The sequence below is a fragment of the Nonomuraea sp. MTCD27 genome, assembly GCF_041950495.1.
Taxonomy (GTDB): Bacteria; Actinomycetota; Actinomycetes; order Streptosporangiales; family Streptosporangiaceae; genus Nonomuraea.
In genome coordinates this window covers 281,642-339,312 of the sequence record NZ_JBGNUW010000016.1, presented here as the reverse complement: position 1 = coordinate 339,312, position 57,671 = coordinate 281,642, and the positions used below count along the sequence as shown (strand labels likewise).

The following is a 57,671-nucleotide window of genomic DNA, read 5'->3' as shown; positions in this document are numbered from 1 at the left end:
GCCAGATCGGCGCCCCCATCCTGGCCGACTCGGCGTTGCGCAACGACCCGCTGTTCGGCGGCATCGCCTGGCACGGCTACGGGGGTGACCCGGCCGTCGGCACGCAGGTGCGCAACCAGTACCCGTCGGTGCCGCAGTTCAGCACCGAGCACTCGGGCGGCACCTGGATCGCCAACCAGCACAACGAGGACATGGCCGACATCGTCACCTACGCCCGCAACTGGAGCCGCAGCCTGGTCAAGTGGAGCCTGGCGCTCAACCAGAACATGGGCCCGCACAACGGCGGCTGCGGCACCTGCACCGGGCTGATCACCGTCCAGGAGGGCGGCTCGCGGGCGGGCCAGGTGGACTACACGATCGAGTACTACACGACCGGCCACCTGACCAAGTTCGTCAAGCCGGGGGCGTACCGGATCGACTCCACCGCCAACGGCACCGTCCAGAACGTGGCCTACCGCAACCCTGACGGCTCCAAGGCGCTGATCGCCCACAACGGCGGGACCTCGGCGCAGTCCGTCCGGGTCGACTGGGGCAACCAGTCCTTCGTGTACTCGCTGCCCGCCCGCACCACGGCCACCTTCACCTGGTCGGGCACGCCGGGATCCGGCGGCGGCGGCCCGATCACGGGGCTGGCCGGCAAGTGCGTCGACGTGGCCGGCGGCAGCAGCGCCGACGGCACCGCCGTACAGCTCCACACCTGCAACGGCACCGCCGCCCAGCAGTGGACGCGCCCCGGCGACGGCACGCTGCGGGCCCTGGGCAAGTGCCTGGACGTCGTTGACCACGGCACCGCCGACGGCAGCCGGTTGCAGCTCTGGTCCTGCACGGGCGCCGCCAACCAGCAGTGGACCCACACCGCCGGGCGCGACCTGGTCAACCCCGCCGCGAACAAGTGCGCCGACGTCACCGGCAACTCCAGCGCCGACGGCACCCGCCTGCAGATCTGGACCTGCACGGGCGCCGCCAACCAGAAGTGGACGCTGTCCTGACCTGAAGGTCGCCCGGCTCACATGTCAGCGGTGAGCCGGGCGATCGTCCGCATCTTGTTCATCGCGTCCAGCGCCGCCACCTTGTACGACTCCGCCAGCGTCGGATAGTTGAACACGGCGTTGACCAGGTAGTCGATCGTCCCGCCGCACCCCATGACCGTCTGCCCGATGTGCACCAGCTCCGTCGCCCCCGTGCCGAACACGTGCACGCCGAGCAGCCGCCGGTCCTCGGAGGACACCAGCAGTTTGAGCATCCCGTACGAGTCGCCGATGATCTGCCCCCTGGCCAGCTCCCGGTAGCGCGAGATGCCCACCTCGAACGGCACCTTGTCGCGGGTGAGCTCGTCCTCCGACTTCCCGACGAAGCTGATCTCCGGGATGGTGTAGATGCCGATGGGCGACAGCTCGTTCATCCCGCCCGCCGGCTCGTCGCAGGCGTGCTGCGCGGCCAGCCGGCCCTGCTCCATCGACGTGGCCGCCAGCGCGGGAAAGCCGATCACGTCGCCCACGGCGTAGATGTGCGGCACCTCGGTGGCGAAGTTCCCGTCCACAGAGATCCGCCCCCGGCCGTCGGCGGCCAGGCCGGCGGCCTCCAGGCACAGCTCGGTGGTCTTGCCCTGGCGCCCGGCCGAGTACATCACGCAGTCGGCGGGGATCTTCTTGCCGCTCTCCAGCAGGGTCAGCGCCCCGCGCGGGCGGCGCTCGACGGCCGCGACGTTCTCGCCGAACCTGAAGGTCACCGCCAGGTCGCGCAGGTGGTATTTGAGCGCCTCCACGATCTCCAGGTCGCAGAACTCCAGCATCCGGTCGCGCCGCTCCACCACCGTCACCTTGGTGCCGAGGGCGGCGAACATGGAGGCGTACTCGATGCCGATCACCCCGGCACCCACCACGACCAGCGTCTCGGGGACCCGGTCGAGGTGCAGGATGGCGTCGGAGTCGATCACGGTCCGGTCGTCGAACTCGACGCTGGACGGCCGCGCGGGCGAGGTGCCGGTGGCGATCACGATCTTCTCGGCGGTGACCTTGGTCTCCTCGGTCTTGCCCTCGTCGTGGACGACGCCGATGGTGTGCGGGTCGAGGAACCGGCCGGTGCCCTGTAACACCGTGACGTGGTTGCGGGCGAGCTGGCTGCGGATCACCTGGATCTCGCGGCCGATCACGTGCTGGGTGCGCATCCCGAGGTCGGCGACCGTGATCTCGTCCTTGACGCGGTAGCTGGCGCCGTACAGCTCCCGCTGGTTGAGGCCGGTGAGGTAGAGGACGGCCTCGCGCAGGGTCTTCGACGGGATCGTTCCCGTGTTGATGCAGACGCCTCCGAGCATGTGTCGTTTCTCGACGACCGCGACGCGCCTGCCAAGTTTGGCGGCCGCGATCGCGGCCTTCTGACCACCTGGTCCGGAACCCAGGACCACAACATCAAAGTCCGCCACACGGTCCAGTCTGCGGGCGGCAGGTCAACGGGGAAAGGCCTGCCGGGGAACGCCGGAGTGCGGGCTCCCGTCACGCCCGGCCGGGCCGGGTGCTGAAGCGCACCTCGTCGCCTGGCCTGAGCTGGGCGGCGACCGGCAGGTCCGCACCGCGTACGACGCCGATCACCGGATATCCGCCCGTCGGCGGATGGTCGGCGAGGAACACGATGGGCTGCCCGCTCGGCGGCACCTGCACGGCCCCGGCGACCATGCCCTCGCTCGGCAGCTCGCCCTCCTTGGCCCGCGCCAGCTCCGGCCCGCTCAGGCGCACCCCGACGCGGTTGCTGTCCTGCGTCACCGTGTACGGCCCCCCGCACAGCGCGGCCAGCGCGGCCGGGACGAACCAGTCGTCGCGCGGCCCCGGCAGCACCCGCAGCACGGCCGGCCGCGGCCCCGGCATCGGCGCCAGATCGACGGAGATGACGCCCTCCGGCGGGCCGACCGGCAGCAGCGTGCCCGCCCGCAGCGGCTCGGGCCCGAGCCCGGACAGCGAGTCGGTGGACCGGCTGCCGAGCACCGGCTCGACCGCGATCCCGCCGCGCACGGCCAGGTAGGTGCGCAACCCCCGCACCGGCGCCCCCAGCCGCAGCTCGCCGCCCGCCGGCACCCAGAACGGCACCCCCATGTCCGCCCCCGAAGCCAGCGGCGCGCCCGCCAGCGCCACCCACGCCGCGTCCAGGAACCGCAGCCGCGCCATCCCGAACGTCAGCTCGATCCCCGCCAGCCCCTCGGCGTTGCCGACCAGCCGGTTGGCCAGCCGCAGGCTCGGCGCGTCGGCCGCTCCCGAGCACGGCACACCCAGATGAGCCAGGCCGGGCCGCCCCAGGTCCTGGACGGTCGCGTACGGCCCCGGCGCCAGAACCTCGATCATGCCGGCTCGAACCGCACGCGCATGCCCGGACTGAACAGCGAGGGCGGATCGCCCGCCACGTCCCACACCCGCACCGACGTGCGCCCGATGAGCCGCCACCCGCCCGGCGAGGCCGTCGGGTACACCGCCGAATAGGGCCCCGCCACCGCCACCGACCCGGCGGGCACCGACGTGCGCGGCGTGTCCAGCCTGGGCGTCTCCAGCACCGGATCCAGCCCGGTGAGATAGGCGAACCCGGGCGCGAACCCCAGCCACCCCACCACCAGCTCCCGCCCGGAGTGCCGGGAGATCACCTCGTCCACGGAGATCCCCGCCAGCGCCGCCACGGAATCGAGGTCGGCGCCGTCGTAGACCACGGGGATCGTCACGACCGGCCGCCCCTCGGCCGCCCGCGCGCCGGCCCTGCCGCGCTCGCGTGCCGCGACCTCCGCCAGCCGCGCCCGCAACCGCGCCTGGTCCACCCCCGGGGCCACCACCAGCACCGTCTCCGGCCCCGGCACGATCTCCACGACGCCCGCGGGCCGCTCGGCCCGCAACGCCGCGTCCAGCCGGTGCGACAGCTCCAGCGAGCCGGTCTCCACGAGCAGCCCGTGCTCCCCGGCCGTCCGGATCACGCGAACGCCTGCAGGACCACTCCGGCCGCCAGCAACGTGTCGCGCACCCCCTGCGCCAGACGGACGGCGTCAGGCGTGTCTCCGTGGACGCAGATGGAACGCGCGGAAATCGGTACGGAACTCCCGTCAGCGGCCGTCACAGAGCCTTCCACGGCCATCTGGCGGGCACGGGCGGACACGGCGGCGGCGTCGTGGATGACCGCGCCCGGCTCGCGCCGCGGGACGAGCATCCCCTGAGGGGTGTACGCGCGGTCGGCGAACGCCTCGCTCACCGTCGGCACGCCCTCGGCCGCCGCCACCTTGTGCACGACCGAGCCGGGCAGCGTGAGCACCGGCAGCGAGGGGTCGTAGTCGGCCACCGCGTCGATCACCGCCGCCGCCTGCACCTCGTCGCGGCAGATCCGGTTGTACAGGGCGCCGTGCGGCTTGACGTAGGACACCCGGCCGCCCATCGCCCTGGCGATGCCGTCGACCGCCGCGAGCTGGTAGAGCACCTCGGCGCACAGCTCCTCCGGCTCGACGTCCATCTCCCTGCGCCCGAAGTGGGCCAGGTCGCGATAGGACACCTGCGCCCCGATCGCCACGCCGCGGTCGACGGCGGCGGCGCACGTGCGCCTGATCGTCACGGGGTCGCCCGCGTGGAAGCCGCAGGCCACGTTGGCGCTCGTGACGATGTCGAGCAGCGCGAGGTCGTCGCCGAGCCGCCAGATGCCGAAACCCTCGCCCAGGTCCGCGTTGAGGTCGATCACCATGGGACCATCATGGCGGCATCGGCTACCTCGGCGCGACGAACAGCGTCTGTGTGGCCGTGCCGATCTCCCCGGACTCGTCGTACAACGTGGACCGGGTCAGGCCGCGGCCGGCCGGGCCGATGACCGTGGCGGCGTCCATGCAGACCCACTCGCCGACCGGGGCGCGGAACAGCGAGATCGTCAGATCCACGTTCACGAACACGTGGGTGTCGAAGTCGAGGGCGAAACTGACGCCGTTGCCGCTGTCGGCGAACACCGCCACCCGCTCCACCGGGGTCATCTCCTCGCCCTCGACCAGCGGCATCGTGAGCCTGCCCCAGACCGTGGCGGGGCCGATCTCCATGGGGCCGCCGGCGACGAAACGCCAGTCGAGCGCCCTGCCGTACCCGAAGCCGGAGCCCAGCCACGAGCGCGCCTGCTCCTCGGAGCGCGGCGGGACCGGCGCGGGCGGCCCGGCGACCGGCGTGGGCGGCGTGCCGGCCGTGCGGACGCGCCAGGCGCTCGCCCTGACGTATTCGCGGCCGCCCGAGGACACGCTCGCCGACAGGCACTGCACGCGCTTGCCGTCGCGGGTCACGTCCGTCGCGACCGCCAGCTCGGCCACCGGCACCGGCGCGAACACGTCCACCACCAGCCTGGACAGCTCCAGCCCCGGCCGCGGCGCGGTCTGCGCCAGCTCGTGCGCGATCAGGGCGGTGACGGGGCCCATGTGCTGGGTGCGGGGATCCCACGGCCCCTGCGTGTGCTCGGAAGCCAGGTAGCGGCCCTGGCCGAGCCGGCTGTACATCGCCATAGAACGTTATTCTAGTGGCTCAGATCTCGTCCGGGATGTCGGCGATGTCGTCGAGGGCCGCCGCCAGCTCCTCGGGGTCGCCGCCGATCCGCTCGGCGATCTCGATCAGCACGTGGAGCACGTCGTGGCGGTCGTGCCCGAGGTCGAGCAGGCGCTGCGCGGCCTCCCAGAGCTGCGGCGGGTCGCCGTCCCACAGCCGGGTGGCGATCTCCTCGTGCCAGGCCAGGTGCTCCTGGTCGATCACGCCGCCGTGGTCGATCTCGAGTAACGTACGCCGGTCCGCCTGGTCGGCCGGGTTGAGCCGGTCGAGGTCGATCCCGTTGTGCGTGCCCTGCAGATAGGGGAACGCGAAGGCCCGCCTGGCCAGCGCCGACAGGTCGCCGTCCGGCAGCAGCCGCTCCAGCAGCGGCCGGTCGAGCCCGAACGACGTCGGGTCCCGGTACGCCTCGGGGAACTTCCCGATGGCCCCCCACACCGCGTCGAGCGTGGCCTTGAGCCCCTGCTCGGGCAGCCCCGTGCGGCGGGCGGCGAAGCGCACCCACGCCGACATCACGTGCGGCATCGCCTCCTGCTCGGCCGCGCTCAGCATCACCTTGCGCGGCAGCCAGTCGAGCAGGAACGTCTCGGACTTGGTCGGGCTCACCCGCAGCGGCCGGTTGAAGTCCTGCTCGCACCCGTAGTCGATGATGTGGTCGGCGCAGCGCGAGGCCGCCGACGGGTCGGACAGGTGCTCGGCCGCGTCGGAGGCCAGGAACTCCGCCGCCAGCATGGCGCGCCGCTCCCTGCTGTACGGGGCCTCGATGTGCAGCGGCGCCGGCCGCTTGCGCCCGGGCGGCAGCGCCTTGAGCCGCGCGCGGGCGAAGGCGTGGTAGGCGCTGTAGCTGTCGCTCACCGGCGGCGGCGTCTTCGGCTCCCTGGTCGCCTTCATCGCCGACTCCAGCAGCGCCCTGGCCTGCTCGGGCTGGATCTCCTCGAACAGCAGCAGCGGATTGCCCGCCGCCTCGGCCCTGGCCGACTCCAGCAGCTTGTCGACCTGGGAGGACACCCAGGCGTCGCGCGCCATGCCGCTCATGTTGTAGTCGACGACCATGACCAGCGCGTGCCGCTCGACCGGGAGCTCGCTCTCGTTCCAGCGGTAGGCGAAGGTGCAGATCACCGTGTCCTGGTCGCCGTAGGCGTCGCGGGAGACGTAGCAGCCGGCCGGCTTCACCGCGCCCACCCGGTCGGCCCAGCCCGGCCGGGCCACCCCCGACTCCATCATCGCCAGCGCCGCGCCCTCGGCCTTGGCGCCCTGGCGGGCGGTGCCCAGGTAGGCCAGGCAGATCAGCAGGGTCAGCGAGGCCGGAGTGCCGGCCTTGGCGGCGTAGTCGACGAGCCCCTCCCCGAGCACCTGCTCGACGTCGCCGCCCCTGACCCGCCTGCCCCACCAGGCACCGATCATGTCGGAGACCATCAGCTCCGCGTCGAGGGGAGTGCGTACGGCCAGCAGCTCGCGAGCCGCCTGCACCATCTCCTTGAACACGTCGTCTGGCGGGGTGCTCTCCCGGGGATCTCGTCGGTGTCGGCGCACGCCCTCACTCTCTCGTATTCCAGGCGCAAACGGTGCGTAGAACTCGGCCCGGTGACCCCGATGTTATCGGGGAAGGCGTTTTCGGCGGGCACGCCGATCCGGGCGCCTCCCGCGCCGCCCGCCCTTCGTCCCGCGGACGCCCTAGCGGACGCCCCGGGGAGGAGGTGCGGAATTCACGATCGCGAGCAGGTGCTCGCGAGCGATCCGTTCCACGATCTCGGGCGTCGCCGAGATGCCCAGATGCTGCGCGCACGCACACACGTCGGCTACGCAGCGGTCGATCGTGTCCACGGGTACGGTCAGGAACTCTTCGGCCAGCCTGAGACTGACCGGTTCCCGCAGGAACCGTGTGGCCAGAGCGAGCATAGATGTGAGATTCCTCTGGAGACCCAGGGGCAAACCCCCAGGAATGTCTGCAGGGCGACTTGCGCTCTCATTTCACCTTTTCTCGGGAGACTGTCAAGGCTCCGCGGCGACTGTGTTCACTTCACCGGGCGCCCATTCGTGCAAAGCTGTCTCCATGCGCATCCAGCTCGCCCAGCGGAGCGAGGCAGACGAGCTCCTCGGCCGCAGCCCGCTCGCCCTGCTCGTCGGCATGCTGCTCGACCAGCAGATCCCCATGGAGTGGGCGTTCACGGGGCCCTACACCATCTCCCAGCGGCTCGGGCACGATCTCACCGCCGAGGAGATCGCCTCCTACGATCCGGAGGCGTTCACCGCACTGCTGGCGGACAAGCCGGCCGTGCACCGCTACCCCAAGTCTATGGCCGCCCGGGTCCAGCAGCTCGCGGCCTATCTCGTCGAGCACTACGACGGTCAGCCGGAGCGGATCTGGGCCGACGCCGCGGACGGTCAAGAGTTGTTGAAACGACTCATGGCCCTCCCGGGATACGGCAAGCAGAAGGCCCAGATTTTTTTGGCATTGCTGGGGAAGCAGATGGGGGTCCAGCCATCAGGCTGGCGTGAGGCTGCCGGACTTTACGGCGAGGAGGGGTCGAACAGGTCGGTCGCCGACGTGGTCGACGCCGACAGCCTGGCCCGCGTACGGTCCGCCAAGCAGGAGGCCAAGCGGGCGGCCAAGGCCCGATAGTCAGGTGCCGTGGCCGGGACCGGTCCCCGTCATCGGGCCCGTATCCGGGCGCGGTAATCGGGCGCTGTAACCTGATCTTGCTGCGCAATGTGGAGCGACTTTGACAGGATGCGTAGACCCTAGAGGCGACCGGGCCGCGGCGGGGGCTTCCGTCCGTACATGCCCATCGTCGATGATGTACTGCAGGATCCGGTCGCCCGGAGCTGCGCTACGCCGATACACAGTTATGGAGATGTGCCGCGTGGGAGACCCTGGCACGCGACGGAGGTGCGGACCATGAGCGCCGAGACCTCCGTTCCCCGTCCCCGGGAGTCGGATGTGGACATCTCAGACTCCGCCCTCTTCAAGGGCATGCTGTCGGAGGCCGAGTTCGCCTTCGCGTTCTTCGACGGCGACAGTCGCATCCAGCGGGTCAACGACGTGTTCAGCGATGTCGTCAACGTGCCCGCGGAACGCATGGCCGGCAAGCAGCCCGTCGAGGTGCTCGCCGCCGACCTCAGCCAGATCATCACCCACGCCGTGCAGGCCGTCATCGAGAGCGACGCGCCGGTCACCGAGGGCCGCGTGCGCGTGCGCTCCGCCGAGGGCGACACCCGGCACTGGTCGCTGTCGTTCTCGCCGGTCCACGACGAGGGCGGCGAGCTGCGCGCGGTCGCCCTGGTCGGGCTCGACGTGACCGAGAGCCGCCAGACCGAGGAGGCGCTGCGCCGCAGCGAGGAGCGCTACCGCTCGCTGGTCGAGGCGCAGTCCCAGCTCGTCTGGATCACCTCGCCCACCGGCGCCGTGGTCGAGGACGCCCCGCAATGGCGCGCCATCACCGGCCAGGGCCTGGAGGAATACCTCGCCAGCGGCTGGCTGGAGGTTGTGCACCCCGAGGAGCGCCAGCAGACCGAGGAGGCGTGGCGCGAGGCGCTGCGCGGGCGCACCATGTTCGAGTGGAACTACCGGGTGCGCACCCGGGCCAGCGGCTACCGCCACTTCGAGGTGCGGGCCGTGCCGATCATCCGCCACGGCAGGGTGGTCGAGTGGGTCGGCGCCAACACCGACGTGACCCCGCAGCGCGAGGCCGAGGAGATGCGCGGCAGGCTGACCGACCAGCTCGGCGCCGCCGCCCTGCGCACCGCCCGGCTCCAGGGCGCCACCGCCATGCTGGCCGAGGCGCTGACGGTCGAGCAGGTGGTGCAGGTCATCATCGACGTGGGCCGTACGGCGTTGGCCGCCGACCGCTCGGCGGTCGCGCTGCTCGACACCGACCGCGCCGCGCTCAAGCTGATCAACGGCGAGGGCATCCTCGAGGCCTCGGGCGCCACGGGCGACGAGATCCCGCTGTCCCACTCCAACGTGATGACCATGGCGGTCAACAGCCGCCGGCCCGTCTTCGCCGAGTCCCCGGAGTCGCTGAAGGCGCAGCTGCTCGAGGCGGGCGGCGACGAGGAGGTCCTGGCCGGGTTCCTCGCCCACGGCGACGAGCGGGCCTGGGTGGGCCTGCCGCTGCTCGCCGCGGGACGCGCCTTGGGAGCGCTCCGATTCTCCTTCACCCGGCCGCAGAAGATCTCCCAGGAGGACGGCGTCTTCCTGGAGGCGCTGGCCGGCCAGTGCGCGCTGGCGGTCGAGCGGGCCACGCTCTTCGAGCGCGAGCACCGCACCGCCGAGACGCTGCAGCGCAGCCTGCTGCCCGACCGCCTGCCGGTGGTCAAGGGCCTGGTGCTGGCCCAGCGCTTCCGCTCGGGCAGCCGCCACGTGCAGGTCGGCGGCGACTGGTACGACGCGTTCGTCCTTCAGGACGGGCGGGTCGCGGCCGTCGTCGGCGACGTCATGGGCAAGGGCGTCAAGGCCGCGGCGGGCATGGGCCGCATCCGCAACGCCATGCGGGCGCTGGCGCTGACCAATCCGCCGCCCGCGGCCGTCCTCACCGGACTCGACCGGGTCTTCGAGGCGACCGAGGAAGAGGAGCAGGTCACGACCCTGGCCTACATGGTCGTCGAGCCCGTCACCGGTGAGGGCACTCTGGCCCTGGCCGGTCACCCGCCACCCGTCCTCGTCTCGCCGCAGGGCACGGCGATCCTGTGCGACGCCGAGCCCGGCACTCCGCTAGGCTGGCCGACCAGCCGAAGGCAGTTCCGGTTCGTGGTGCCGCCCGGCCATACCGCCGTGCTCTACTCCGACGGTCTCGTGGAGAACAGGAAGCGCGGGCTGGATGCCGGACTCGCAGAGATTTGCAGTGTTGTGACCGAAGCGCCACCTGAGGTGGTGAGTAGTCCACACATGCTGCTGGACTTCCTGGTTGACCGGATGTTGTCTGGATATGAACAAGATGATGACGTTACCGCGCTCGCAATTCACGTCCCACCAGCCACGAAGAGTGACTGAATGAAACAGTCATAACGGTTGCTTTCGGGTATCAGTGCCCCGCTTACGTACGCACTACTGTCTTGGTCGGCCTAGGGTGGAGGTCAACCGCCGGGAGGTGGCCGTATGGAGTGCGGGGTCGTGCCACAATGCTGTGCAGGTCCGTCGCGGTCCGCACGGCCTCACCGATCTCCGAGAGAGGCAACAGCCCCCCAGCGGGCATCTGGGTCCATTGTCGCCACGCGTTCGTTCGAGAGGTGTTCGTGTCGCCTGCAAGTTCGACTCGCTCGAAGCCACAAGAGCTGAACGAGCCCGTCATTCAGCGACTGCTCGAGCGTGGGCGCTCGCAGGGTTTCCTCGAGTCTGAGGATGTCCGTCAGGCCTTCGAGGAGGCGGACATCCCCATGTCGCACGCCGCCGCGTTCTTGCGGAACCTCAGCAAAGAGGGCGTGACCGTGGTGGTGACCGCCGCGGATTCGGCTGCGCCGAAGAAGTCTCGTGGTCCAGCAAAGCGCCGCACCGCCGCCCCCGTCAAGACCAAGACGGCGGCGGCCGCCAAAGAGCAGCAGCCCGAGACCGTGACCGCGGTCGTGGGCACCGCTGAAGCCGAGCCGGCCGCCAAGAAGGCGGCCCCTGCCAAGAAGGCCGCTCCGGCGGCGAAGAAGGCCGCGGCTCCAGCCGCCGCCAAGAAGGCCGAGCAGAAGAACGCTGGGCCTGCCGAGACCAAGCCGAAGGCGCCCGAGGCCCCGCGGGCCGACTCGGACGACGACGAGGACATCGAGCTCGACGGCGACGTGGAGCTGGAGGACCTCGAGGACATCGTCGTCGACGACGACGAGATCGTCGCCGAGGCCGACACCGACTCCGAGGGTGACGACGACTCCGAATCCGACTCCGAAGAGGAGCCCAAGGCCGCCGAGGTCGTCGTCCCGGAGAAGAGCGAGGACGAGGTCCTCATCCTCTCCGACGACGACGATGACGCCCCGGTCGCGCAGGTCGCCGCCGCCGGCGCCACCGCCGACCCGGTCAAGGACTACCTCAAGCAGATCGGCAAGGTCCCCCTGCTCAACGCCGAGCAGGAGGTCGAGCTGGCCAAGCGCATCGAGGCGGGCCTGTTCGCCGAGGAGCAGCTGGGCGGTGGCGAGACCGACGGGCTGCCCGTCGACGTCAAGGCCGAGCTGGAGTGGATCGCCGAAGACGGCCGCCGCGCCAAGAACCACCTGCTGGAGGCCAACCTCCGGCTCGTGGTCTCGCTGGCCAAGCGCTACACCGGGCGCGGCATGCTGTTCCTCGACCTGATCCAGGAAGGCAACCTGGGTCTGATCAGGGCCGTCGAGAAGTTCGACTACACCAAGGGCTACAAGTTCTCCACCTACGCCACGTGGTGGATCCGGCAGGCGATCACGCGTGCCATGGCCGACCAGGCGCGGACCATCCGCATCCCGGTCCACATGGTCGAAGTGATCAACAAGCTGGCCCGCGTCCAGCGGCAGATGCTGCAGGACCTGGGCCGCGAGCCCACGCCGGAAGAGCTCGCCCGTGAGCTGGACATGACGCCCGAGAAGGTCGTCGAGGTCCAGAAATACGGGCGCGAGCCCATCTCGCTCCACACCCCGCTGGGTGAGGAGGGAGACAGCGAGTTCGGTGACCTCATCGAGGACTCCGAGGCCATCGTCCCGGCCGACGCCGTCAGCTTCACGCTGCTGCAGGAGCAGCTGCACTCCGTTCTCGACACGTTGTCGGAGCGAGAGGCGGGCGTCGTGTCGATGCGGTTCGGCCTCACCGACGGTCAGCCGAAGACGCTGGACGAGATCGGCAAGGTTTACGGGGTGACCCGTGAGCGCATCCGCCAGATCGAGTCGAAGACCATGTCCAAGCTGCGTCACCCGTCCCGGTCCCAGGTGCTGCGGGACTACCTGGACTGAGGGGTGTGACGGGTCGCTCGGGCTGATCCATACGGAACGCGCGCCCCGCCGGGGGATTCTCCCGGCGGGGCGCGCGCCTTTCCACCCCGGCTTCCGTTTCCGAGCCGCGCTTCCACTCTCCGAGCTCCCGGGTCCCCTGCGCTCCTGGGTTCCGGTCCCCGCTACCGCGTCTGCCTGCACGCGTCGGAGTCGGCTCTTCGCCAGCCGGGTTCACGTCGGGTCGGGGTGCGCTGCTCGGCAGCAGCCGTCATCGCACGGCCAGACGGTGCCCGGCACGGCGGTGCCGGCGGCGATCCAGTCGCCGGTCCACAGCGGCGTTCGGCAGTCGTCCGTGCCTTGACCGTTCTCCCACGTGGCGTTTCGTCGGAGGCCGGCCACCATACGGCTGGGAGCACTCGCCCCTCCTCCCCGAAGTTCGATGGGAAGGATGGGCACGGCGGTGCCGCGTGCGGAGCAGAAGCTAGTCCGTGACGTGGACGTCCAGGGTCCAGGGGCGGCGGGGGCGGGTGGGCTCGGCGAGGTCGACCGTGTAGCCCATGTCGTCGAGGGTCTTGGCCAGCTCGTCCGGCCCGGCCGGCTCCGCGTCCTGCCGCAGCAGCGCGCGGGCGATCTCGCCCCGGGTCGCCTTGGCCATGTGGCTGACGACCTTGCCGTCCCGGAACACCCGTACCGTCACTGAGCGCTCGCCCGGCTGCCAGGCGCCCGCGTAGGTGCTCGACCGGAGATCCACCACGAGCCCCGGAACCCGTTCCAGCTCCTTGGTGACGAGCGGACGCCAGAAGGCGGCCAGCCCGCCGAGCGCCGGCATGTTGACGCCCATCGACAGGCGGTACGGCGGGATCCGGTCTGTGATTTTGACCACACCCCAAAGTCCGGAGAAAATCACCAATCTCTCCTCCGCCCGCCTCCTGGACTCCTCGTCCAGCGTGGCCAGCCCGAGGTTGTCGTAGAGCACGCCGGTGTAGAGCTCGGCGGCGGGGAGCGTGGGGGCGGTCTTCAGCTCCGTGTTCTTGGCCAGCTCGCCCGCCAGCCCCGGGGTCAGGCCCAGTACGTCGAGGGCGTCGCGGCGCTTGGAGGCACGGACGAGCCCGTTCAGGACGCGTTTGCGGGCTTTGTCGAGGGCGGGGAAGGACAACTCGCCGACAGGCGGCCCGTTGCCTTCTGACGCCTTGCCCTCGGACGGCGGCAACAGGATCAACACAGCTCACTACCTTATTGGCCCTGGTCCGTGCCCCTTTACAGGCCCGACCGGCAGGGCCCCGCAGAAGGCCTGCGAGGCACCGTTCGCGCCTGCAGAACCCCCCGCCACTCACACCCCGTAGGCCGGAACCCCGCTCGGCGGTGCGTCGGCTGGGAGCGGCATTTCGGCCGGCCGGGGCGGCGTCAGGGGGTGGATTTTTATGCAGAACGGCGACCCCGGACGGTGCCGGGGTCGCCGTTCTGGTCACGCAATATGTGGTTATCTCACACGACCAGCGCTGTCAGCGCTCGTCGTTGGGGGCAATTGAAGGGGTTTCGCTGAGTCGAGCCGACTCGTCCAGGATGTCGGCGCCCTTTTCACGCAACGCTGCGACGTGCTGACGCCCATGGTGAGCGCAGAACAGCAACTCCCCACCCACAGGCAGGGTTGCGCGAATGTAGGCCTGGGCGCCGCAGCGGTCGCAGCGGTCGAGGGCCGTCAGCGGCTTAACGGGGGCGAGAGCTCCAGTCACGTATCGCCTTTCGGGTCACCCCCGCCGAAGCGAGGATCTGGCGTCAGTCACTTGGAACAACATCTAACCGGACGTGGACGTTCCCAACCGCCCCCTCGCTACGCCCAGAGCAGAATGTGTCCCAAAGTAATGACGATCAGCCGGTTGGTAACGGCAAACGTGCCGCCATGGCAAGCTTGTACGCGTGCGCAAGGGAAGAACGGTAGGCTACGCACACGTGTTCGAGCCTAGACCAGGGGAGCTGGAGTGACGCTAGTGGAGGCGGGTTACACAGCTCGTCACCTGTCGGTGCTTGAGGGCCTCGAGGCCGTTCGCAAGCGCCCGGGCATGTATATCGGGTCCACCGACAGTCGCGGGCTCATGCACTGCCTCTGGGAGATCGTGGACAACGGCGTGGACGAGGCGCTGGCGGGGCACTGCGACCGGATCGAGGTCGAGCTCTACGCCGACGGCTCGATCGAGGTCCGCGACAACGGCCGGGGCATCCCTGTCGACGTCGAGCCCAAGAGCGGCCTGGCCGGGGTCGAGCTCGTCTACACCAAGCTGCACGCGGGCGGCAAGTTCGGCGGCGGCTCCTACGGCGCCTCCGGCGGGCTGCACGGCGTCGGCGCCTCCGTGGTCAACGCCCTGTCCGCGCGGGTCGACGTGGAGGTCGATCGCGACGGCCTCGTACACGAGATCAGTTTCCGCCGCGGCGTCCCGGGCGTCTTCGACGGCGAAGGGCCCACGGCCAAGTTCAAGAAGAAGTCCGGCCTGCGCCTCGGTGCCAAGCTCCCCAAGAACGTCACCGGCACCCGCGTGCGCTTCTGGGCCGACAAGCAGATCTTCCTGCCCGACGCGGAGGTCTCGCTCGACGAGATCCACGTGCGCCTGCGGCAGACCGCGTTCCTGGTGCCCGGCCTGACCCTGGCCGTCTTCGACAGCAGGCACGAGGAGCGCATCGAGGAGGAGTTCCGCTTCGACGGCGGCATCTCCGAGTTCACCGAGTTCCTGGCCCGCGACGAGGCCGTCTGCGAGGTGCTGCGCCTGCAGGGCGTGGGCCACTTCCACGAGACCGTGCCGGTCCTCGACGACCAGGGCCACATGACGCCCACCGAGGTGCAGCGCGAGCTGACCGTGGACGTGGCGGTCCGCTGGGGCAAGGGCTACGAGAACACCGTGCGCTCGTTCGTCAACGTGATCTCCACGCCCAAGGGCGGCACACACCTGACCGGGTTCGAGCGCGGCCTCGTACGCACGATCAACGAACTGCTGCGTGAGACCCGCCTGCTGAAGAACGGCGACGACCCGGTCACCAAGGACGACATCTCCGAGGGCCTCACCGGCGTGGTGACGGTCAGGGTGCCGGAGCCGCAGTTCGAGGGGCAGACCAAGGAGGTGCTCGGCACCTCCGCGGCCACCCGCATCGTCTCCCACGTGGTTTCGCGCGAGCTCAAGGAGCTGTTCACCAACCCGCCGCGCGGCTACAAGCAGCAGCTCCGGGCCGTGCTGGAGAAGATCGTCGCCGCCGCGAAGGCGCGCATCGCGGCCCGCGAGCACCGTGACAACCAGCGCCGCAAGAGCGCGCTGGAGAACTCCGCGCTTCCCGCCAAGCTGGTCGACTGCCGCAGCGACGCCGTCGACCGCAGCGAGCTGTTCATCGTCGAGGGAGACTCGGCGCTGGGCACGGCCAAGCTGGCCCGCGACTCGGAGTTCCAGGCGTTGCTGCCGATCCGGGGCAAGATCCTCAACGTCCAGAAGGCGTCCGTGAGCGACATGCTCAAGAACGCCGAGTGCGCCGCCATCATCCAGGTGGTCGGGGCCGGGTCGGGGCGCTCGTTCGACATCGAGGCCGCCCGCTACGGCAAGGTCATCCTCATGGCCGACGCCGACGTGGACGGCGCCCACATCCGCTGCCTGCTGCTGACCCTGTTCCACCGCTACATGCGGCCGATGGTGGAGGCCGGCCGGGTGTTCGCCGCCGTGCCGCCGCTGCACCGCATCGAGCTGACCAACCCGGGGCGGGGCAAGGAGAAGTACATCTACTGCTACTCCGATGCCGAGCTGCAGAGGGTGCTGCGCGACCTGGAACGGCGCGGCAAGCGGTGGAAGGACCCGGTGCAGCGCTACAAGGGTCTGGGTGAGATGGACGCCGACCAGCTCGCCGAGACGACGATGGACCCGCGCCACCGCATCCTGCGCCGGGTCCGGATCGAGGACGCCGAGGGTGCCGATGGCATCTTCAACCTGCTGATGGGCAGCGAGGTCGCGCCGCGGCGGGAGTTCATCGTCAACAGCGCGGCCGAAGTGGATCGCGACCACATCGACGCCTAGATGCGGTTGCCGACGCCCTCTGCTGGGCGTGGCATGGGACTCCGGCGCGCCCGGGGTGTGGGTTGGAGCTCCAGCGGCGTGTACGCATGCGTGTGCTCGCGGAGCGGTGCCGTCTTGGGGCGAGTTGGGCTGCGATGCCGTTTTGGGCGCACGTAGGCCTCGGGGCCAGGCCGGGCGCCTGTTGAGTCCGGGCGCGGGCGGGGAGCCGAGGTCGCCCTCCAAGGATTCGGGCCGGGGTCGCCTCCAAGGGCTCAGGATGCTTTGGCTTGCCTTCCTGGGCTCGGTTGCCCGGGGGGTGTGGGTGGCGCGCTTGTAGGGCGCTGTGGGGCCTCTGGGGGTTGCCTACACGGGCGTGTGGGGGCGTGTGGGGCAGGAAGTACGCGCGAGGGGCGTTGTGGCAGGACGTGAGTATGGCGGAGCGGGCCTGGGGCGGCCTGAGTGCTGAGCGTGGCGGAGTGGCGCTTCGTCGGGTGAGGGTGGCGTGCAGCGGTCCTCCGTCCGCCGGTCAGGATCTGGCTAAACGGCCCTTGGCGGCTGAAAGCGCGGATACCGGCCAGGGTTTCCCCGGCCACGAGTGGCTCGCTGTTGGAGAACGGGTCCCGTGGCCCGGAGCTTGGGCTCGTTGGCCAGGAGCGGGTCCGGTGCTCCGGACGCCGGGCTTGTCGGCAAGGAGCGGGTCCCATGGTCCGGGGCGGGTCCCATGGTCCGGAGCGGGTCCCATGGTTCGGAGCTGGGTCAGCTGGCCACGAGTTGGCCCGTGGCCAGGGGTGGGCACCGTTGCCGGGGGAGCGCCGGAGTGGCCTGAGCGGTCCTCTCCCCGCGCCTTGATGGGGCCGGGAGTGGGCGGAGCGGCGTTGTGGGGGTGCTTCGCCCACGTTTGTCAGGCGTGAATGGGGGTCAGGCGGCCTGTGTGGACGTCGTAGATGGCGCCGGCCACCGGCATGCCCTCCGGTAGGAACGGGGTGCTGCGGATGCGCGTGAGGTCGTGCCGCAGGGCCTCGTTCTGGTCGGGGACCGTGTGGAACTCCAGGCTGCGGGTGTCCACTCCCCGCTCCTGGGTCAAGGCGTGTACGTCCGAGTCCGACACCTTGGACATCCCGCAGTCCGTGTGCGGCATGACGAGCACCCGCTCCACCCCGAGCACGTAAACGGCCAGCACCAGGGTACGCAGGACGTCGTCCGTCACCCGGGCACCGGCGTTGCGCAGGATCTTGGCGTCGCCAGGCTTCAGCCCGAGCAGCCCCAGCGGGTCGATGCGCGAATCCATGCAGGTCACGACAGCCAGCCCACGGGCCGCGCGACCGGTCAGTCCGGAGCTTCCGAACCTCTTAGCAAACTTCGCGTTGGCGGCATACAGGTCGTCGAACGCACTCATGCCACAAATAATCCCGCACGCCTCAAAGCTATTGTCAGCGGGGTGGCGAATGCCCGGACTTGGCAAACCTCCCACGAAACGGCGTCACCTTGAGTGATGATGTCGTAGCCGTATGTACGTGATCAAAGAAGGTTAGTCGTGAGTAGGTCAGAATCGCTTGCCGCGTATCTCCGTGCTCAAGCCTGGCGCCGCCTCGACCGCGTGGAGTCCAGGGACGACGGCCGCAACGCCAAGTGCGCCCTGGCGCTCCTCGACACCGCCGCCTACGCGGCCGGCCTGCCCGAGGACGACCCGCTCATCCTGATGCTGGATCAGGCGGGCTGCTTCGGTCCGCTGGGGTGCGAGGGCTTCGATCCGGGAGAGGCGGGCACCAAGCTGATCCGGCACTGGGAGGGCGGGGAGCCGCACGAACTGCTGCTGGCCCTGCCGGCGGCCATCGCCGCGTCGACCTGAGGGGCGGACACCGCCAACAGCGGGCGCCCGTCCCTCCGGGTCGGCGTTGACCCACTCGTCCGGGTGGGCGACGTCCTCTCGCACATTCGGGTGGTGTCGGGAGGTGGGAGGTGACCGGTACAGCGCTGCCGGGCGCCATCAGCGCAGCGCTGTCAGGCGCCATGCGCTCGTGGACGCTCGTGGCAGGCTGCCGCCACCCCCCAACGCCCGCTGGTGGGAGTGGGGCCGTGGAGTGCTGCGCCGCCGGTGGGTGGGTGCCGGCCCGCTGGTACGTGAGGCGCCGCCACCTCCAACGCTCCTGGTGGGGGAGGGGCGCCGGGGAGGGCTGCGCCCGCCGGTGAGGAGGTGCCGGGCCGCTTGTACGTCAGGGGTCGCCGTCCCCGACGCTCGCCAGCGTGTGTGGCGCGGCCGCCACCGACGCTCACCGGCGGGGAGGTGCCGTGGAGGGCTGTGCTCGCCGGTGTGTGAGGTGTGGAGTGCTGTGCCGGGCGGCCGGCTGAGGTCGATCAGCCGGCTCCCGTCTCCAGGGGCGTCGGAGCGAAGGTGGCGGTCTCCGTGACCGTCGTGCGTGGCCGGGCGCCACGCCCACGTCGTCGTCGGTTCAGGCGGGTTCGTTCCCCGGCTTCCACTTGATGCTGCACCCGAGCGACGGATTCTGCTCCTCGGGAACCGGCTCCCCGTCGAGCAGGGCGTCGATGGCGGCTCGTAGCGACTCGCCGGTCACCGGTACGGAGTTGCCCGGCCGGGCGCCGTCGAACTCGCCCCGGTAGACGAGCCGGAGATGGGCATCGTACAGGAAGAAGTCGGGCGTGCAGGCCGCCCGGTAGGCCTTGGCCACGTCCTGGGTGTCGTCCAGCAGGTACGGGAAGGTGAACCCGGCCCGGCGGGCCTGCTCCGCCAGGTGTGTGGGGTCGTCGTCGGGGTAGTTCACGCTGTCGTTGCTGCAGATGGCCGCGATCGACAACCTCGCGCCGTAGTCACCGGCCAGGGCTCCGAGACCGGATTCGATGTGCCGCACGTACGGGCAGTGGTTCGAGAGGAAGGCCACGAGGGTGGCGGGAGAGTCCTTCAGGTCTTCGAGCGAAACGCTGCCGCCGTCGATGGCGGTCAGGTCGAAGGCGGGTGCGGGAGTGCCGAGCGGAACCATGAACGAGTTGGCAGCCATGGCATCCATTGTCGTCTGAGAAGGGTGGAGATCGATGGGCGGCATCGCCGAGTTCAGGAGTGTCGTACTGGATTGCCCGGATCCCAAGGGACTGGCCGAGTTCTACTCCAACCTGCTGGGCTGGCCGGTCACGTCGGTCGAGGACGAATGGGTGGTCGTCACCGACGGCGGCCCGCCCAGGAGGCTGGCCTTCCAGCTCGCGCCCGACCACCAGCCGCCCGTGTGGCCGAGCCCCGACCGGCCGCAGCAGGTCCACCTGGACCTGCGAGTCCCCGACCTCGACGAGGCCGAGCGGCAGGCGATCAAGATCGGCGCGACCAAGCACCACCACCAGCCCAGCGAGGATGACAGCTTCCGGGTGTTCCTCGACCCGGCGGGGCACACGTTCTGTCTCTGCCGGGTCTGAAAGCCCGCCACGACTGACGCGGCGACCGGGCCGGGCGATGGGGACTGCTCCCGGCCCGGGAGGAGGGGCCGGCCCCCGAGCGGGGCCGGCCCTTCGTGCTGGCCGGGAGGGAGCCGGCCCCAGGCGAGGGCCGTTTCTGGCAGCCCTGTGAGGAGGGGCCGGCCCCTCCCGACGGTCAGCGGATCGCCTGGGCCAGCAGGTCCACCGCCTTCTTCGGGTTGCCCGCCGCGAGCTCGTGGTCGGCCGACGCCTGCAGGTCGGCACGCTTGCCGGCCTTCTGCGCCACGTCCCTGGCCACCGAGACGACGGCGTCGCCGACGGCGTACGGGTCGCTCTTCGAGCGTTCGAGCAGCGCCGCGGCCGCCCCCAGTGCCCCCAGGACCGCCCGCGGGTCGCGGACGGAGCCGTCGGCGTTCCAGAGGCGGCCGGACAGGGCGAGGGTCAGCGCCGCGGCGGCGGCCTTCGACGCGCCGTCACCGCGGGCCAGTTCGTCCCGCGCGGCCTTGAGCCGGTCGCGGGCGGGATCGGTGCGCAGGCCCCACCCGTACGGGAACAGCGGATCGTACGAGGCGTCGCCCACGTTGATCGGCAACTGCTCGACCGACCGGAACCAGGTGAACGGCAGCCGCCCGGTGTACGGCACCGCCCCGAACAGCGGGTCGGCCACACCGTCGCCCTCGGTGCCCGGCAGCCAGGACGCCACCACGGCCTCGACGCCCGACAGGTCGCCCAGCAGCATCGGCCGCCCGGAGACCACCAGGACGGCGCACTTCATGGCCCCGCATACCTTGTCGACCGCCGCCCGGTCGGCCGCCGACAGGTCCAGCGTGCGCCCGGCACGGCCCACGTCGCCCTGCCCCTCGGCGTACGGCGTCTCGCCCACCACCACGACACCCACGTCGTGCCCGGCCAGGCCGGCGGAGGCGTCCCGGGAGTAGGTCACGGAGGCGGCGCGGGAGCGGACGGCCTGCAGGATGGTGGTCCCGGGCGTGATCGGCCCGGAGGAGCCCTGCCAGGTGATCGTCCAGCCGCCGGACTGGTTGCCGATGTCGTCGGCGTTGGAGCCGGCCACGTACACCTTGGCGTCGCCGCGCAGCGGCAGAAGGCCGCCGTCGTTCTTCAGCAGCACCTGCGACCTGGCCGCGGCGGTGCGGGCGACCGCGCGGTGCGCCGCCGAGCCGACGTCGCCGATGCGGGAGCGGTCGGCGTACGGGCGCTCGAACAGCCCCAGCCGGAACTTCTGCGTCAGGATCCTGGCCACCGCGTCGTCCACCCGCGACATCGGCACCCGCCCGGCCTCGACCTCGGCCTTGAGCGTGCCGGTGAACTGCGGGTACGCGTACGGCACCATGATCATGTCGAGCCCGGCGTTGACCGACGTGCGCACGTCGGCCGGGTAGTCGCCGGGGATCTGGTCGATGGCCTGCCAGTCGCTGATCACGAACCCCTTGAACCCGAGCCGTCCCTTCAGCGTCCCGTTGATCAGCTCGTCGTGGGCGTGCATCTTCAGCGGCCCGTCGCCGAAGTCCACGCTGGAGAACGACGGCATCACGGTGGCGACGCCACGCCCGACCGCCTCCTCGAACGGCGCCAGGTGGATCGCCGCCAGCTCCTCGCGGCTCGTCCGGGTGACGCCCTGGTCGATCGTGTAGTCGCCGGTCGTCGAGGAGCCGTACGCGGTGCCGCCGTCGCCGACGTAGTGCTTTGCGGTGGCCAGCACCCCGTTGTCCTGCAGCCCGTCGATGACCGTGGCCATCCTGGACACCAGCGCCGGGTCCTCGCCGAACGACTCGTACGCCCGCCCCCACCGGTCGTCGCGCGACACGCACAGGCACGGCGCGAAGTTCCACGGGATGCCGGTGGCCTTGACCTCCCTGGCGGTGATCTTGCCCGCCTGCTCGACCAGCGCCGGGTCGCGGGCGGCTCCCAGCCCGACGTTGTGCGGGAAGATCGTCGCCCCGACCACGTTGTTGTGGCCGTGCACCGCGTCCACGCCGTAGATCAGCGGCACCTGCAGGCGCGTCTGCCGGGCCTGGAGCTGGAAGCCGTCGATCATGTCGGCCCACGCCCGCGGCGTGTTCTGCGCGGGTGTCGAGCCGCCGCCGGACAGCAGGGAGCCGAGCCGGTACGTGGCGATGTCGCTCTGCTTGGCCAGCGCCCCGCGCTCGGCCTGCGTCATCTGCCCGATCTTCTCGTCCAGCGTCATCCTGCCCAGCAGGTCGGCGACGCGCTCCCTGACGGGCTTGCGGGCGTTCAGGTACGGCAGGCCGTGGGCGTTGATCACGATGACCGGCGCCTCGGCCGGCGGCCTGGTGCCCGTGCCGGACAGCTCGATCGGGATGGTCTCGGCCACCTCGTCCTGCCCGTCGCGCAAGGTCCTGACCGTGAACGTCTTCTGCGAGCCCGAAGCCGTGCCGGCCGGGAACGTCAGCGTGCCTTGGGCGGCGGTGTAGTCGGCGCCGGGGGTCGCGGTGCCCGTGCCGGTCCGGTAGTCCACGGCCAGGTCGGCCGCGAGCGGGGCGTCGCCGGCGGTCGTGATCGTGACGCCGACCCGCACCTCGCCCTTCTCGTTCACCGGGTAGACCGGCGCGTCGGTGGACAGGCGCACCGGTCGCGGGGGCGCGGTCCCGTACAGCTGGACCTCGTCCCACGTCAGCGTGCCCGACGTGGTGGGCAGGCGCATCGCGTAGCCCCACACGGCGACCAGGTCCAGCTCGCCGTCGGTCGGCGCGCCACCGGGCTGGTAGTCGGTGCGGCGGGTGAAGCTCGCGAACGGCACCTCCACCTTCCGCCAGCCCGCCGCCTCGTCGGTGAACGACGACTCGAACAGCTCCGCGTTGCCCGGCCCGCCGCCGCCGTCCTTGAGCTCGAAGAAGATCCGCTGTCCCGAGCCGGTGCCGTTCACCCAGAAGGAGAAGCCCTCGTACGGGGACCAGTCCTGCGTGGCCGGCAGGTCATGGGACCAGCCGCCCCACTGGCTGATGGTGTAGACGGACTTGAGGACCCGGTTCGTCGCGGACGCGCCGGGCCGGTCCGCGCCGGGCTCGATCGTGAGCGTGGGGGTCGAGGCCGCGTCGTTGCCCCAGGCGTACACACCGGCGGGCACGCCGTCCGACTCGAAGTCGGTGATCGTGAGCGGTTCGGCGGCCGCCAGGACGGGCGGGGCCACGATGAGCGAGGCGAGGAGCGTGAGGGCCACCCATAACGGGCGTCTGGCTCGGAACACGGTACCTCCATCAGGGAGAGAGCGCTCTCCCTCATGAGATCGGCGGTGGCCCGCGTTTCATAACAGGATCGCCGGGGCCGATGTGAACCATCGGCCCCGGCGCCCGGCTATTCGTCCGCCGGCGGCTGCTCCGAGGGCCCGCTCGGCAGGATCTCGGGCCCTGAGGCCAGGGCGCCGCCGACCGCGCCGATGGTGTGCGTCAGGCGTACGCCCGACCCGTCGCGGCGGCCGACCTCCTCCGGCAGCGGCACCGGCTTGCCCACCGCCGAGACCGCCTTGGCGGGCGCCGGGCCGGCCCAGGCCAGCAGCAGCTCGTCCTCACCCTTGAGGAAGCGCTGGGCCCGCACCCCGCCCGTGGCGCGCCCCTTGGCGGGGAACTCGGCATAGTCGGACACCTTGCCGCCGCCCACCTGCGTGCCGGGCAGCGCCGTGGAGGAGCCCGCGACGGTGACGACCACCGAGGGCAGCGCGGGATCCACCACGCCGAACCAGATCACCTTGGCCCCGTCGTCGAGCCGGATGCCGGCCATGCCGCCGGCCGGGCGGCCCTGCGGCCGCACCAGCGCGGCCTGGTAGCGCAGCATCTGGGCGTCGGAGGAGATGAACACCAGGTCGTGGGACTCGGACACCAGCTCGACGGCGCCCACCACGCTGTCGCCGTCCTTCAACGTGATCACTTCGAAGTCGTCGCGGTTGGCCGGATAGTCGGGCACCACCCGTTTCACCACGCCCTGCGCCGTGCCGAGGGCCAGCCCGGGGCCATCCGGATCGAGGGAGCCGAGGCCGACCACCTTCTCGTCGGGTTGCAGCGACACGTATTCGGACACCGGGTGCCCGCCCGACAGCGACGGCGGGTTGGCCGAGGGCGGCAGCGTCGGCAGGTCGACGACCTGGACGCGGATCAGCCGGCCCAGCGACGTGACCACGCCGACCTCCCCGCGTACGGACGTGCGTACGACGCTGACCAGCACGTCGTGCGCCGAACGCTCGCCCTCGCCGGCCAGCGGCGTGGCGTTGGAGGTGCGCGCCAGCAGGCCGGTCGAGGACAGCATGGCCAGGCACGGGTCGTCGGCCACCTGCAGCGACACGACCGGGGTGCGGGTGACGCCGGGCGCCTCCAGCAGGACCGTGCGGCGCGGCGTGCCGTATTTCTTCGCCACGTCGGCCAGCTCGCCCGAGACCACGCCCCGCAGCTTCGTCTCCGAGGACAGGATCTCCGTCAGCTTGGCGATCTCGTCGGTGAGCGTCTCCTTCTCCCGATCGAGCTCGAGCTTGTCGTATCGGGTCAGGCGGCGCAGCGGCGTCTCGAGGATGTAGGCGGCCTGGATGTCGGTCAGGCTGAACACGTCCATCAACCGCGTCCGCGCCTGCGCCGAGTCGTCGGAGGAGCGGATGACCTGGATGACCTCGTCGATGTTGAGCAACGCGATGATCAGGCCGTCGACGAGGTGCAGGCGCTCCTCGCGCTTACGGCGCCGGAACTCCGACCGGCGGCGCACGACCTCGATCCGGTGGTCGACGTAGACCTGGAGCATCTCGCGCAGGCCGAGCGTGCGCGGCTCGCCGTCGACCAGGGCGACGTTGTTGATGCCGAACGTCTCCTCCATCGGCGTCAGCCGGTAGAGCTCCTCGAGGACCGCCTCGGGGATGAAGCCGTTCTTGATCTCGATGACCAGCCGCAGGCCCTTGTGCCGGTCGGTGAGGTCCTTGAGGTCGGCGATGCCCTGGAGCTTCTTGCTGGTCACCAGCTCCTTGATCTTGGTGACCACGCGTTCGGGACCCACGTTGTAGGGCAGCTCGGTGACGATGATGCCCTTGCGGCGCGGCGTGATCTGCTCGACCACGCACTTGGCCCGCATGCGGAACGTGCCACGCCCGGTCTCGTAGGCGTCGCGCACACCCTGCAGCCCGATGATCATGCCGCCCGTCGGCAGGTCGGGACCCGGCACGAACCTCATCAGCTCGTCGAGCGTCGCGTCCGGCTTCTTGATCAGGTGCCGGGCGGCGGCCACGACCTCGGTGAGGTTGTGCGGGGCCATGTTGGTGGCCATGCCGACCGCGATGCCGCTGGTGCCGTTGACCAGCAGGTTGGGGAACGCCGACGGCATGACCGTGGGCTCGGTCTCCTGGCCGTCGTAGTTGGGCTTGAAGTTGACGGTGTCCTCGTCGAGCGACTCCACCATCAACATCGCCGCCGGGGCCAGCCTGGCCTCGGTGTAACGCATGGCGGCCGGCAGGTCGTCGGGCGAGCCGAAGTTGCCGTGCCCGTCGACCAGCGGCAGGCGCATCGAGAACGGCTGCGCCAGGCGCACGAGGGCGTCGTAGATGGCGCTGTCACCGTGGGGGTGCAGCTTGCCCATGACGTCGCCGACGACGCGGGAGGACTTGACGTGCCCCCGCTCGGGGCGCAGGCCCATCTCGCTCATCGAGTAGAGGATGCGCCGCTGCACCGGCTTGAGACCGTCACGAGCGTCGGGCAGCGCCCGCTGGTAGATCACTGAGTATGCGTACTCGAGGTAGCTCGCGCGCATCTCGGAGGAGACGTCGATATCGACGATCCGCTCCTCGAAGTCGTCAGGTGGGGGTGCAGTCGTGCGTCGGGCCATCTTGTGCTGCGCGGCTGCCTCGGCCGTCGCGCCGAGGGGAAGCGCATCCTCCTTCTGCTCTTGTGCTTTAACCGTAGCCGTCAGCCCGCTGGAGAAGCGTCAGATCGGCGTGCGAGGCGTCGACGTAACCCGGGCGCCCCTGGAGATGATGACACGAGCCGCGTCTCCTGTGGCGTATCGATGGCGTTGATCACGTCTCGCCTCCTGCGGGCTCCAGAGCCCCGATGCTACTCGATGTCCGCCACTTATCGCAGACATGTTCGATCCGGCGGAACGGCCTTGACCAAGCAATTGCTTGGGTCGTACGTTCGGGTCGAGGGTTCCCACCTGGATACGGAGGCGTCATGATCGAGTTCCATCCCGTGACCAAGCACATCGGCGCCGAGGTCACCGGGGTCGATCTGCGCAAGCCGCTGTCGCAGGAGGAGGTCGCGACCCTGCGGGCGGGGTGGCTCGAGCACCTCGTCCTCTTCTTCCGCGACCAGCCCATCGACGACGAGCAGCACCTGCAGTTCGCCCTGAACTTCGGCACGCTGAACCACCCCGCCTTCAAGAAGGACGCCACCAGCCCCATCCACGTGCTCGACCAGACCTCGCCCAAGGGGGAGGGCGGCGACGAGTGGCACAGCGACAACACCTTCGAGCCGACCCCGCCGATGGGCTCGCTGCTGCGCTGCATGCAGCTCCCGAGCGTGGGCGGGGACACCTGCTGGGCGAACACGTACCTGGCGTACGAGACGCTCTCGCCGCCGATCCAGCGCCTGTGCGACGAGCTGACCGCCGTGCACGACATCACGATGTCGATGAAGAAGGCGATCTCGAAGGGGCACCCGTTCGACCTGGCGGAGATCCAGGCCAAGTGGCCGCCGATCGAGCGCCCGGTGGTACGCGTGCACGCCGAGACCGGCCGCAAGGCGCTCTTCGTCAACCGGGCCTCCACCACCCGCCTCGTCGGGCTGAGCGACCGGGAGAACGAGGCGCTGCTGCCGTACCTGATCGACCACATCCGCTCCCCGGAGTTCCAGCTCCGCCTGCGCTGGCGGCCCGGCACCCTGGCCTTCTGGGACAACCGGCCGACGCAGCACTACGCGGTGGCCGACTACACCGAGCGCCGGCGCATGCACCGCGTCACCATCAATGCCTTCCCGGAGCACGCCGACCAGTGACTTTCACAGCCTGAAGTAGGCCCAGGCGATCCACGCGCAGATCAGGAACGTCAGGGCCTCCACGCCGTACGCGATGTTGCGTCCGGTAGGGCCGAAGAGCACGAAGGCGGCGGCCGCCATCGTGCAGCCCACGGTGAGCAGCAGGTCGACCAGGCCCAGGACGATCGCCAGCGCCAGGCGGACCAGGAACCACAGGAACCCGAGGCCGAACCAGCTGGTCATGGTGGAGTCGTCGTACGCCCACCGGGACAGCGCCATGGGCGAGTAGAAGGAGCCGTCCCAGTACGCCTGCCACCGGTCGCCGATGGTCGAGCCGCGCTCCTGGACGACGGGCTGGGCGCCCTTGAACTCGATGGTCTGGACGCTGCCGTCAGTCACGTCGATGAGCACCTGCCGGTCGACGACCTGGATCACGGCCGTGCCGTTGACCACGGCCGTGAACTGGCCGGAGCCGCTCTTGACCTTGTAGATGTGGTCGAATCCGGCGATCTCCGGATGGTCGGCGCTCCCGAGGCCGTCGCGGATGATGACGTAGAGGGAGTCGGCCTCCTTGTCGGGCAGGCTGTACTCGGCCCCGATGGAGAAGACCCCGATCGGGGTGACGAGCGAGGTCTCTCCCGCGAGCTTCACCTCGCCGTTGGCCCATTCGAGCTTCACCGGCAGGAAGGCCGGGTGGTACGACGCCTTGACGTTGGTGCCCGCACAGCCCGCCGTGGCCAGGACCATGGCCGCCAGGAGCACCCGGGCGAAGATTCGTAAACGGTCGACTGCGTTGCTCTCCCGGCGGCGCGCGTTCGTCGCCGGGGCTACCGGCGCGCTGGCCAGCCCCGTCATCAGCCCTCCTGCGGGCGGCGATCCGGTGGTGTGTCTGCTCCAACGTCCCGTCGAACCCCACAGTTCCGGAGAATGGGCACCCGGTATGGGCACAGCGGGCGCATTCCGTCGGCCGGAGCTGGTAACAAGGAGGCATGATTGACGCCCCCGATGCCGCGATGCTGCGTGAAGAGGCCGAGGAGCGCCTGCGGGCGCTGGCGGGCGAGCACGCCGTGCTCCGAGAAGACCAGTGGGCCGCCATCGAGGCGCTCGTGGTCGACCGCCGCAGGGTGCTCGTCGTGCAGCGCACCGGTTGGGGCAAGTCGGCCGTCTACTTCGTGGCCACCTCGCTGCTGCGCGAGCTCGGCGAGGGCCCCACGGTCATCGTCTCGCCGCTGCTGGCCCTCATGCGCAACCAGATCGCCGCCGCCGAGCGTGCGGGCATCCGAGCCGTCACGATCAACTCCGCCAACCCGGAGGCGTGGGAGGAGATCTACGGTCAGGTCGCCGACGGCATGGTCGACGTGCTGCTGGTCAGCCCCGAGCGGCTCAACAACCCCGACTTCCGCGACAACGTCCTGCCCGAGCTGGCCGAGAGCGCCGGGCTCGTGGTGGTCGACGAGGCCCACTGCATCTCCGACTGGGGCCACGACTTCAGGCCCGACTACCGCAGGCTGTCCACGCTGTTCGCGGACCTGCCGCCGGGCATCCCCGTCCTGGCCACCACCGCCACCGCCAACGCCCGCGTCACCCGCGACGTGGCCGAGCAGCTCCGCCTGCCCGCCGAGCTGCGGCCCGACGGCGACGACACGCTCGTCCTGCGCGGGCCGCTGGAGCGCGAGAGCCTGCACCTGAGCGTCGTCCGCCTGCCCACCGCCGAGCAGCGCCTGGCCTGGCTGGCCCAGACGCTGCGCGAGCTGCCCGGCTCCGGCATCGTCTACACCCTGACCGTGGCCGCCGCCCACGAGATCTCCGGCTACCTGCGCGAGCAGGGGCTGGAGGTGGCCGCCTACTCCGGCCAGACCGAGCCGGCCGAGCGGCTGGCGGCCGAGGACGCGCTGCTCAACAACAAGATCAAGGCGCTGGTGGCCACGAGCGCGCTCGGGATGGGGTTCGACAAGCCCGACCTGGGGTTCGTGGTGCACGTCGGGGCGCCGCAGTCGCCGGTCGCCTACTACCAGCAGGTCGGCCGGGCCGGGCGCGGGGTCGAGCGGGCCGAGGTGATCCTGCTGCCCGGCGTCGAAGACCGCGACATCTGGGCCTACTTCGCCTCGCTGGCCTTCCCGCCCGAGCCCGTCGTCCGCACCACGCTCCAGACCCTGGAGGAGCGCGGCCTCATGTCCACCCCGGCCCTCGAGAGCGCCGTCGACCTGAGCCGCAGCCGCCTGGAGATGATGCTCAAGGTGCTCGACGTGGACGGCGCCGTCCGCCGGGTGAAGGGCGGCTGGGAGGCCACCGGGGAGCCGTGGGCGTACGACGGCGAGCGCTACTCCCGCATCGCCGCCGAGCGCCGGGCCGAGCAGGACGCCATGCTCGCCTACCTGACGACGACCGAGTGCCGCGAGCAGTTCCTGCGCAGGCACCTCGACGACGACAGCGCCACGCCGTGCGGGCGCTGCGACAACTGCACCGGGCGGCACCGCTCGCCCGAGATCGGCGCGCAGGCCGTGGAGAGCGCGCGCGAGCGGCTGAGCAGGCCCGGCGTGGAGATCGAGGCCCGCAAGCAGTGGCCGACCGGCCTGTCCGACCTGTCCGGGCGGATCAAGCCCGAGCTGGGCGCCGAGCCGGGCCGGGCGCTCGGGCGGCTGACCGACATCGGGTGGGGCAACCGGCTGCGGGAGCTGTTCGCCCGCGAGGACGGGCCGATGGCCGACGACATGTTCGCGGCCGTGATCAAGGTCCTGTCGGCGTGGGACTGGCGCGAGCGCCCGGTCGCGGTGGTCAGCGTGCCGTCCGCGACCCGGCCCAAGCTGGTGCGCGGCTTCGCCGAGCGGCTGGCGCAGGTCGGGCGGCTGTCCTACCTGGGTGAGCTGGGCTACCGCGCGGGCTCGCCCGGGCAGCAGTTCAACAGCGCCAAGCGGGTGCAGGCGATCAGGGGCACGCTGGCCATGCCGAAGGACCTGGGCGCCGCCATCGCCGAGTGCGGCGGGCCCGTCCTGCTCGTGGACGACCGCGTCGACACGGGGTGGACGATGACGCTGGGCGCGGCCCTCGTCCGCCACGCCGGCGCGCCGGCCGTGCTCCCGCTGGCCCTGGCGACCGTCAGCTGACGCCCATGGTGAGCAGGTCGTAGTCCCCGTACACCGGGCTCACGTGGACGTTCGCGGCGTTCCGGCCGCGCAGCAGCAGCGGCACCTGCCAGGCCATCGGCACGAGCACGTGCTCGTCGGCCAGCGACCGTTCGACCCGAGACCACAGCTCGGCCCGCTCGGAGCCGTTCAGCTCCTTCCTGGCCTGGTCGATGAGGTCGTCGATGCTCCGGACGCGGACGCTCACGTTGATCGAGTACGACTCCTCGTTGATCTGCCTGCTGTCCGCCACCAGCGACAGGAACGACTCGGGGTCGGGCCAGTCCGGGGACCAGCCCTTGGCGATCAGCCCAGTCCCGTGCTCCTTGAGGTAGCCGGGGCTGCCGCCCTTCTTCTCGTGGAACTCGGCGATGGGGACGCGCTCCAGGCTGACGTCGATGCCCACCTCGGCCAGGGCCTTCTGCACGGCCTCGGCGGCGCGGGCCTCGGCGGGCAGGTCGCGGTGGACGTATTTGGCCTTGAATCCGTTCGGCTGCCCGCACCTGACCAGCGACTGCCGGGCGGCCCGCGGGTCGCCCTCCGGGTGGAGGTCCGGGTCGGCGTGGCGGCGGCCGCTGATCGTGGGCGGCAGCAGCGACGTGGGCACGGGCGCCTGCCCGACGCCGTACGCCAGCCGCAGCGCGCTCAGGTCGAGCGCCTGGACGACCGCCCGGCGGCAGTCCGGCCTGTCGAACGGCGGGACCTCCGGGTTGATCGCCAGGAGCCGGACGCCGGTGGTGACGGGCGCGTCGGCCCGCGCCTTGAGCGCCGGGTCGGCGAGCACCCCCGGCACGTCGTCCCCCGCGACGCTCGGGCCGACGTCGGCGGTGCCGTCCCGGAGCCGCCGGTCGGCGTCCTCCGGGGGGACGCCGTACTCGAGCTCGTACGAGTCGGGGAGCGGTCGCCGGTTGGGGTCGGTCGCGGCGGAACAGTGCTCGTTGCGCGCCAGGACGACCTTGTTGTCCGTCACGCTCTCCAGCCGGTACGGGCCCGAGGCGAGGACGCTCTTGCCGTACCGGGCCCCCGTGTCCTTGGTGGCGGGCACCGGGACGGTCTCGGGGAGCTGCACGACCTGGTCGAACGTGGAGTACGGGGCCTTCAGACGGAAGATGATCGTGCGGTCGTCGGGCGTCTCGACGGCCGCGTCGGTGGACACCCTGGGCGACTTGTAGGCCCCCTGGTAGCCGGTGGGGAGGTCGAGCAGGAGGTCCAGATGGGCGGAGCCGTTGGCGAAGTCGGGGTCCATGCTGCGCAGCACGGCGTGCTTGACGTCCTTGGCCAGGATTGGGGAGCCATCCTGATATTTCAGGCCGTCTCGTAGTTTGTAGGTCCATGTCTTGCCGCCATCGCTCGGCACGCCCAGCGACTCCGCCAGATCCGGCACGATCTGCGTGCCGGCGGCCCCGGGCACCGGCTTGAACATCGTCAGCGACCGGCCGTAGAGCCGCACCATGTTCAGCGAGTGGGGAGCGTACATGTTGCCGGGGTCGGTGGACTCCAGGGTGGAGGTCGAGACGACGCGCAGCGTGCCGCCGGTCTTCGTGGAGGGGTTCGCGACGTTCTCCACGGCCGCCCCGAACGCCGCCGGCGACGGTGCGGCGGAGGCGGCCGTCCCGCCCGTCCCGCCCGGCTGGTCCGCCTGGCGGACCAGCCAGATGGCGGCGGTCACCGCCAGGGTGGTGACCGCCGCGCCGATGGGGATCAGCGCCTTGCGGACCCGCCGGAGCGGCGCGGTGGCGGCAACCGGCGGGGGCGGCTCCGTGCCCCCAGCCGTGCCCCCAGCCGTGCCCCCAGCCGTGCCCCCAGCCGGGCCCCCAGCCGGGTGACCGGCCGGGCCTTCCCTCAGGCGCCCGGCCGGACCCCCGGCCGGATGCGGCGACGGCCGGAGGGGGACCGGCGGGGGAGTCTGGGCGGCGGGTGCGGTGGTGCCGGCCCGGATGAGGTCCCGGACCAGCTGCTCGGCCGTCGGCCGGCGCCGGGCGTCCTTGGACAGGCAGGCCCACAGCAGCGGGGCCAGCTCCCCGGGCACCTTGGACAGATCCGGATCCAGGTTGAGGATCCGGTGCATCACCACCGGCAGCGCCCCGACCCCGAACGCCGCCCGCCCCGTGGCCGCGAACACCATCGTCCCCGCCCACGCGAACACGTCGCTCGCCGGAGCGGCCTCCCCGAGGAACTGCTCGGGCGCCATGAAGGCGGGCGTCCCGACGATCCCGGTCGTCATGCTGTGGCTGGCGTCCAGCGCCCGCGCGATGCCGAAGTCGATCACCCGGGGCCCGTCGGGGCCCAGCAGCACGTTGCTCGGCTTGAAGTCCCGGTGCACCACCCCGGCCCCGTGGATGGCGACCAGCGCGGTGGCCGTGGTGACCGCCAGCCGCATCAAAGCCGGCCCGCGCACCGGCCCTTCCGTGGTGACGTGGTGCTGCAGCGAGGGCCCGTCGACGTACTCGCCCACGATGTACGGCTGGTCGTGCACGGTCCCGACCTCGAGCACCCGTGCGGTGCAGAACTCCGCCACCCGCCGGGCCGCCTCGGCCTCGCGCCGGAAGCGGCGTACCTCGGTCGCGTCACCGGCGAACCTGGCGTGCAGCAGCTTGATCGCGACCCGCTCGCCGGACGGCGAGACACCGAGGTAGACACTGCCCTGGCCGCCCTCGCCGAGAAATCCGGTGATCTCGTAGGAGCCGACCGATGGGGGATCGCCCGGCCGTAAGGGACGCACGCCGTGGTCGCCTAGAACGGCGGCCGCGCGCCCAGGTGCATGATCGCCTTGGCCGCCAGCCGGCTGCCCGACGCCAGCGCCTCGGCCGGGGGCTTGCCCTCTAGCCACGGCGGCAGGAATCCGGCGCAGAAGGCGTCACCCGCGCCCGTGCCGTCGACGATCTTGTCGACCGGGTCGGCGGCCACGCGTACGGGATCGGGGCGGCCGTTGCCGTACCACAGCGCGCCTTCGGCGTTCATCTTGATGACGACCTGCGGGAACCACGCGGCGAGCACCTTGGCGGCGGCCTCGGCGTCGTCGCGGCCGGTCAGCACCTTCGCCTGGTCGACGTTGGCGAACAGCAGCTTGGCCCCGTCGGTCCACTCGAGGAACGGCTCGGCACCGGTGCGCTCCAGCGGCGCCGACGAAGCGCAGTCGACGGAGATCGACATCCCGCCGCGCCTGGCCATGTCGAGCGCCGCGAGCCCGGCGTCGCGCGAGCCCTCGTTGATCAGCGTGTAGCCCGACAGGTGCAGGTGTGTGCCCGAGGTGAACAGGTCGCGCGGCAGGTCCTCCGGCGACAGGGCGGCGTTGGCACCCGGGTCGGACAGCATCGTGCGCTCGCCCTTGTGGGTGACGAGCACCACGCAGGTGCCGGTCGGCCGCTCGGGATCCATGACGAGCCGTGCGTCCACGCCATAGCCCATGAGCTCCATGTCGCGGTTGCGGCCCGTGATGTCGGCGCCCCTGCGGCCGATGAAGGCCACCTCGGCGCCCTCGACGGCAAGCCAGGAGGAGATGTTGGCCCCCGAGCCACCGCCGTGCATGGTCACGATCGCCGGGGTGTCGCTCGCCCGGGCGAGCGCATAACGGGCGCGCGCGACCGCGTCGGTCATGAGATCGCCCACCACGACGACCCGCGTCATGATGTCACCACCTTGCTGCCTTCAGATCGAGCCTGGCCACGGCTGGAACGCCACGGCAAAACTAACAGCTTCCGGGCCGCCCGTGGGGCTTACCTCGGACACCGGGCCTGAGTCGATGCACAAGCGTTGCCCAACAGGGCCCGGGGTCTTGGCATTTGGGATGCGGGTTTACGCTCGAATCTGTGGAGGCACAATATCCGGCCCACTGGGAGGCCGATGTCGTCCTGGCCGACGGCGGGACCGCGCACGTGCGGCCGATCAGGCCCGCCGACGCGGACCGTCTCCGCTCCTTCTACTCCCGGCTGTCCGACGAGTCGATCTATTTCCGGTTCTTCGGACCCCGGCCCCGGCTGTCCGACAGGGAAGTCGAGCGGTTCACGAACGTCGACTACGTCAGCAGGGTCGCGCTGATCGCCACCATCGGCACCGAGATGGTGGCCGTGATCCGCTACGACCGCACCGGGCCGGGCGAGGCCGAGGTGGCCTTCCTCGTCGAGGACGCCCACCAGGGCAGGGGAGTGGCCTCCGTCCTGCTGGAGCACCTGGCCGCCACGGCCCGCGAGCGCGGCATCGAGCGCTTCATCGCCGACGTGCTGCCCGCCAACATGCGCATGACCGGGCTGCTGCGCCAGGCCGGCTACACGGCCCAGAGCCAGTTCGAGGACGGCGTCGTACGCATGACGCTCGACCTGACCCCCACCGACACCTCGGCGGAGGTGACGACCGCGCGCGAGCACCGGGCCGAGTCCCGGTCGATCGCCAGGCTGCTCACCCCCGGGTCGGTCGCGGTCATCGGCGCCTCGCGCGAGCCGGGCGGCGTGGGCCAGACCGTCCTGCGCAACCTGCTGGCGGCCGACTTCACCGGGCCCGTCTATCCGGTGCACCGGGAGGTGCGGGCGGTGGCGGGCGTGCGGGCGTACGCGAGCGTGGGGGCGATCGACGGCGACGTCGACCTGGCCGTCGTCGCCGTGCCGGCCGAGGGCGTGATCGACGTGGTCAAGGAGTGCGCCGAGAAGGGCGTGCACGGCCTGGTCGTGGTCTCTTCCGGATTCGGCGAGACCGGCGCGCAGGGCCGGGCCAGGCAGGACGAGCTGGCCCGCATCGCCCGCTCCTACGGCCTGCGCGTCGTGGGCCCCAACTGCCTCGGCATCGCCAACACCGACCCCGCCGTCAAGCTCAACGCCACCCTGGCCGCCACCGTGCCGGGCCGGGGCAAGGTGGGCTTCTTCAGCCAGTCGGGCGCGCTCGGCACCGCTCTCCTGCAGCGCGTGGCACAGCGCGGCATGGGCATCTCGTCGTTCGTCTCGGCGGGCAACCGGGCCGACGTCTCGGGCAACGACCTGCTGCAATATTGGGAGGAAGACGACTCCACCGAGGTGATCCTGCTCTACCTGGAGTCGCTCGGCAATCCGCGCAAGTTCACCCGGCTGGCCAGGCGCATCGCCCGCAGCAAGCCGATCGTGGTGGTCAAGAGCGGCGGCACCCCCACCGGGCACTCGGCGGAGGAGCTGCGGCTGCCGGACTCGGCGATCAGCTCGCTGTTCGCGCAGGCGGGCCTGATCAGGGTGGACGACCTCATCCAGCTCTTCGACGTGGGCCAGCTGCTGGCGTACCAGCCGCTGCCGGCCGGCCCCAGGGTCGCGCTCGTGACCAACTCCGACGCCCTGGGCCTGCTCGCCGCCGACGCCTGCCTCGCGGCCGGTCTGGAGCCGCGCGCGCCGGTCAACCTGGGCCCCGCCGCGGGCCCCTCCGAGTACGGCACCGCCCTCGCCGGCGAGCTGGCCTCCCCCGACGTGGACGCGGCCGTCGTGATCTACATGCCGCCGATCCCCGGCAGGGACGACGAGGTGGCCGGCGAGCTGCTGCGGGTCTCGAAGGAAGCCGCCAAGCCGGTGCTCACGACGTTCCGGGGGCATCTGGGGATGCATCCGGCCCTGCGCGTGCCGGGCACCGGCCCCTCGCGCGGGTCCATCCCCTCCTACGCGGCGCCCGAGGAGGCGGTCCGGGCCCTGGCCCACGTGGTGCGCCACGCGACCTGGCGCGCCCACCCGGCGACGCCGCCGCCCGAGCTGGACGGCATCGACACCGCCTGTGCCAGGGCGCTGGCCGAGCGGACCCTGTCCGGCAGCGCGGCCGGTCCCGACACCTCCGCGGGCGGTTTCGCGCAGGCCGGGCCGCCGGTCGAGATCGATGCCACCGAGCTGCTGTCCTGCTACGGGATGACCGTGTGGCCCGCCGAGACCGTACGTTCGCCGGACGAGGCCGTGGCCGCCGCCGAGCGGCTGGGCTGGCCGGTGGTGGTGAAGGTGGCCGATCCGGGGGCGTCCCGGCGCGCCGGGACCGTACGCCTGGGGCTGACGGGTCCCGAGATGGTGCGCCACGCGTACGCCGAGTTCGCCGAGCAGCTCGGCGACCAGGCGGAGCTGGCGGTCCAGCGGATGGCGCCGCAGCCCGCCGTGCCGACCGTCGTGGGCGTGATCGAGGATCCCGCGTTCGGGCCCGTCGTGACGTTCGGGCTCGGCGAGGTGACCGCGCGCCTCCTCCAGGACCAGGGCTTCCGCCTGGCCCCGCTGACCGGGGAGGACGCCTCCGAGCTGGTCCGGTCCGTACGCGCCGCGCCGCTGCTGTTCGGCGAGTACGGCTACCCGCCCGTGGCGGTGGACGCCCTCGAAGACCTTCTCGTACGCGTCGGCCGCCTGGCCCACGACCTGCCGGAGCTGGCCCGCCTGGACCTGGACCAGGTGCTCGTGGGGGAGTCGGACGTCATGATCCTCGGCGCCCGCGCCACCCTGCGCACTCCGGCGGGCCCGCGCCTCGACGGTGGTCCCCGTCGGCTGGGCTGATCGCCCTTGGCGAATCAAGGGGAACAAGTGCCCTGTGGTGCACGGATAGAAGACGTTATAGAGCGTTATGTCCGGCGGGTGAGTGCACTGCCCGGTCCTGGCAGGATGGAGCCATGAGGGAAACCCGAGTCTCAGCCGCGGGCCTGCGTGAAGCGATCGAACGCAGCGGCTACTACCCCGACCTCGTCACCGATGCGGTCGAATCCGCGCTGGGCAAGGAGGCCGTGACCGCGTTCGTGGTCCATCACGAGGCGACCTTCGATCCCGCGATGGAGGTGCGCCGCCACGTCACCGTCCTGGTGCTGTCGACGACCCGGCTGCTGGTGTGCCACACCGACGAGCACCCGGCGGTGGAGGGCGTCTCTGCGTCCCATGCCTCCACGACCACGGAGGCCGTCCGCCTGAGCCGCGTCCAGTCGGTCGCCGTCACCCGCGTGGTGCCCGACCCGGCCTCCTACGTCCCCGGCGTCCCTCCCACGGAGGTGACGCTCACCATCGGCTGGGGCGCCATCTCCCACGTGGACCTGGAGCCGGCCACGTGCGGCGACGAAAACTGCGAGGCCGACCACGGCTACACGGGCGCCATCACGGCGGACGACCTGTCGCTGCGGGTCAGCGAGGCCGCCGACGGCCCCGAGGCGGTCACCCACGTCCTCTCCTTCGCCAAGGCCCTCTCGGAAGCCACCGCCCGCGCCACCTCCTGACCCCTCCCCGGCCCTCACCCCCGCCCCCGACCCCAGACGGGCACCCCCGCACGGCGCCCGCCACGTGCCGCCGTCGACCGCCGGCCGTCCGACACGGTGGGGTGCCGATGCACGGCTTGGCGCCGCCGCTCCAGCACCTCCTGACCGCCGGCCCCACAGCTGTCCGGCCCCGCAGCTGTCCGGCGCGGCGGTGGCCCCGGGCGCTGGGTGGCTTTGTCGCTCGCCCGGAACCTCGGCTCGACCCGACGGCACGCATGCGAGCGCTGCCGCGCCACACGCTGCACGCCGCACAGGGCGGTTCCCCGCGCGTGGCGGCTTTCTGACCGGGTGTCCCTCCAGCGCACGGCGGTCCTTCGGTGCGTCACGCGCCGATGCCGCATCCGCTGACGTAGCACGACGATCGTGTCGGCGACACGGCCGCGACTCCACCGGGACGGCACACCGGTCGGTGGCGCGCGGCGTGATCCGGCCACCTGACGCGACCGCTCCCCGGGAGTCGCCCGCCGAACGAGACGGTAGGTCATACGGCCACACCCGAACGCCGCACCCGCCCGGGACCCGGCGGCTGTCTCGCACGGGCCGCGTGCCGCCCCGGCCCGCACGGCGGCCGTCCCGCACGGCGGCGGGTCGGGTTCGCCCGGCACGGCGGCGGTCCCGGAGGGCCGGTGGATGGGGAGCGGCGGTAGGAGATCACGGAGGGCTAGACTGGGGGGCATGCTGGTGCCGGGATACGGCGGCGCGTCGCTGGTGGATCTGCCTGGCTCGTTGCTGGCCGCCCTCGGCCTGCGCGAGCCCAACGCGCTGGCCCTGGAGCCCGCCGACCGCGTCTGCCTGTTCCTGGTCGACGGCCTGGGGGCCGAGATGTTGCGCGCCCACCCCGAGGCCGCCCCCTTCCTGTCCGGTCTGGCGGGCAGGACGCTCACGGCCGGGTTCCCCGCCACCACCGTCACGAGCCTGTGCTCCCTGGGCACCGGCCTCACACCCGGCGAGCACGGCATGGTGGGCCTGATGCTGGCCGTGCCGGGCACCGGACACCTGTTCAACTGCCTGCGCTGGACCCTTCCCGACGGCCTGACGATGGACCCCGAGGTGTGGCAGCCGGCCACGACCGTCTACCAGCGCGCCGCCCGGGCCGGCATCGACCCCGTCTACGTCGCCCCCGCCGAGTTCGAGGGCACCGGCCTGACCAGGGCCGTCTACCGCGGCGTCCGCTATGTCCCCGCCGAGTCCGTCGACGACCGCGTCGCCCGCGTCCGCGAGGCGCTGCGCGAGCGGCGGCCCGCCCACGTCACCGTCTACTACGGCGACCTCGACGCCACCGGCCACATGGTGGGCTGGGGGAGCGAGGAGTGGCTGCGCCAGCTCACCATCGTCGACGACATGGCCCAGCGCATCGCCGAGGGCCTGCCGCCCGGCTCCGCCCTCTACGTCACCGCCGACCACGGCATGGTCAACGCCACCGAGAAGCTTGACGCGGAGAGCGTCCCCGAGCTGACCGAGGGGGTCGCGCTGCTCGGCGGCGAGGCCAGGGCCAGGCACGTCTACGCCCGCCCGGGGGCCGCGAAGCAGGTGCTGGAGGCGTGGCGCGAGACCCTGCGCGGCAAGGCGTGGGTGGTGTCCAGGCAGGAGGCGGTCGAGTCCGGCTGGTTCGGCCCCGTCGTACGCGACGCGTGGCTGGAGCGCATCGGCGACGTCGTGGCCGTGCCGCACACCGACCTGGCCATCACCGCCCCCACCCAGCAACGCATCGAGGCCCTCTTCACCGGCTATCACGGCTCGCTGACGACGGCCGAACAGCACGTCCCGCTCCTGGAGGTACACACGTGACCAGCCCGCTGATCACCCCCGCCGATCTGGCCGCGCTCGACGGCGCGACGGTGCTCGACGTGCGCTGGCGGCTCGGCGGGCCGCCCGGGCTGGAGTTCTACCGCGAGGGCCACATCGAGGGTGCCGTCTACTGCGACCTCGACACGGACCTCGCGGCGCCCCCCGGAGAGGGCGGGCGGCACCCGCTGCCGGACGCGGCGGCTTTCCAGGGGGCGATGCGGCGGCTGGGCGTCTCGGACGGCCGGCCGGTGGTGGTCTACGACGACGCCGGGTCCACCGTCGCCGCCCGGGCCTGGTGGGCGCTGCGCTACTTCGGCCACCAGGACGTACGCGTGCTCGACGGCGGCCTGCCCGCCTGGATCGAGGCCGGCCGGCCGACCACGAAGGAGACGCCCGAGCCGGTCGAGGGCGACTTCACCGCGCGACCGGGCGGGATGCCGGTGCTGGCGGCCGACGAGGCGGCGGCGCTGGCCGGCCGGGGCGTGCTGCTCGACGCCAGGGCCGCGGAGCGCTACCGGGGCGAGGTGGAGCCGGTCGATCCGGTGGCCGGGCACGTCCCCGGCGCCGTCAGCGCGCCCACCACGGAGAACGTCGGACCCGACGGCAGGTTCCTCGACCCCGGGGCGCTGCGGGCGCGCTTCGCCGATCTGGGCGTGGGGGAAGGGGTCGAGGCGGGCGCCTACTGCGGTTCGGGCGTGACGGCCGCGCACGAGGTGCTGGCCATGGCGGTGGCGGGCCTGCCGGCGGCACTGTACGTGGGCTCCTGGTCCAACTGGGTCGCCGACCCGTCGAGGCCCGTCGCCACCGGCTGACCCGCCTAATAGAGCGGCTGGTCGCCCGCCCCGAAGCAGGCGAACCCGGTCTCGCCCGTCTTGGCCGCCGCGCACGCCAGGGCCGTGTCCGGCGGTTGCCCCGCCGCCACGAGCTCGTGGAACGTGCTCATCACCGCCCGGGCCGCCTCGTCCTCCACCGGCACCAGCCCGGCGACCACGCAGGACGACCCCTTGGCCAGGAACGTCCCGGGCAGCCCCAGCGGCGCCCCTTCCATCGGCGTGCGCGACATGCCCGAGTTGCACGCGGACAGCACCACCAGCCCGGCCGAGCGCGAGACGTCCAGCAGGTCGTACGCCATCAGCGACCCGTCCTCCAGCGTGATCCCCGACACCAGCGGGCTGCGCGCGTGGAAAACCCCGTGCGCCGCCAGGTGCACGACGTCCGCCGTCCCCAGCGACTCCAGCACCGGCCCGATGCGCCCGGGCACCTGACGCCCGCCGGGATGGCAGGCCACCACGTGCGCCACCTCGGCGTACGCGTGCGCCAGCGCCGGCCCGGCCGCCGCCACCACCGAAGGCGGCCGGCCGGAGCGCGAGCCCCGGGCCTTGCGCGCCCGCAGCCAGGCCGCCGCGCCGGCCGCCACGCTGACCGGCCGCTCCCGCAGGCACGGCAACGCTCCCCACGGCAACGTGTGCAGCGCGCCCACCGGCACCACCACCAGGGGCCGGTCGGCCAGGTCGGCCGCCAGGGGCCGCAGCACCAGCCGTTCGACCTCGGCGGCCGCGGTCTCGACGTCGCGGGGATGGCCCTGGCGGCGCAGCGCGTACCGGAGCTGGACGATCGCCTCCTTGACCTGCCGCACGCCGGCGAGGCGGCGCAGGAGCATGCGCTCTCCGGTCACGAGTACGGCCAGCAGCGCGTCGCCGTCCGCCACGTACTCGACCAGAGCCCCCCGCCCCAGCTCCGCCCGCACTCGGTCGGGGTCCACCAGGGCGCACGCGTGGGCCGGAGCCGCCACGGCCCGCCACCGCTCGGCCCACTCGAACACCTCCCTGGCGCTCCCGTCGCGCACCGCCACCTCCAGCCCGAACGCCGCCAGCCGCTCCCCGGCCCGCGCCGCGTGGGCGCGCAGCGACGGGTCCTCGAACGCCTCCACGCGCCCGCTCACCTCGGCCAGCCCGTCGCGTATCGCCCGGAAGGCCCCCGTGACGTCCTCCTGCAGCGCGGCCTGCAGCGCGAGGGCGTGCTGGCGCACCGGCACCGGGATCTGCGCGGCCTGCGCGAACTGCCTGGCCTGCGGTTCGGAGGCGAGCGAGGTCAGCCGGGTGCCGTCCGGCATCCACCGCTCGCGCTGCTCGGCGTGCCGGGTGAGCCTGGCCAGCTGCGCCGAGGCCGTCGGGTGGTCGTCCACGGCGAGCGCCGCCTCGGCCGCGGCCAGCCGCAGCGCCGCCGCACCAGCCTGGTGGGAGCCCTCCTCCAGGTCGTCGGCGCACGCGATCAGCTCGGCGACCAGCTCGGGCGTGACGGGTTCGAGGGCCAGCCGCGAGCGCAGGAGGACCTCCCTGGCCAGCGGCAGCCACGAGAGCCGATCCTGCGCGGCCAGCTCTTCCGCCGCCTGCTCGGCCACCTGCCTGGCCCGATGCGGGTCGCCGGTCAGCAGCTCCACCTGGGCCAGCTTCAGCCGCGCCTCGGCCAGCGCGGCGCGCGCCCCCGACGCCTCCAGGTCCGGCACGGCCAGGCTCAGCATGGCCCTGGCCTCGCCGGGCAGGTGGGCGGCCAGCAGGGCGCCGGCGAAGTCGGCCCGCATCGTGGCCAGCCGCTCGGGGAAGCCGAACAGGGTGTCCTCGGCCTCGCTGTAGTGCTTGAACGCCCCGGCGATGTCGCCCCGGCGCACCGCGAGGAAGGGCAGGTTGGCGGCGGACAGCCGGGCCAGGTGCCGCAGCCCGGCGTGCTGGGAGATCTGCAGGCACGCGGCGAGGTCGCGCATGGCGGCGTCCCAGTCGCCCCGGTAGGAGTGGATGAGACCGCGGTTGAGCAGCCCGCCGGCCAGGAACCTGCGGTCGTCGATGGTGCCGGGCGCGGTCACGAGGGCCCGCAGGGCGCGGTCGCAGGAGGCGATGGCCTCCTGGTAGCGGCCGAGGTGGGCCAGGGCGACCGCGCGCTGGGTGTCGAGCTTGGCGCGGTCGAGCGGGGTGAGGTAGGCCCAGGCCAGGGCCGCCACACGCAGGGCCTGGAGGGGGTGGCCGCGCTCGGTGCGTACGGTGACGAGGGACAGCCGCGCCTGGGCGATCCGCTCGGGCGGCGCTCCGGCCGTGCCGATGGCCTCGCGGAGGTGGTGTTCGGCGGCCTCCAGGTCGCCCAGCTCGCGGGCGGCCAGCGCCATCGACCTGAGCGCCACGGCGGTGGCCTCGGCAGCTCTGGCGCGGCGGGCGGCCGCGAGGATGACGCGGCTCGCGCGCATGGCGTGGTCCGGGTCGATCAGCGAACGCATCATGGCGGCCTCGGCCGCCTTGACGAGCGGGTGGAGGTCGCCGGGCGGGTCGTGTTCGTCCGATGTTGCGCTCATGGCCGGCCTCGGTCGGGAGACGGCCGGGAGAGAAGGACGCGCTCTCCCGGCCGGTCACTGGTGGTTCAGGGTCGGATGCGCACCCAGGTCGTCTGGATGGGTGCGTGACCGGGCCGGTGGCACACCACGCTGAGCCAGCCGGGTGGCAGGCCCGTGGCGACGAAGTGGCCGGTGTGGGCGATGCGCCTGGTCAGCGTCAGGTGGGGGGATCTTACATCGACGAGAGCGCCCTCTCCTGGGTAGGGGGAAATGTGCCCGGCGACGTCGATGAGCCCGTCGCCCTCCGTCACCTCCAGCTCGAAGGTGAGGCCGGCCGCGACGAAGCGCACCAGGTGGGAGCTGTCGTCGTCGCGCACGCTGCGGATGGTGGCGGACTCGGCGTAGGCGGCCGTCACCGCCCGGGGGACCAGGAACCGGTAGGCGTCTCGTGCTGCGGCGGACACCTGCATCGGGATCGGGTCGTTCCCGGAGGCCAGCCGGAGGGCCGCCAGGAAGTATTCGTCGTTGATCATTGCGCTGTCTCCTGTAGTGAGATCAGAGTGCGCAGTTTTTCCAGGCAGCGGGCCTTGGTCGGGCCTATGCTGCCCGCGGGCAGCCCCAGTCGCGCGGCCACCTGCTGGTTTCCCAGGTCGATCGCCACCAGCTGGAGGAGCGAGCGGCAGGGCTCGTGCAGGGTGGAGACCGTCTGCCAGAGCCGGCGCCGGCCGTCGGCCTCCAGGACGGCGGAGGCGGGATCAGGGTCTTCGACGACCTCGAACGAGGAGCCGCCCGAGCGCTCCTTCCGCTGGAGCAGCAGGGCCTCGCGGCGTACGGTCGTCATGAGCCAGCCCCCCACTCCCGCCGGGTCCCTGATGCTCTGGAGGTGCTGGAGCAGGCGCAGCCAGGAGCCCTGGACCGCGTCCGCCGCGTCGGCGGGGCTCAGGCCGCACGCGCGGGCCACGGCCCACATGCGCGGCCCGAATCTCGACTCGAGCTCGTCCCAGGCCGACCGGTCGCCGTCGGCCGCGGCTTCGAGCAGCTCCGCAGGATCCCGAGGATCGCGCATACGGCCTCCTTCCGTCCGGCACGGAAGGCGATCATGCCTCCTCGTGATTGTCCGGGGACTGAGCGTAAACTCTACAGACTCGCCGGGAAGAGAACTCCCAGATCGGGAATTTGCCGGGTCTCCTCGGAGTCAAGGAGCCTCCTGGTCCACTCCTTCGCCGGCTCGTCCCTGGCCGCCTCGGCGATGGCGCCGGCGACCAGGGCGGTGGCGAACGACGTGCCGCTCCACGCCGCGTACCCCGAGTAGTCCGCCGCGTCGAGATAGCTGCTGGTCAGCCAGTCGCCCCGGGCGCACGCGTCGACCCAGGTGCCGTAGCCGGAGTAGGGCGCCCTGCGCTGCTGGCCGGCGTCCACGGCCGCCACGCCGACCACGCAGGGCAGCGCGGCGGGCCAGAACGGCCGGTCGGAGGCGGTGTTGCCGGCGCAGGCCACGGTGACCGTGTCCGTCAGCCCGGCGATGGCGTCGCTCAGCAGGGGCGGGGGCCGGTCGTCGAAGGTGTGGCAGCCGAAGGAGAGGTTGAGCACCTGCGGGGGCCGCTCGCGCATGCGGTGGAGGGCGCGTACGACGGCCGCCTCGTCGCCGAGGCCGTCGCCGTCGAGGACGCGGCGCACGCGCAGCGACACGCCGGGCGCGCGGCGCAGCAGCAGGCCCGCGATGAACGTGCCGTGGCCGGCCTGGGAGCCCTCGGAGGCGTCGGCCTCCTCGGGGCCGAGACGGGAGTACCAGTCGCTGCCGGACCACCACGGATGCTTGGCGATGCCGGTGTCGAGCAGGCCCACGACCACGCCGGAGCGGGCCCGCCCCGCCTTGAAGCCGATGGGCGGGGCGGGGAAGGGTCTGGACGCGGGACCGCCGAAGAACAGGGGCTGGCCGCGGAGCACGTGGTTGGGCGATGCCCGCAGGCCCTGCGCGCGGAGCTCGGCGGCGATCTCGCAGGGGTCGGCGCCGGGCGACAGGTGGATGACGCAGACTCCGTCCGCCTCCGAGACCGCCTGGGTCCAGCGCGACGCGGCGGAGACCGCGGCCCGGTCGGTCAGCACCTGACCTGGCCGGATGTACGCCTCGCCGACAGATTGGATTTCCATGAGCGGGTATGTTTCCGCCCTCGGTCAGCTGTCACCCGCCACTCCCGCACCAACTTGGTATGGCCCCCCTCTGGTGTCGGATTGCGACCGACGGTAGTCTCTCCCTAGTCACTTGTGATCATCCCGTGGCGAGGCCGTTGGGGAAGGCGCACCTCGTACCGAACGGGAGGTCCGGTGTCTGCTCGTGGCGTCCTTTACGTCCACTCGGCTCAGCCCGCGCTGTGCCCTCACATCGAATGGGCAGTCGCGGGTGTCCTTGGCGTGCCCGTAGACCTGACGTGGACTCCGCAACCCGCCGCGCCCAATGTCGTGCGGGCACAGGCGGAGTGGGAGGGCCGCGCCGGCATCGCCGCGGCCATCGCCTCCTCTCTCATGGGCTGGCAGCGCCTCAGGTTCGAGATCACCGAGGACGCCTCGCCGGGAGTGGACGGCTCCCGTCATGCCTACACGCCGACGCTCGGCGCCTTCACGGCGGTCATCGGCGTCGCCGGCGACATCATGATCCCGGAAGACCGGCTGCGCGCCGCGATGATGATGGCCGCGCAGGGGAGGTGCGTGCTGGAGGACGAGCTGGACAAGATGCTCGGCCGGCCATGGGACGAGGAGCTGGAACCGTTCAGGTACGCCGGGGACGGTGCGCCCGTCCGCTGGCTGCACGCGGCCGTTTGATGGGGAAATGCCGCCCGTGACGGGCGAGATGGCGCCAGTCCGTAAATGACCGACGGGCCCGCACCTGAGGAAGGTGCGGGCCCGTCGGCCGTGAAACGTGCTTTACAGCGGGATGTTGCCGTGGGCGCCCCTGGCCGGGGTGGCCTGGGAGAGGACCTTGGCGATGGCGCCGCGGGTCTCCTCGGGCTTGATCACCTCGTCGATGACGCCCAGCTCCTGCGCCCTGCTCAGGCCGCCGGCCAGCACCTTGTGCTCCTCGGCCAGGCGCTGCTCCAGCTCGGCCCGCTCCTCCTCGGGAGCCGCCGCGAGGTCGCGCCGCTTGAGGATGCGCACCGCGGCCACCGCGCCCATGACCGCCACCTCGGTGGTCGGCCAGGCGAACACCTTGGTGGCGCCGAGCGCGCGGGAGTTCATCGCGATGTACGCCCCGCCGTACGCCTTCCGCGTGACCAGCGTGACCCGGGGCACCGAGGCCTCGGCAAAGGCGTGCAGCAGCTTGGCGCCGCGCCGGACCACGCCGTCGTGCTCCTGCCCGACACCGGGCAGGTAACCCGGCACGTCGACGAGGACAACCAATGGCACGCCGAAGGCGTCACACATACGTACGAACCGGGCGGCTTTCTCGGCGGACGTGGCGTCGAGGCAGCCGCCGAGCCGCATCGGGTTGTTGGCGATCACACCGACCGTCCGGCCGCCGAGGCGGCCCAGCGACGTGACGATGTTGGGCGCCCACTTGGGGTGCAGCTCGACTCCGGGCTCGTCGAGCAGGCCGTTGACCAGCGGCTTGACGTCGTATGCCCGGCGTGCGGACTCGGGGAGCAGCGTCGAGAAGTCGATCTCCTCGATCTCGCCGGTGCGCACGCGGCCCTGGTGGCCGAGGAGCGTGGCGAGCCGGCGCGCCTGAACGTACGCGTCGGTCTCGGTCTTCGTCACGATGTGCACGACGCCGCTGCGCTTGCTGTGCGGCTCGGGACCGCCCAGGGCGGCGCTGTCGACGTCTTCGCCGGTCACGCTGCGGACCACGTCGGGGCCGGTGACGAAGATGCGGCCGGAGTCGGCCAGGATGACCAGGTCGGTGAGCGCGGGACCGTACGCGGCGCCGCCGGCGGCCGGCCCGACGACCACGGAGATCTGCGGCACGATGCCGGACGCCTTGGTCATGGCGGCGAAGACCCGGCCGACGGCGTGCAGCGACTCAACGCCTTCGGTGAGTCGCGCACCGCCGGAGTGCCAGATTCCGATGACCGGCACCCGTTCGCGGACGGCGACGTCGTAGGCGTGCACGATGTGCTCGCACCCCTCGCCGCCCATCGCGCCGCCCTGGAAGCGGGCGTCGCTGCAGAAGGCGACGACGGGGACGCCTTCGACGCGGCCCATGGCGGCCAGGACGCCGCTCTTGTCCTCAGGAGTGATCAGCCGCAGCGAGCCCTCGTCGAGCAGCGCTGTCAGGCGGACGACCGGGTCGCGGGGATCGGAGGGCTCCGGATCGGAGCCCTCGCCCACCACCCGGTTGTCGAGCACCGTCATCAAGCCCCCTTGAAGACGACGGTCACGTTGTGGCCGCCGAATCCGAACGAGTTGTTGACCGCGGCGATGTCGCCCTGCGGCAGCGCCCGGTTCTCGCCGTGGACGAGGTCCACCTCGATGCCGTCGTCGATGTTGTCGAGGTTGATGGTGCGGGGGACGATCCGCTCCTGGAGAGCCTTGATCGTGAAGACGGACTCGATGCCGCCGGCGCCGCCGAGCAGGTGCCCGGTCATCGACTTGGTCGAGGTCACCAGCGGGTGGGTGCCGATGGCCTTGGCCACCGCCTGCACCTCGCCGACGTCGCCCGCGGGGGTCGAGGTGGCGTGCGCGTTGACGTGCTTGACGTCGAGCCCGGTGATGCCGGCGTCGGTGAGCGCCTGCGTCATGGCCATGATGATGCCCCGGCCCTCGGGCTCGGGCTGGGTGATGTGGTGGGCGTCGGCGGAGTAGCCGACACCCGCGCAGTACGCGTAGATCCGCGCGCCGCGCGCCTTGGCGTGCTCCTCCGACTCCAGCACGACGATGCCCGCGCCCTCACCGAGCACGAACCCGTCGCGGTCGCGGTCCCACGGGCGGGAGGCGCCCTGCGGGTCGTCGTTGCGCTGGGACATGGCCCGCGCCGCGGCGAAGGCGGCCATGTTGAGGCCGTGGATGGCGGCTTCGGTGCCGCCGGCCACCACCACGTCGGCGCGGCCGACCCTGATCATGTCCATCGCGTACCCGATGGCCTCGGCGCCGGAGGCGCACGCCGACACCGTGGCGTGCACGCCCGCCTGGGCGCCCAGATCGAGCCCGATCCAGGCGGCCGGGCCGTTGGGCATGAGCATCGGCACGGTGAAGGGCGACAGCCGGTTCCAGCCGCGCTCCTTCCACGTGTCGTATGCGCTGAGCGTGGTCGAGATGCCGCCGATACCGCTGGAGACCACGACGCCGAGCCGCTCGGGCGCCACCTCGGGAGAGCCGGCGTCCTGCCAGGCCTCCCTGGAGGCGACCAGGGCGAACTGCTCGCTGCGGTCGAGGCGGCGGGCCTCGGGCCGCGGCAGCACCTCGGTCGGATCGACCGCAGCCGTCCCCGCGAACTTCACGGGGACGGAGTCGATCCAGTCCGAGGTCAGCGTCTCGACGCCCGACTGACCGGCGAGGAGCGCCGACCAGGTCGAGGTGACGTCTCCACCGACGGGCGTCGTCGCGCCAAGCCCGGTGACGACGACACGTACCCGGTTCGCACTCACGTTTCGCGCTCCTTACTGATCAGTTCGGGGGTCTGTCGGGGTCAGTTCTGGATGAAGTTGAGGACGTCCTTGACCGTCTTCAGGTTCTTGAGTTGGTCGTCGGGGATCTCGACGCCGAACTCGTCCTGGGCGGCCACGGCGATCTCGACCATGGACAGGGAGTCGATGTCGAGGTCGTCCACGAAGTTCTTCTCGGGGGTCACGTCGGCGGCCGGGATGCCGGTGATCTCGTTGATGATCTTGCCGAGGCCTTCGAGGATGTCCTGCTCGGTGGCAGCCATGTCGCTAGTTCTCCTTTGGTTTTCTGGGTTCTGTGCGGACGTTGCCGCACAAGCTTGGATGGTGTGCCGGGATCCCTAGGGGATCTCGATCACTTGGCCCGCGTAGGTCAGCCCGGCGCCGAAGCCGAGCACCAGCGCGAGACCGCCCGAGCGGACCTCGCCGCGTTCCAGCATGCGCGAGAGCGCCAGCGGGATGGATGCGGCGGAGGTGTTGCCCGCGTTGACGATATCGCGCGCGATCACGGCCTTGTCGGCGCCCAGCTTGCGGGCGATGGCTTCGATGATGCGCAGGTTGGCCTGGTGGGGCACGAACGCCGCCAGCTCCGACGGGTCCACGCCCGCGCGGGAGCAGGCCTCGAGGGCCACCGGGTGCAGCGCGGTGGTGGCCCACCGGAAGACCGTCTGGCCCTCCTGGTAGAGGTAGTTGTCGCGGTCCTTGATGGAGATCGCGTCGGCCTTGTCGCCGGCGCTGCCCCACACCACGGGGCCGATGCCGGGCGTCTCGGACGCGCCGACGACCGCGGCGCCGGCGCCGTCGGCGAAGATCACGGCGGTGGACCTGTCGGTCCAGTCCACCCACTGCGACAGCTTCTCCGCCCCGATGACCAGCACGTTCCTGGCCGATCCGGCGCGTACGGCGGCGTCGGCGGTGCCGAGCGCGTAGCAGAACCCGGCGCAGGCGGCGTTGACGTCGAACGCGCCCGGTGCCTTGATGCCCAGCCGGTGCGCCACGATCGCGGAGGCGTTGGGGATCTGGGTCTCGAGCGTGCAGGTGGCCACGATGACCAGGTCGACGTCGTCGGGGGACAGGCCGCTGGCGGCCAGCGCCTTGCCGCCGGCGATGGTCGCCATGTCCTCGACCGACTCCTCGGGCGGGGCGACCCGGCGCTCCTTGATGCCGACCCTGGACTGGATCCACTCGTCGTTGGTGTCCATGGTCTTGGCCAGGTCGTCGTTGGTGACGATGTTGGCCGGCTGGTAGTGGCCGAGGGCCAGCACCCTGCCGCCCGGGGCGATGTCGGGAATCTTCACTTGGTCAGCTCCCTGGCCGCGTCGAGGTCGTCTGGGGTCTTCAGCGCCACGGTCCGCACGCCGCGCAGGCCGCGCTTGGCCAGCCCGGTCAGCGTGCCACCGGGCAGCAACTCGATCATCTTGGTGACGCCGAGGCCCGCCATGGTCTCCATGCAGGCGTCCCACCTGACGGGGTTGCTGACCTGCTTGACCAGCCTCTGGAGGAACTCCGCCCCGGTGGTGACCGCCTGCCCGTCGGCGTTGGACAGGAGCGTGATGCCGGGGTCGGTGGGGACGACGTTCCAGGCCGCCTCTTGCAGGCTCTCCACGGCCGGGGCCATGTGGTGGGTGTGAAAGGCGCCCGCCACCGAGAGCGGGATGAGGCGGGCGCGGGCGGGCGCGTCCTCCTTGAACGCGGCCAGCTGCTCCAGCGTGCCGCCCGCCACGACCTGTCCGGCGCCGTTGATGTTGGCGGGGGTCAGGCCGTGCTTGTCGATGCCGGCCAGCACCTCCTCCTCGACGCCGCCGAGCACGGCGGTCATGCCGGTCTCGGTGACGGCGGCGGCCTTGGCCATGGCCTCGGCGCGGGCCCGGACCAGGCCGAGGGCCTGCTCGCGGGTCAGCACGCCGGCCAGCGCGGCGGCGGCGAACTCGCCGACGCTGTGGCCGGCCAGCACGTCGGGGGTCACGCCGAGCGCCTCGGCGGAGGCCAGGGCGGCGGCGACGAGCAGCGGTTGCGCGACGGCGGTGTCGCGGATCTCGTCGGCGTCGGCGGTGGTGCCGTAGGCGACCAGGTCGAGCCCGACGACGTCCGACCAGGCGCCGAGTCTGTCGGCCAGACCGGGCAGCTCGAGCCAGGGAGTCAGGAAGCCCGGTGTTTGGGCACCTTGGCCCGGGGCGACGAGTACAAGCACAAAATCCACCTTGCCCTGTAGAACTCCGACACGCGGATGGAGATCCGTACGAACTTTGTCCTGGGTGATTTGTAGGAAGCCTACAGTGGGGATTTCGGCGCCATTACGTTAGGGCACCCCACGTTACGGCGCTCTCCGAGAGCCGGCCGAGGATGAGCCCGACCTGCAGCGTGAAGGCGGACCTGCCCTCGGTGGGCTGATATCCGGTCAGCTCCGTGATTTTCTTCAGGCGGTAGCGCACGGTGTTGGGGTGCACGAACAGCAGCCTGGCCGTCGCCTCCAGCGAGGTGCCCTGCTCCAGGTACGTCGCCAGCGTGTCCAGCAGCGGCGTGCCCGCGAGCGGCAGGTAGACGTTCTCGATGAGTTGTTCCCTGGCGTCGGCGTCGCCGTCGAGCGCCCGCTCGGCAAGCAGGTCCTCGGCGTGCACCGGCCTGGGCGCGTCGGGCCAGCCGGAGGACGCCTTCAGCCCGGCCAGCGCCGCCCTGGCGGACCTGGCGGCGGCGTGCAGGTCGGGCACCTCGGGGCCGATGACGATGGGGCCCACGCCGAAACGCGCCACCACCTGCTTGGCCGCGTCGTCGACGCTGCCGGCGCCGCCCACGATCACGATCAGCCGGTCGGCCTGCACCCCGGCCAGCAGGTCCATGCCGATGCGGCGGCCCTTCTCGCGCAGCCCGTCGATGACCGCGCGCGGGTCGTCGTCGGGCGCGTGGCCGGCGATGACGACGACGGGGGAGGAGGTCCAGCCGAGCGCGGCGGCCCAGGAGTGCAGGCCGTCGTCCACCTCGCCGCGGACGAGGGCGTCCACGATCAGGGCCTCCAGCCTGGCGTCCCACGAGCCCCTGGCCTCGGCCTCGCGGGCGTAGACGTGGGCGGCGGCGAAGGCCACGTCGCGCGTGTAGCGCAACATGGCCTGCTGGAGCTGGTCCTCGCCGCCGGGGGCGGCCAGCTCGTGGGTCTGGGCCTCGACCACCTCGACCACGACCCTGACGATGTCGACGGTCTGCTGGAGCGAGATGGACCGCTTGAGCTCGCGCGGGGCGGTGCCGAAGAACTCGATGCTGGGGGTGGGCCGGTCCTGGCCCGCGTGCTGGAACCACTCGACGAACGCCGCGATCCCGGCCTGGGCCACGAGCCCCACCCACGACCGGTCCTCGGCGCTGAGCGCGCGGAACCACGGCAGCTGCTCGTCCATGCGCGCCATCGCCGCCGTGCCGAGCGAGCCCATGGCCCGCTCGAGCCTGCGCGTGGTGTCCTCCCGGGTCCGGTCTGTCACGCCTCCTAGAGTGCCAGGTCCCTTCGGATGACCGGAACGGCGGTTCGCGCCGGTCCTAGATCACGGCCACGGCGGTGATCAGGCCGATCGCGACATGGGTCACCGCCAGCAGCCGCGAGCCGGGCTGCAGCTCCTGCTCCTTGACCAGATCGCGTACGGAGATGCCGACGACCCGGTCGAACACCAGCATCGCCACCGTCTGCACCACGATGCCGACCAGGCCGAACACCGCCGTGCCGGCGAGCCCCTCCGCGAGCCGGCCGCCGGAGGACCAGATGGAGGCCGCCACGATCAGGCCGACGGCGGCCAGGGCGGAGGTGGCGAGCAGGGTGGCGTTCGGGTTGCGCTCGCTGCGGATGATCTCGCTCAGTTTGCCGGGCGTGGCCCAGTCGATCACGTAGAAGCCGACGATCATCAGGATCACGCCGACGGCGGCGTAGGAGGCGATGGCACCCGCGCCGCGGGCGAGGGTCTCAAGAAGGGTCACGTCAGTTCCATTCGTGGAAGAGCATGTGTCGGGAACGGGTCATGGAGCGATGCGATGCGGGACGAACGAGGAGGTGTCGTCGGTGATGAGGCCGGTCGTCTCCCTCATGCCCAGCCCGGCGGCCTCGTCGGCGACCACCCAGGCGCCGAGCACCGGCCGCTGCCCCTCGAACGCCGGTAGCGCCTCGAAGCCCTGGAAGACGTAGCCCTCCCGGCCGTAGATCCCCGGCGTCTCCTGGGTGCCCTCCGGGGTGACGATGCGCATCGAGGCGCCCTCCCTGCCGAGCAGCGGCTTGGCGATGTAGGAGGTGAGGTCGCGGGGGCCGTCGAGGTAGGCGGGCAGCAGGTTCGGATGGCCCGGGTCGAGCTCCCACAGGACGGCGAGCAGCGCCTTGTTCGACAGCAGCGTCTTCCACAGCGGCTCGATCCACGTGGCGTGCCGTACGGCGTGGCGCCCGAAGTCGTCCGTCAGCATCCACTCCCACGGGTAGAGCTTGAACGCCGAGCGGATCGCGCGCTCCTCGACGTCGACGAAGCGGCGGTTGAGGGCGTCCCAGCCGATGTCCTCCATGGCCACGGCGACGGTCTGCAGGCCCGCCTGCTCGGCGGTCTCCTGGAGGTAGGCGACCGTCATGGCCTCCTCGCCCGTCTCGTCCGCGTTGGTGAACGCGAAGTGCGTGGGGCCGGGCGGCAGCCGCAGCTCGCGCCAGCGGTCGATGAGCCGCTCGTGCAGCGAGTTCCACTGGTCGTCGTCGGGGAAGACGTCCTGCAGCCAGAACCACTGCACGACCGACGCCTCCACCAGCGACGTGGGCGTGTCGGCGTTGTACTCCAGCAGCTTGGCCGGGCCGGTGCCGTCGTAGCGCAGGTCGAAGCGGGCGTACACGTAGGGGTCTCGGCGCTCCCAGGAGCGTGCCACCTCCTCCCACGCCCATTCGGGGATGGCGAAGTCGGCGAAGCGCCCGGCGGAGACCACGTGCTCGACGGCCCGCAGGCACATGCCGTGCAGCTCCTCGACCTGCGTCTCCAGCTCCTCGACCTCGTCCATCGAGAAGACGTAGTGGACGGACTCGTCCCAGTACGGGCGGCTCAGCCCGGACGGGTGGGCGGCGCGGTGGTAGGCCAGCCCCTGGCTCTCGATCGTCTTCTCCCAGTCGTTCCTGGGAGTGCCGTGTTCGCGGCGCATCTCGTCAGCTCCCGCCGCTCCAGCTGCGGCCGAAGCCGCCCCGCTGGATCTCCTTGCCGCCCCGGCTGGTGATGTTCGTGTCGGACGGGCGCAGCGTGGTGCCGCCCTCGACGCGGTTGCCCACTCTCCGCCCGCCGTAGTACCACAAGTAGGCTCCCCGGGATCCCGCGTAGTAGACCCTGGTGCCGTCGTCGTCGCAGTAGTCCTCGTCCACGACCTCGTACGTGCCGTCGTCCAGCCGGACGACGCAGTCGGCGGTGACGTCGTCGTCGTCCTGCACGGCCGCGCAGTAGCCGACCACCATGACCGACAGCACACCGAGTACGACCAACGGGACGATCTTCGACGATTTGCGCGGCGGTTCTTTGGGCGCCTGCGCCGGATTTGCCATCAAACTCCTGCTTTCCTGGGCCGATCAGCCTAGCGGTGGCCCTTGTCCCCGTTCAATGTGTATGCCCCTGTGGTTGCGGTTCTCTTGGGTATGAATGGACGCATGGAACCGGTCGAGGCCCTGCGCGAGATCGCCTTTCTGCTCGAGCGCGCGGGCGAGCCCACGTACCGCGTGCGTGCCTTCCGCCGCGCCGCCGCGGTCGTCGACGACCTGCCGGAGGAGGAGCTCGCCCGGCTGGCCCGCGGTGGCGGGCTCGGCGACCTTCCCGGCATCGGCAAGGTCACCGCCCTTGTGATAAACGAAAGCCTTGATGGGCTGGTTCCGACGTACTTGCGGAGAATGCGGGCAACTGCCGGCATCGAGCTGGACGCCGAGACCGCCGAGCTGCGCGCCGCGCTCAAGGGGGACCTGCACAGCCACTCCGACTGGTCGGACGGGGGCTCGCCGATCGAGGAGATGGCGGAGGCGGCCATCGGGCTCGGGCACCAGTACTGGGCCCTGACCGACCACTCGCCGCGCCTGGCCGTGGCCAAGGGGCTGTCGGCCGAGCGGCTGGAGCGGCAGCTCGAGGTGGTGGCCAAGCTGAACGAGCGGCTGGCGCCGTTCCGGATCCTGACCGGGATCGAGGTGGACATCAACCTGGACGGCTCCCTGGACCAGGAGTCCGAGCTGCTGGAGCGGCTGGACGTGGTGGTGGCCAGCGTGCACTCCAAGCTGCGGATGGGCGGGGAGGACATGACCCGCCGGATGGTCACCGCCATCGCCAACCCGCTGGTGGACGTGCTCGGCCACTGTACCGGGCGGGTGGTGCAGGCCGGCGGGAAGCGCGGCGTGAAGCGGCCGGAGTCGGACTTCGAGGCGGAGCTGGTGTTCGAGGCGTGCCGGCGGTTCGGGGTGGCGGTCGAGATCAACTCCCGGCCGGACCGGCTGGACCCGCCCAAGCGGCTGATGCGGCTGGCGTACGAGATGGGGTGCGTGTTCGCGATCGACTCCGACGCGCACGCCCCCGGGCAGCTCGACTGGCAGCGGTTCGGGTGCGAGCGCGCCGCCCGGTGCGGGATCGAGGCCGAGCGCGTCGTCAACACCTGGCCGCTCGACCGGCTGCTGGGCTGGATCGGCGCCGCCCGGTGAGATCCCGGCACCTCCCGTCCCGGTCAGGAAAAAGCGGCCGTCGTTGCGTGGCGGGAAAGCCCGCCTCGGCGTACTCTCCCCGGCAGAGGGCCCTGGGGCAGTGACCGAAGCGTGAGACCCCTGTGGCCGCGCGGTTACGTGGGTGTCCCGGGGCTGCCGGGCGCCCCGCGATTGTCGGTGGCGCGGCGTAGCGTCTCGGCTGTGAACCGTACCGACCGGCTCTACGCGTTAGTCGAGGACCTGCGCGCCATCTCGCCCCGCTGCCGCTCCGCCCGCGAGCTGGCCAAGCGGTTCGAGGTGAGCGTCCGCACGATCGAGCGCGACATCACCGCCCTGCAGGAGTCGGGCGTGCCGATCTACGCCGAGCCGGGACGCAAGGGTGGTTACGCGATCGACAAGAAGATGTCGCTGCCCCCGCTCAACTTCACCCCCGCCGAGGCCGTGGCCATCGCGGTGGCGCTCAGCCGGGCCGGCGACCAGCCGTTCGGCCGGCAGGCGCGCAGCGCGTTACGCAAGGTCGTGGCCGCGATGCCGGGGCCCGAGGGCGAGCTGGCCCGGGAGCTGGCCCGGCGCGTGCAGCTCGTGCACCTGCCACCCGAGCCGGGCGGCGAGATCCGGCCGCTGGGCGGCGAGGGCATCTCGCGGGCGATCGAGGAGGCGCTGCTGCGCCGCCGCGTGCTCAGGCTCGACTACGCCGACGCCAAGGGCGCGCTGACCTCGCGCGACGTGGAGCCCGGGGTGTTCCTGGGCGGGCGCGGCGGTTTCTGGTATCTCGTGGCGTGGTGCCGGCTGCGCGACGACGTGCGCGTCTTCCGCCTCGACCGCATCGCGGCCGCCACCGTCACCGCCGAGCGCTGCCCCGACCGGCCGCTCGAAGGCTTCGCCACCGACGTGCCCGAGATGGTCGTACACGGAACTTTGCTCGATTAATGATGCGGAAACACCGACATAGGGTTGTCGCCATAGGGATACATCGTTGTCTTGTTCGAGAAAGAGGAGACGATGATGGACAACACGGTGACCTGGTTCGAGGTCGCGACCGACGACCCCGAAGGCGCCCAGCACTTCTACGGCGGGCTGTTCGGCTGGACGTTCGACCGTGGCGACGACGGCCCGCTCGACTACCGGATGATCGGCTACCCGGGCGGGGAGCAGCCCGCCGGCGGGCTCTTCAACACCAGAGGCGAGTTCCCCAGCCACGCGATCTTCCACGTGCAGGTGGCCGACGTCGAGCAGACCTGCGCCAAGAGCGAGTCGCTGGGCGGCAAGGTGATCACGAAGGTGATCGACGACGGCGCCGGCACCGACTTCGCCTACATCCACGACGTCTCCGGCAGCGTCTTCGGCGTCTTCCACCGCAGGTGATCACCCGCTCGCGGGCCGGGGCATGCGCCTTCCCCGCGAACACCCCGGCAGGCGAGCGGGCCGCTCCCGAGGGCAGATCCCCGGAGCGGTTCACCCCCTCGCCCTGGACTCGCCGCCGATCGCCGAGCGGCGGCGCGTCCAGGGCACCTTCACGACACCTTCACGACAGGGTCAGAAGGCGGCCGTGGCCAGCCAGCGCTCCAGCAGCGCGCGGTCGCCGTGCACGGTGAGCCCCTCGGGGGAGCGGCGGCCGTAGAGCAGGAGCAGCAGGTCGCTCACCGGGCCCCGGACGGCGGCGTCGCCCTTGGCGTGCCCGCGGGTCCAGGTGATCTTCCCGGCGGGGCCCTGCGTGATCGTCCACTCGCCGTCGGTGTCGCTCGCGTGGAGGTGGATCGTGGCCCCCTCCACGCCGAGCTCGGCCAGCGGCCGGGTGACCCAGGCGGCGTACGGCAGGTTGTGCAGGAACTCCTCGATGCCGTCGATCGCCGTTCCCGCCGGGATCTCCGGGTCGACGCCGAGCGCGAGCTCGGCGTCGGCCCGGTGCACCACCAGCTCGAAGAGCATCCGGCGCGGCCACCAGGACGCCGTCCCGTCCGGGCCCCACGTCCACACCGTCATCGAGGGATCGGTGGCGCGCAGGGTCTCCAGCAGTTCGGCGGCCCCCGCCGTCAGCCAGCCGGCGTCGCCGCTCTGGCCCTCGGCCAGCCCGCTGGGCACCTGCCGCGACCAGATCCGCTCCTGGACCTGATCGCGCAGCACGTGCACCGCCCAGCGGTGGGTCTGGCCGACGTGCGTGACCAGCTCGGCGAGCGTCCATCCCGGGCACGTGGGCACCGGCACGGACAGGTCGCCGGAGAGGTCCGCCAGCCGCGCGACCTCGGTCTGGATCTGGGATTCGTAGTCCGTCACGCGGCCCAGACTAGGCCGCCGGGCAACTCGTGCCCTTGCTCGGCACCTTCCCGTCGATCAGGTACGAGTCCACCAGCCCCTGGACACACTTGCTGCCCGACAGGTACGCCCCGTGCCCCTCGCCCTCGTACGTGACCAGCGTCGCGGTCTTGAGCTGGGCCGTCAGCTTGGGCGCCCACTCGTACGGGGTGGCCGGGTCGCCCTTGCCGCCCACCACCAGGATCGGCGCGGAGCCGGTGGCGTCCACGTGCCGTGCCTCGTTGCTGCCCTTGGCCGGCCAGACCCGGCACAGCCCGCCGGAGCCCTCGCTGCCGAACAGCGGCGAGATCTTCATCGCGGCCGCCTCGGTGCGCCGCAGCGCGGCCTCGTCGGGGCGCTCGGCGGAGTCGACGCAGGTGATCGCCGGGAAGCTGGTCATCTGCGTGGAGTAGCTGCCGTCCGGGGCGCGCCCGGTGTAGGAGTCGGCCAGGTACATCAGCGCCTCGCCCTGGCCCTTGAGCGCCTGGCTCAGCGCCTCCTCCAGGAACGGCCAGGTCAGCTCCGAGTAGAGCGCGGCGGCCACGCCGGTCGAGGCCAGACCCTGGGTCAGCGCACGCCCGTTGACCTGCAGCGGCTTGCCGGCGAGCTGGTTCATCAGCCGCTCGACGTTCGCGTTGGCGGTGGCCTGGTCCTTGCCGACGTCGCAGGTGCTCTTGACGCAGGAGCGCAGGAAGCTCTCGTACGCCTTCTGGAAGCCGCGCGTCTGCGCCAGCGTGCGCTGCTCGAACGTGACCGTGGGGTCGAGCGGCGCGTCGAGCACCATGCGGCCCACGGTCTTGGGGAACAGGGTGGCGTAGACGCCGCCGAGCTGCGTGCCGTACGACATGCCGACGTA

The 57,671-nt window shown here is 71.7% G+C and carries 48 protein-coding genes (2 of these 48 running past the window's edge); 17 read left to right on the top strand and 31 right to left on the bottom strand.

All coding sequences use genetic code 11. From position 1 onward, the window contains the following. Positions 1–989: the 3' portion of a ricin-type beta-trefoil lectin domain protein gene (locus ACBJ59_RS40325; protein ID WP_375115384.1), read on the top strand. It extends 859 nt beyond the left edge of the window; only the last 989 of its 1,848 coding nucleotides appear in the window; its start codon lies off the left edge, out of view; the stop codon is at positions 987–989. A 17-nt stretch (positions 990–1,006) separates the two neighbouring features. Here ACBJ59_RS40325 and sthA read toward each other — a convergent pair whose 3' ends face one another. The 7 genes from sthA to ACBJ59_RS40290 all read right to left on the bottom strand — a co-directional run bounded on the left by sthA (position 1,007) and on the right by ACBJ59_RS40290 (position 7,427). Beyond that, positions 1,007–2,422: a Si-specific NAD(P)(+) transhydrogenase gene (gene sthA, locus ACBJ59_RS40320; protein WP_375115383.1), complete on the bottom strand. Its 1,416-nt coding sequence runs from the start codon at positions 2,420–2,422 to the stop codon at positions 1,007–1,009. Between the two features lie 70 nt (positions 2,423–2,492). Continuing rightward, positions 2,493–3,332: a biotin-dependent carboxyltransferase family protein gene (locus ACBJ59_RS40315; protein ID WP_375115382.1), complete on the bottom strand. Its 840-nt coding sequence runs from the start codon at positions 3,330–3,332 to the stop codon at positions 2,493–2,495. Further along, positions 3,329–3,946 (bottom strand): allophanate hydrolase subunit 1, encoded by a 618-nt coding sequence (locus ACBJ59_RS40310; RefSeq protein WP_375115381.1) that lies wholly within the window; start codon positions 3,944–3,946, stop codon positions 3,329–3,331. The genes ACBJ59_RS40315 and ACBJ59_RS40310 overlap by 4 nt, the downstream gene beginning before the upstream one ends. Beyond that, positions 3,943–4,698: a 5-oxoprolinase subunit PxpA gene (locus ACBJ59_RS40305; RefSeq protein WP_364113051.1), complete on the bottom strand. Its 756-nt coding sequence runs from the start codon at positions 4,696–4,698 to the stop codon at positions 3,943–3,945. Before ACBJ59_RS40305 ends, ACBJ59_RS40310 begins: the two co-directional genes overlap by 4 nt. 22 nt (positions 4,699–4,720) lie before the next feature. Further along, positions 4,721–5,491 carry a thioesterase family protein gene (locus ACBJ59_RS40300; RefSeq protein WP_364113049.1) on the bottom strand — a complete coding sequence of 257 codons (771 nt, stop codon included), beginning with the start codon at positions 5,489–5,491 and terminating at the stop codon, positions 4,721–4,723. Positions 5,492–5,510: 19 nt separating this feature from the next. Continuing rightward, complete coding sequence (locus tag ACBJ59_RS40295) at positions 5,511–7,001, bottom strand: hypothetical protein (protein ID WP_375115388.1); 1,491 nt, start codon at positions 6,999–7,001, stop codon at positions 5,511–5,513. A 201-nt stretch (positions 7,002–7,202) separates the two neighbouring features. Beyond that, complete coding sequence (locus ACBJ59_RS40290) at positions 7,203–7,427, bottom strand: hypothetical protein (RefSeq protein WP_345387711.1); 225 nt, start codon at positions 7,425–7,427, stop codon at positions 7,203–7,205. Positions 7,428–7,581: 154 nt separating this feature from the next. Here ACBJ59_RS40290 and ACBJ59_RS40285 point away from each other — a divergent pair, with 154 nt between their 5' ends. From ACBJ59_RS40285 to ACBJ59_RS40275, 3 genes are all read left to right on the top strand, one after another. Beyond that, positions 7,582–8,151 carry an HhH-GPD-type base excision DNA repair protein gene (locus tag ACBJ59_RS40285; RefSeq protein WP_375115380.1) on the top strand — a complete coding sequence of 190 codons (570 nt, stop codon included), beginning with the start codon at positions 7,582–7,584 and terminating at the stop codon, positions 8,149–8,151. A gap of 276 nt (positions 8,152–8,427) precedes the next feature. Beyond that, positions 8,428–10,521, top strand: a complete 2,094-nt coding sequence (locus ACBJ59_RS40280; protein ID WP_375115379.1) for a SpoIIE family protein phosphatase — start codon at positions 8,428–8,430, stop codon at positions 10,519–10,521. A gap of 242 nt (positions 10,522–10,763) precedes the next feature. After that, a complete protein-coding gene (locus tag ACBJ59_RS40275) occupies positions 10,764–12,425 on the top strand; it encodes an RNA polymerase sigma factor (RefSeq protein WP_364113405.1) in 1,662 nt (553 codons plus the stop codon). 460 nt (positions 12,426–12,885) lie between these two features. On the opposite strand, the gene ACBJ59_RS40270 is transcribed toward ACBJ59_RS40275, so the two are convergent. Both ACBJ59_RS40270 and ACBJ59_RS40265 read right to left on the bottom strand, forming a co-directional pair. Next, positions 12,886–13,626 (bottom strand): YaaA family protein, encoded by a 741-nt coding sequence (locus ACBJ59_RS40270; protein WP_375115378.1) that lies wholly within the window; start codon positions 13,624–13,626, stop codon positions 12,886–12,888. 280 nt (positions 13,627–13,906) lie between these two features. Further along, the gene (locus ACBJ59_RS40265) at positions 13,907–14,137 is read right to left on the bottom strand and encodes a hypothetical protein (protein WP_349451734.1); all 231 of its coding nucleotides are present in this window, start codon (positions 14,135–14,137) and stop codon (positions 13,907–13,909) included. Positions 14,138–14,383: 246 nt separating this feature from the next. Here ACBJ59_RS40265 and ACBJ59_RS40260 point away from each other — a divergent pair, with 246 nt between their 5' ends. Beyond that, complete coding sequence (locus ACBJ59_RS40260) at positions 14,384–16,450, top strand: type IIA DNA topoisomerase subunit B (protein ID WP_375115377.1); 2,067 nt, start codon at positions 14,384–14,386, stop codon at positions 16,448–16,450. 880 nt (positions 16,451–17,330) lie between these two features. Here the strand turns inward: ACBJ59_RS40260 and ACBJ59_RS40255 are convergent. Further along, positions 17,331–17,825 (bottom strand): carbonic anhydrase, encoded by a 495-nt coding sequence (locus ACBJ59_RS40255; protein WP_364113039.1) that lies wholly within the window; start codon positions 17,823–17,825, stop codon positions 17,331–17,333. A 138-nt stretch (positions 17,826–17,963) separates the two neighbouring features. Between ACBJ59_RS40255 and ACBJ59_RS40250 the strand changes: the two genes are divergently transcribed. Then, positions 17,964–18,278 (top strand): hypothetical protein, encoded by a 315-nt coding sequence (locus tag ACBJ59_RS40250; RefSeq protein ID WP_364113037.1) that lies wholly within the window; start codon positions 17,964–17,966, stop codon positions 18,276–18,278. Positions 18,279–18,879: 601 nt separating this feature from the next. Here ACBJ59_RS40250 and ACBJ59_RS40245 read toward each other — a convergent pair. After that, entirely contained in the window at positions 18,880–19,443 is a 564-nt protein-coding gene (locus tag ACBJ59_RS40245; protein WP_375115376.1) for a thioredoxin family protein, read from the bottom strand. A gap of 34 nt (positions 19,444–19,477) precedes the next feature. Between ACBJ59_RS40245 and ACBJ59_RS40240 the strand changes: the two genes are divergently transcribed. Continuing rightward, positions 19,478–19,849, top strand: a complete 372-nt coding sequence (locus ACBJ59_RS40240; protein WP_375115375.1) for a VOC family protein — start codon at positions 19,478–19,480, stop codon at positions 19,847–19,849. Between the two features lie 175 nt (positions 19,850–20,024). Here ACBJ59_RS40240 and ACBJ59_RS40235 read toward each other — a convergent pair whose 3' ends face one another. Together ACBJ59_RS40235 and ACBJ59_RS40230 are read right to left on the bottom strand one after the other, a co-directional pair. Continuing rightward, the gene (locus ACBJ59_RS40235) at positions 20,025–23,075 is read right to left on the bottom strand and encodes a glycoside hydrolase family 3 N-terminal domain-containing protein (RefSeq protein ID WP_375115374.1); all 3,051 of its coding nucleotides are present in this window, start codon (positions 23,073–23,075) and stop codon (positions 20,025–20,027) included. A gap of 107 nt (positions 23,076–23,182) precedes the next feature. Then, entirely contained in the window at positions 23,183–25,681 is a 2,499-nt protein-coding gene (locus ACBJ59_RS40230) for a DNA topoisomerase (ATP-hydrolyzing) subunit A (protein ID WP_375115373.1), read from the bottom strand. A 344-nt stretch (positions 25,682–26,025) separates the two neighbouring features. Here ACBJ59_RS40230 and ACBJ59_RS40225 point away from each other — a divergent pair, with 344 nt between their 5' ends. Next, positions 26,026–26,847, top strand: a complete 822-nt coding sequence (locus ACBJ59_RS40225) for a TauD/TfdA dioxygenase family protein (RefSeq protein ID WP_375115372.1) — start codon at positions 26,026–26,028, stop codon at positions 26,845–26,847. Positions 26,848–26,850: 3 nt separating this feature from the next. Here the strand turns inward: ACBJ59_RS40225 and ACBJ59_RS40220 are convergent, their stop codons facing one another. Continuing rightward, positions 26,851–27,681 carry a hypothetical protein gene (locus ACBJ59_RS40220; protein ID WP_375115371.1) on the bottom strand — a complete coding sequence of 277 codons (831 nt, stop codon included), beginning with the start codon at positions 27,679–27,681 and terminating at the stop codon, positions 26,851–26,853. A gap of 134 nt (positions 27,682–27,815) precedes the next feature. On the opposite strand from ACBJ59_RS40220, the gene ACBJ59_RS40215 reads away from it, so the two are divergent. After that, positions 27,816–29,930 carry a RecQ family ATP-dependent DNA helicase gene (locus ACBJ59_RS40215; RefSeq protein WP_375115370.1) on the top strand — a complete coding sequence of 705 codons (2,115 nt, stop codon included), beginning with the start codon at positions 27,816–27,818 and terminating at the stop codon, positions 29,928–29,930. Here ACBJ59_RS40215 and ACBJ59_RS40210 read toward each other — a convergent pair. Beyond that, positions 29,923–32,670: an ABC transporter substrate-binding protein gene (locus tag ACBJ59_RS40210; RefSeq protein ID WP_375115369.1), complete on the bottom strand. Its 2,748-nt coding sequence runs from the start codon at positions 32,668–32,670 to the stop codon at positions 29,923–29,925. The genes ACBJ59_RS40215 and ACBJ59_RS40210 overlap by 8 nt on opposite strands. Before the next feature lie 11 nt (positions 32,671–32,681). Beyond that, positions 32,682–33,575, bottom strand: a complete 894-nt coding sequence (locus ACBJ59_RS40205; RefSeq protein WP_375115368.1) for a carbohydrate kinase family protein — start codon at positions 33,573–33,575, stop codon at positions 32,682–32,684. A 182-nt stretch (positions 33,576–33,757) separates the two neighbouring features. Between ACBJ59_RS40205 and ACBJ59_RS40200 the strand changes: the two genes are divergently transcribed. From ACBJ59_RS40200 to ACBJ59_RS40185, 4 genes are all read left to right on the top strand, one after another. Then, positions 33,758–36,418, top strand: coding sequence for a GNAT family N-acetyltransferase (locus tag ACBJ59_RS40200; RefSeq protein ID WP_375115367.1), 2,661 nt, complete (start codon positions 33,758–33,760; stop codon positions 36,416–36,418). 113 nt (positions 36,419–36,531) lie between these two features. Beyond that, a complete protein-coding gene (locus tag ACBJ59_RS40195; protein WP_364113015.1) occupies positions 36,532–37,122 on the top strand; it encodes a DUF5998 family protein in 591 nt (196 codons plus the stop codon). A 714-nt stretch (positions 37,123–37,836) separates the two neighbouring features. After that, positions 37,837–38,949: an alkaline phosphatase family protein gene (locus ACBJ59_RS40190; protein WP_375115366.1), complete on the top strand. Its 1,113-nt coding sequence runs from the start codon at positions 37,837–37,839 to the stop codon at positions 38,947–38,949. Beyond that, complete coding sequence (locus ACBJ59_RS40185) at positions 38,946–39,761, top strand: sulfurtransferase (RefSeq protein WP_375115365.1); 816 nt, start codon at positions 38,946–38,948, stop codon at positions 39,759–39,761. The genes ACBJ59_RS40190 and ACBJ59_RS40185 overlap by 4 nt, the downstream gene beginning before the upstream one ends. A gap of 5 nt (positions 39,762–39,766) precedes the next feature. On the opposite strand, the gene ACBJ59_RS40180 is transcribed toward ACBJ59_RS40185, so the two are convergent. The 4 genes from ACBJ59_RS40180 to ACBJ59_RS40165 all read right to left on the bottom strand — a co-directional run bounded on the left by ACBJ59_RS40180 (position 39,767) and on the right by ACBJ59_RS40165 (position 44,419). After that, on the bottom strand, positions 39,767–42,289 hold the full coding sequence (locus ACBJ59_RS40180) for a CHAT domain-containing protein (protein ID WP_375115364.1): 2,523 nt from the start codon (positions 42,287–42,289) through the stop codon (positions 39,767–39,769). A 65-nt stretch (positions 42,290–42,354) separates the two neighbouring features. After that, entirely contained in the window at positions 42,355–42,801 is a 447-nt protein-coding gene (locus tag ACBJ59_RS40175) for a hypothetical protein (RefSeq protein ID WP_364113007.1), read from the bottom strand. Continuing rightward, complete coding sequence (locus ACBJ59_RS40170) at positions 42,798–43,334, bottom strand: RNA polymerase sigma factor (RefSeq protein WP_375115363.1); 537 nt, start codon at positions 43,332–43,334, stop codon at positions 42,798–42,800. The genes ACBJ59_RS40175 and ACBJ59_RS40170 overlap by 4 nt, the downstream gene beginning before the upstream one ends. Positions 43,335–43,405: 71 nt before the next feature. After that, complete coding sequence (locus tag ACBJ59_RS40165) at positions 43,406–44,419, bottom strand: S8 family serine peptidase (RefSeq protein ID WP_375115362.1); 1,014 nt, start codon at positions 44,417–44,419, stop codon at positions 43,406–43,408. A 174-nt stretch (positions 44,420–44,593) separates the two neighbouring features. On the opposite strand from ACBJ59_RS40165, the gene ACBJ59_RS40160 reads away from it, so the two are divergent. After that, complete coding sequence (locus ACBJ59_RS40160) at positions 44,594–45,088, top strand: DUF3145 domain-containing protein (RefSeq protein ID WP_346111797.1); 495 nt, start codon at positions 44,594–44,596, stop codon at positions 45,086–45,088. A 102-nt stretch (positions 45,089–45,190) separates the two neighbouring features. Here ACBJ59_RS40160 and ACBJ59_RS40155 read toward each other — a convergent pair whose 3' ends face one another. From ACBJ59_RS40155 to ACBJ59_RS40115, 9 genes are all read right to left on the bottom strand, one after another. Then, positions 45,191–46,615, bottom strand: coding sequence for a carboxyl transferase domain-containing protein (locus ACBJ59_RS40155; protein WP_375115361.1), 1,425 nt, complete (start codon positions 46,613–46,615; stop codon positions 45,191–45,193). Beyond that, entirely contained in the window at positions 46,615–47,847 is a 1,233-nt protein-coding gene (fabF, locus tag ACBJ59_RS40150) for a beta-ketoacyl-ACP synthase II (protein WP_364112999.1), read from the bottom strand. Before fabF ends, ACBJ59_RS40155 begins: the two co-directional genes overlap by 1 nt. 41 nt (positions 47,848–47,888) lie before the next feature. Then, complete coding sequence (locus ACBJ59_RS40145) at positions 47,889–48,128, bottom strand: acyl carrier protein (protein ID WP_364112997.1); 240 nt, start codon at positions 48,126–48,128, stop codon at positions 47,889–47,891. A 75-nt stretch (positions 48,129–48,203) separates the two neighbouring features. Beyond that, positions 48,204–49,160, bottom strand: coding sequence for a beta-ketoacyl-ACP synthase III (locus ACBJ59_RS40140; RefSeq protein ID WP_375115360.1), 957 nt, complete (start codon positions 49,158–49,160; stop codon positions 48,204–48,206). After that, the gene (locus ACBJ59_RS40135; RefSeq protein WP_375115359.1) at positions 49,157–50,053 is read right to left on the bottom strand and encodes an ACP S-malonyltransferase; all 897 of its coding nucleotides are present in this window, start codon (positions 50,051–50,053) and stop codon (positions 49,157–49,159) included. The genes ACBJ59_RS40140 and ACBJ59_RS40135 overlap by 4 nt, the downstream gene beginning before the upstream one ends. A gap of 103 nt (positions 50,054–50,156) precedes the next feature. Next, positions 50,157–51,281, bottom strand: a complete 1,125-nt coding sequence (locus ACBJ59_RS40130) for a helix-turn-helix domain-containing protein (protein WP_364113403.1) — start codon at positions 51,279–51,281, stop codon at positions 50,157–50,159. Between the two features lie 103 nt (positions 51,282–51,384). Then, positions 51,385–51,816, bottom strand: coding sequence for a DUF350 domain-containing protein (locus ACBJ59_RS40125; RefSeq protein WP_375115358.1), 432 nt, complete (start codon positions 51,814–51,816; stop codon positions 51,385–51,387). Positions 51,817–51,855: 39 nt separating this feature from the next. Continuing rightward, a complete protein-coding gene (locus tag ACBJ59_RS40120; RefSeq protein ID WP_375115357.1) occupies positions 51,856–53,001 on the bottom strand; it encodes a glutathionylspermidine synthase family protein in 1,146 nt (381 codons plus the stop codon). A 4-nt stretch (positions 53,002–53,005) separates the two neighbouring features. Continuing rightward, the gene (locus ACBJ59_RS40115; protein ID WP_375115356.1) at positions 53,006–53,392 is read right to left on the bottom strand and encodes a hypothetical protein; all 387 of its coding nucleotides are present in this window, start codon (positions 53,390–53,392) and stop codon (positions 53,006–53,008) included. A gap of 102 nt (positions 53,393–53,494) precedes the next feature. On the opposite strand from ACBJ59_RS40115, the gene ACBJ59_RS40110 reads away from it, so the two are divergent. The 3 genes from ACBJ59_RS40110 (at position 53,495) to ACBJ59_RS40100 (ending at position 55,888) form a co-directional block, all read left to right on the top strand. Continuing rightward, complete coding sequence (locus ACBJ59_RS40110) at positions 53,495–54,523, top strand: PHP domain-containing protein (protein WP_375115355.1); 1,029 nt, start codon at positions 53,495–53,497, stop codon at positions 54,521–54,523. A gap of 201 nt (positions 54,524–54,724) precedes the next feature. Further along, entirely contained in the window at positions 54,725–55,453 is a 729-nt protein-coding gene (locus ACBJ59_RS40105; protein WP_375115354.1) for a helix-turn-helix transcriptional regulator, read from the top strand. 51 nt (positions 55,454–55,504) lie between these two features. Further along, positions 55,505–55,888: a VOC family protein gene (locus ACBJ59_RS40100; protein WP_375115353.1), complete on the top strand. Its 384-nt coding sequence runs from the start codon at positions 55,505–55,507 to the stop codon at positions 55,886–55,888. Between the two features lie 171 nt (positions 55,889–56,059). Here ACBJ59_RS40100 and ACBJ59_RS40095 read toward each other — a convergent pair whose 3' ends face one another. Together ACBJ59_RS40095 and ACBJ59_RS40090 are read right to left on the bottom strand one after the other, a co-directional pair. After that, positions 56,060–56,797, bottom strand: coding sequence for a maleylpyruvate isomerase family mycothiol-dependent enzyme (locus ACBJ59_RS40095; RefSeq protein ID WP_375115352.1), 738 nt, complete (start codon positions 56,795–56,797; stop codon positions 56,060–56,062). A 10-nt stretch (positions 56,798–56,807) separates the two neighbouring features. Continuing rightward, positions 56,808–57,671: the 3' portion of an alpha/beta hydrolase gene (locus tag ACBJ59_RS40090; protein ID WP_375115351.1), read on the bottom strand. The gene runs 633 nt beyond the window's last position; the window shows 864 of its 1,497 coding nt (coding positions 634–1,497); its start codon lies off the right edge, out of view; it ends in the stop codon at positions 56,808–56,810.

Coding starts and splice junctions, on each gene's coding strand:
- ACBJ59_RS40315 (WP_375115382.1), bottom strand. CDS start 3,332: ATGATCGAGGTTCTGGCGCCGGGGCCGTACGCGACCGTCCAGGACCTG.
- ACBJ59_RS40305 (WP_364113051.1), bottom strand. CDS start 4,698: ATGGTGATCGACCTCAACGCGGACCTGGGCGAGGGTTTCGGCATCTGG.
- ACBJ59_RS40300 (WP_364113049.1), bottom strand. CDS start 5,491: ATGGCGATGTACAGCCGGCTCGGCCAGGGCCGCTACCTGGCTTCCGAG.
- ACBJ59_RS40295 (WP_375115388.1), bottom strand. CDS start 7,001: ATGGTGCAGGCGGCTCGCGAGCTGCTGGCCGTACGCACTCCCCTCGAC.
- ACBJ59_RS40290 (WP_345387711.1), bottom strand. CDS start 7,427: ATGCTCGCTCTGGCCACACGGTTCCTGCGGGAACCGGTCAGTCTCAGG.
- ACBJ59_RS40285 (WP_375115380.1), top strand. CDS start 7,582: ATGCGCATCCAGCTCGCCCAGCGGAGCGAGGCAGACGAGCTCCTCGGC.
- ACBJ59_RS40280 (WP_375115379.1), top strand. CDS start 8,428: ATGAGCGCCGAGACCTCCGTTCCCCGTCCCCGGGAGTCGGATGTGGAC.
- ACBJ59_RS40255 (WP_364113039.1), bottom strand. CDS start 17,825: ATGAGTGCGTTCGACGACCTGTATGCCGCCAACGCGAAGTTTGCTAAG.
- ACBJ59_RS40245 (WP_375115376.1), bottom strand. CDS start 19,443: ATGGCTGCCAACTCGTTCATGGTTCCGCTCGGCACTCCCGCACCCGCC.
- ACBJ59_RS40240 (WP_375115375.1), top strand. CDS start 19,478: ATGGGCGGCATCGCCGAGTTCAGGAGTGTCGTACTGGATTGCCCGGAT.
- ACBJ59_RS40230 (WP_375115373.1), bottom strand. CDS start 25,681: ATGGCCCGACGCACGACTGCACCCCCACCTGACGACTTCGAGGAGCGG.
- ACBJ59_RS40225 (WP_375115372.1), top strand. CDS start 26,026: ATGATCGAGTTCCATCCCGTGACCAAGCACATCGGCGCCGAGGTCACC.
- ACBJ59_RS40220 (WP_375115371.1), bottom strand. CDS start 27,681: ATGACGGGGCTGGCCAGCGCGCCGGTAGCCCCGGCGACGAACGCGCGC.
- ACBJ59_RS40215 (WP_375115370.1), top strand. CDS start 27,816: ATGATTGACGCCCCCGATGCCGCGATGCTGCGTGAAGAGGCCGAGGAG.
- ACBJ59_RS40205 (WP_375115368.1), bottom strand. CDS start 33,575: ATGACGCGGGTCGTCGTGGTGGGCGATCTCATGACCGACGCGGTCGCG.
- ACBJ59_RS40195 (WP_364113015.1), top strand. CDS start 36,532: ATGAGGGAAACCCGAGTCTCAGCCGCGGGCCTGCGTGAAGCGATCGAA.
- ACBJ59_RS40190 (WP_375115366.1), top strand. CDS start 37,837: ATGCTGGTGCCGGGATACGGCGGCGCGTCGCTGGTGGATCTGCCTGGC.
- ACBJ59_RS40180 (WP_375115364.1), bottom strand. CDS start 42,289: ATGAGCGCAACATCGGACGAACACGACCCGCCCGGCGACCTCCACCCG.
- ACBJ59_RS40175 (WP_364113007.1), bottom strand. CDS start 42,801: ATGATCAACGACGAATACTTCCTGGCGGCCCTCCGGCTGGCCTCCGGG.
- ACBJ59_RS40170 (WP_375115363.1), bottom strand. CDS start 43,334: ATGCGCGATCCTCGGGATCCTGCGGAGCTGCTCGAAGCCGCGGCCGAC.
- ACBJ59_RS40165 (WP_375115362.1), bottom strand. CDS start 44,419: ATGGAAATCCAATCTGTCGGCGAGGCGTACATCCGGCCAGGTCAGGTG.
- ACBJ59_RS40155 (WP_375115361.1), bottom strand. CDS start 46,615: ATGACGGTGCTCGACAACCGGGTGGTGGGCGAGGGCTCCGATCCGGAG.
- ACBJ59_RS40145 (WP_364112997.1), bottom strand. CDS start 48,128: ATGGCTGCCACCGAGCAGGACATCCTCGAAGGCCTCGGCAAGATCATC.
- ACBJ59_RS40130 (WP_364113403.1), bottom strand. CDS start 51,281: ATGGGCTCGCTCGGCACGGCGGCGATGGCGCGCATGGACGAGCAGCTG.
- ACBJ59_RS40120 (WP_375115357.1), bottom strand. CDS start 53,001: ATGCGCCGCGAACACGGCACTCCCAGGAACGACTGGGAGAAGACGATC.
- ACBJ59_RS40115 (WP_375115356.1), bottom strand. CDS start 53,392: ATGGCAAATCCGGCGCAGGCGCCCAAAGAACCGCCGCGCAAATCGTCG.
- ACBJ59_RS40110 (WP_375115355.1), top strand. CDS start 53,495: ATGGAACCGGTCGAGGCCCTGCGCGAGATCGCCTTTCTGCTCGAGCGC.